This is a genomic window from Paenibacillus sp. PDC88, assembly GCF_900106725.1.
Lineage (GTDB): Bacteria > Bacillota > Bacilli > Paenibacillales > Paenibacillaceae > Paenibacillus > Paenibacillus shunpengii.
On sequence record NZ_FNNT01000011.1, the window covers coordinates 57,672 to 115,342 of the forward strand.

The following is a 57,671-nucleotide window of genomic DNA, read 5'->3' on the forward strand; positions in this document are numbered from 1 at the left end:
GATAAATCGCTGCTGTCAGACCCGCAGGGCCTGTACCGATAATGACTGATTTATACATTTAAATAACCTCCCGCTGCTATCCGTAAATTGCTGTAATATACATACTTTGAATGAACTAGTGTCAAGCAAACATACAATATGTATTAGAACCTGAAGCACAACATAAACTCAAAAAGAGTTGTCACCAGAAAAAGGATCATGAATAATGTATTGAATGGCTCCACCTGTTCAAGAAATCGTCAACTTTACGGAAATGGAATACATAATTTATAATAATTCTAATCTAGTCATCATTATGAGCAATTTCAAAGTCGATGTCAATGCTCATTTGTCGGTTGATGTCACCTGAATAATAGATGTGCTGCATTAGAGGAGGGAGTATAAAACGTTATGGTTGAAGCATTAATAGGAAGTGTTATATCCGCTCTGTCTACAGGGCTTGGCGCCATCCCGATCTTGTTTATGCGCAAGGTCACACACCGGCTCCGGGACATCTTGCTGGCCTATGCGGCTGGAATTATGACCTCAGCTTCACTCTATAGTCTTATCCCGGAAGCACTGGGTCAATCTAATCTATTGGTCCTGTTCATCGGGATCCTTGCGGGCAGTATCGTTCTCTTGGTCCTGGAAATGTATATACCGCATATTGATCTGGAAAATCCAGAATCGCGTCCCTTCAATATTGAAGGCAAAGCGTTTCTTATCATTGCTGCAATTACGATGCACAACTTGCCTGAGGGCCTGTCTGTCGGCGTCAGCTATGCCAGTGGAGATGACAGCTTAGGCAATCTGATCGCGCTGTCGATCGGTCTGCAAAATGCGCCGGAGGGGTTTCTCGTTGCTCTCTTCCTCGTTAATCAGAATATCGGCCGGTTCAAAGCACTAGGTATTGCGACCTTAACGGGTGCAGTAGAAATTGTAACCAGCATTATCGGTTATTCGCTTAGTAGTGTCGTTGATGGACTCGTACCTTATGGCCTTGCCTTCGCAGCCGGAGCCATGATGTTCATCGTATATAAGGAGCTTATTCCGGAAAGCCATGGGGACGGCAACCAGCGAGTGGCGACGATCTCTTTTATCCTGGGATTGATTACGATGATTACACTCACCGAGGTATTCTGACTCGACAGTAGTTCTTCCTCACAGAGCTTACGTTATATAGCAGCAAAAAGCGTCGCTTGCCCAAGGCTTAAAGCCTGCAGGAGCAAACGACGCTTTTATTATGGTGCTCGTGTCTACGTGATCCATTTACTTTAATAATCGAAGTCCATTGAGAATCACGAGAATTGTACTGCCCTCATGTCCGATCACACCGAGAGGAAGCGCTAACTCAGAAATGAAATTTCCTGCGATCAAAATGGTGATTACGCTAATGGCAAAGACGATGTTCTGCTTCACTACTCTTGCCGCACGTCTTGCCTGTGTGACACTCCAGGCGATCTCTTCAATGTTATCGTTCATCAGCACCACATCTGCGACCTCTATGGCCGTTCCGCTGCCCGACATTCCCATGCCCATTCCAACCGTTGCTGCAGCCAGTGCGGGTGCATCATTAACGCCGTCGCCAACCATGACGACATGGCCATATTGCTCACGCAGGGAGCGAACTCTCTCTACTTTTTGCTCTGGGAGCAGTCCGGCATAAACGAGATCAACTCCCGTTTCCTTCGCAATAACATCAGCGGTAGCTTGTCGATCGCCCGTCAGCATGGCTACCTTGATACCGAGCTCTTGCAGCCGTTTCACTGCCTTCACCGCTTGTGGACGAATCGTATCCCGCATCGCGATCAGACCCGCAATGTGATCTCCTTGCATAATGACGGAAACCGTCTTGCCCTCACGCTCAAGTTCTGACCTGCGCTGTATCCAAGCCGGATCCGCATCATTCTCATCCAGTACATCTGTTTTGCCTACCTTCCATAACTGGCCGGCAACTCTGCCCTTGATCCCCCAGCCCGTGATATTTTGGACATCGTCAGCTTGGATCAGCTGTGCTCCAGCTGCAATCGCCCTTGCTGCAATCGCCTCTGCCAGTGGATGTGTAGACTGACTTTCCACTGCCGCCGCGTGAGATAGAAGGGTCATCTCGTCATACCCGGCGGCAGCGATCAAATCAGTAACTTCCGGAACGCCTCTCGTCAAGGTCCCCGTCTTGTCAAAGGCTACCACAGCCGTCTTTGCCATATTCTCTACATGTGCTCCGCCCTTAAATAATAGCCCTCTTCTCGCACTGCTTGAGATCGAAGACAGCATAACGGGCATAATGGAAGCAACCAAAGCACAAGGAGAAGCAACAACCAGGAATACCATCGCCTTATAAAAAGCATCTCCCCAGGTGATACCAAACAGCAGCGGCATCGCTAGAACAAGAACAAGCGTAATCAAAACAACCAGTTTGGCATAAATCCCTTCAAATTTCTCGATGAACCGCTGAGAAGCCGGTACCTCGGATTGGGCCTCTTCTACCAATTTGATAATCTTCGAGAACAATGTATTATCGGCCGGCTGAGTCACTTCAATATATAAGGCCCCTTCACCGTTCATTGTGCCGGCATAAACCTCATCTCCTGCGCTCTTCTCCACTGGAATTGATTCTCCTGTAATGGAAGCCTGGTTCACGGCAGAGTAGCCCTTGTATACATTACCATCGGAGGGCATTATTTCGCCCGGCTTAACCAGCAGTAAATCTCCAGGCTGAAGCAGATCAATTGCGACCTGCTCCACTGTTCCATCCTTTAACCGAAGCGCTGTCTCTGGCTTTAACCCAATCAAGGAGGAGATATCTTTATGACTTCTTTCCGTACTATAGCTCTCAAGCGCACCACTGAGCGCAAAGATGAAGATGAGCATCGCCCCTTCATTCCAATATCCGATCGCCGCAGCTCCCATAGCTGCAGCGATCATGAGAAGGTTCACGTCCAAATCCTTCTCCTTGACGAGCGTCTCCACACCTTCCTTCGCTTTGGCCCAGCCTCCTATCGTATAAGCTGCAATATACAGCACGATCGAAACAAGCTCATAGCTTCCTGAGATCCCCCATGCTGCCAGCATCATGACCCCGCTGCCGAGAGCCGCCTGCATCTCCCGGTTCTTAAGCATCATCTTAAAATTCGGACCTCTTTTGCGTCCAGGACGCTGAGGTGAAAGCCCTTGTTCATCCACTTGTGCTGCAGTACTTATTCGCTGCTGAATAGCCTCCATATTCTTCACTATCCTTTCTTCTTGCTTGGTCTAATTGAGAATGAGAGCCATTGTTAATGGCCTTAAAATGACACATGCTGCTTCGGGAATCCCGAAGCAGCATGGTTTTTCGTAAAAATAGCATGGTGACATCATTGAGAATGATAATCATTTTTGCATATATACAATTATTTTTGTTTTGTGCAACTTTTAATGTATTATATACCTGGCCCACAGAAATTGTAAATAGTAATGTTAGAAATTTCATTTGAGCATGAACAAGAGGAACAGAATCTGAATTGAGGTAATGTAAAAATAACCCCAAACCCTGTCAATAAGGGCTTGGGGTTCAAAGCAAGAGCTTCGTTTAGGATGGATTAGCTATGTTCAGATCTAACTGACTGGCTTCGATGGCCTGCTTCAGGTCAGCCAGTATATCCTTAATGTTCTCGGTTCCAATCGACAAGCGAAGCAGTTCTGGATTCACACCTGCTGCGATCTGCTCTTCTTCTGAGAGCTGCTGATGCGTCGTGCTTGCCGGATGGATGATAAGCGACTTGGAATCCCCTACATTCGCCAAGTGAGAGAACAGTTTAACATTCTCAATCAGCTTGCTGCCTGCAGCCGCTCCGCCTTTAATTCCGAAAGTCAGTATGGCCCCCTGACCCCGAGGCAGATACTTCTGTGCAAGGCTGTAAGACGGGTGGCTCGGAAGCCCCGCATAGCTCACCCATAGAACGTCCGGGTGCTGCTCTAGATATTTTGCAACTTCAAGTGCATTAGCACTGTGACGCTCAAGTCTTAAGTGCAGGGTCTCTAGTCCTTGCAGCAGCAACCATGAATTAAAAGGTGAAATCGCTGATCCGAGATCCCTCAGCAGCTGAACTCTAGCCTTAATTATATAGGCTTGGGGTCCAACAGCCTCAGTATATACAACCCCGTGATAACTTGGGTCTGGTTCTGTCAATCCTGGAAACCTGCCGCTTGCCTCCCAATCGAACTTACCGCTGTCGACAATCACGCCGCCGATTGAGGTTCCATGTCCGCCAATAAATTTGGTTGCTGAGTGGACGACAATATCTGCTCCATGCTCAATCGGACGCAGCAGATATGGACTGGGAAACGTATTATCTACAATTAGCGGAATTCCATGGTTATGGGCAATTGCAGCTACCGCTTCTATATCTAACACATTACCTTGTGGGTTGCCGATCGTCTCGGCATATATGGCTTTGGTCTTGTCTGTAATAGCCGATTCAAAGTTTGCCGGATCTTCCGAGTCAACGAATTTGACTGTAATTCCAAGCTTTGCAAGCGTCGAAGAGAATAAATTGTACGTGCCTCCGTACAGGCTTGAAGCTGACACAATTTCGTCTCCGCTTCCAGCGATATTCAAAATAGAAAAAGTAATGGCTGCTTGGCCCGAGGCTGTAGCGAGTGCCCCTACCCCGCCCTCAAGGGCAGCAATTCGCTGTTCAAATACGTCTGTGGTTGGGTTGTTAATTCGAGTATAGATGTTACCGAATTCTTGAAGAGAGAACAGTTTGGCCGCATGCTCACTGTCACGAAAGGCATACGAAGTTGTCTGGTACAAAGGAACAGCCCGCGATAACGTTGTTGGATCAATCTCCTGGCCAGCATGGACAGCAAGAGTCTCAAATGCGTAATCTTTTTGTTCATTAGACATATTTCTGTTTTCCTCCTCTTGAGCGGGGCAAAAGCACGCTTCTTTTTTACCATATTCTCTCATAATTTGTTAACTTTGAAAAGACTAATTCCTACTTTTCCTATAATATTTATTCATTTTAATTTTGCTAACAACGAACACCAAAAAAAAGACCACAAACTCCCGCTTTAATCATTACGAGGGGATTGTAGTCTTTTTCTAATATAATAAGCATCCTCTATACTTGGAGTTACTTTATGGAAAGATGTATTCAACTGGCCTGATTCGAACAGCCGAACCACATGCCCGTCTGAATTTGTCCTTCGCGCAATGATACTGGCCTCAGGGATGTGAGCTAACTCTTTATCACTGACCTCTCCTTCGTACACTTCACCTGGCACACTCTGAATCCATTCACGAGCAGAGCCGTAGAAAGCAACCCTGCCGCAATCCAGCCATAGAACATAATCGGCACTTCGATCCCATTCCTGCAGCTCGTGAGAAGCTGCTACTACGGTGCGATGCTGAGCCAAATGGGACAAATATGCAATGGTTCTTCTACGAAAACCGGCATCAAGGCCGTTCATAGGCTCATCGAGCATTAGGAATCGGGGATTCGTGAGCATCGCTTGAGCAATATGAATTCTGCGGACAATGCCACTTGATAGTTTGCGAATCTTGACAGGAGCATAGTTCTCGAGGTCAAATTCCAATAGCAGCTTTCTAATCACTGCATCATCGTATATGCCTTTCAATTCTCCGAAATAACGCAGCTGATGATATACCGTCATACTCCCGTACAATTCCATGGAAGAAGGTACATATCCCATCCTGCTTCGAACAAGCAATAGATTATAACCTTCTGCGCTCTTGCCTTCATAGTGGATCTCACCCTTTTTCTGCACTTCGCTCACGGTAGCGAGAAGCTCTAGCAGCGTCGTCTTTCCCGCTCCGTTCTCTCCGACAAGCATAGTTAGTCCATTATGCAGAGTTAATGATTCAATATCCAATACAAAACTGCCCATTTGCTGCTGAATTTGACTTAGCGTAATCATGCCTTCCTCGCCCCAGCTATAAGTGACCGGCTTCTGTAGTATGCAAATAAGATCAAGGCAACTCCGGCAACAAATACAAGGCTGTCGATCCATAACAAGATGATGGAACCGGGACTCTCCGTTATGGACAGCTGCTGTTGAACCACCAGCCATACTAGATAGACGACAGAAGAGCCTAGTATGGCTGCCTTCACTCCTTTGTAGAATAAAAGCGACATTGCTGTCCCGCCAGTTATTAATGTTACCCCCAGCCACATAAGGACAAAATGTCCGAAGTGGGATACATCGCCACCCACCGTCGCCACTCTCAAATAGACGATCACATTACTGACAAGCGCAAGCACAAGAACAGTTAGGAAGGTCAGCAGAACCCGGCTATATGCAATCAATGCCAGTGGGTAAGGCGTAATTCTCTCCACGGATCTTAACCCCCGATCGCCTGAACGCAGTGTAAACAGCATCGCCACCAGTAACAGCAGCGGTGTCGTTATGGAGTATATTGTCAAGCTTGAATCACCATAAAGTTGATTAGGGCGATAGGGATCAATAAGGACGGCGAGCAGCATAAACAGAATTGCCCCTGTACCGAAGATCGCTGCTTGATTTCTACGCATCTGGCTTTTTAACAGATTTCGCAGAGAAGGCTTAGGAATAGAACCCTCTGCCCAAGCATCAGTGGACTGTTCACTTTGGTGCTTCATTCGTTGAACTTCCGGATCACTGCTAAATGTTGTTATAAGTGCCTTGTTTTCTTTCAGAAGCTCAAACTCCCCTTGCAGCGAAGACAGAAGCATCAAGGTCTCTTCTTGAGAAGGGGGCGCAACATCCTTACGCGGAAGCACAGAACGAAGCTCCTTTTCCAGCATTTCGAGACCTGTATCAGCTTTTTGATTCATGGGCATACACCTCGTTTTCTGTAAACGTATCCGTCATCAGATTCGGCATCGACGCATAAAGCTCCGGCTTTTCCAATATTTTTACTTTTAGACGACGTAGACCTGCGTATAGACTGCTTTTTGCTGTACTTAGCGGAATATTCAGGAGCTCCGCAATATCCTGCAGCTTCATATCCTCATAGAAACGCAGAGTTATGACCTGCTGCTGCATCATTGTCAGTTCACCGAGCAGCATTCGGATCTCGTCAGCGGTCTCTCCCTTGAGATATTGTTCCTCCGCATTTACGTGAGGGTCCTCCTTGTCAGGCATCTGCTCTCCTGCTGCTCGTTCACGTACCGCGGCAGCACTCTTCCAGTAATCCCGGCAAAGATTCATCAATACACGATATAGCCAGGCTTTCACATGATCAAGACCGTCTTGTTCTCGCAGATGGCGAATCAGCTTAATGAACGTTTCCTGAACCAGATCCTTAGCCTTCTCTCGGTCTCCAACCAGCCTTGCAGCGTATAGAAGGAGAGAACCATGAAACCGGTTCACCAGCATTTCAAACGCCTCCTGATCTCCTTCGCTCATTTTTCGTGCCAATTGTTCATCCGTAAGCACAGCCCCCCTCCTTCCAATGCTATAACAATTACTCTAGCTCCGATTCTTTGGTATATCGATGCCGGCGATTGATTACGAAGATACTTATAATCAAAAGGATCAACGACGCACCCACTAGCAACCCGCGATTAAGCACAAATGGCACCTCTCGCATGTCTAAATACGTTGTATAAAGAGTAAAATGGCGGAAAATAGCACCCATCGTCATCGTATCAAGCAGCCACCAGGCAAAACCGAGCGCCAGGCCTCCATACAGTTTTTGGCTCAGCACCATCCCGAAGATCGTTATGGAGATCATGAACAGCATCGCCGGTAGGGGCTGAATGAGCAGCTCGATCATATGAACCGTGTCTGTTATTGCTTCTCCACCATCCCAAGGATACACTCGAGCTGACATCTGTCCGAATCTTAGTACATACAAGGTCATCCAGCCTGCTTGGGCAATCAGCATAAGAATGATGGCCAAGCCCCATTTTCTTATGGTCATTGCAGTCAGACTCATCGGATAGGAAGCGATGGTTTCCATACTCCCAGCTCCCCATTCACGCTGAAAGAACAGGATCGCTGCCATCGTACACAATAAGAAAGACAGCATTTCATTATATTGCATTGGATTTGGGGCAGCCCCATCCTCAAAGGTTCGGAACAGGATCGTGGTAAGCAGCAGCAGATATATGGCGACAACCAGCCAGAATGTTCCGCTGCGCATCCCCTTCAGCTCCATTCGCAGCCAAGATGTATAGCGATTATTCATCAGACATCACCTGGTCCCATACCTTATTCCACTGCTGCGGTGTAATAAAATCAGCTTCATTCGGCTTCACTGGCGGCACACTGAGATCCTGTTTATAAAAATGATGAAGCACCTGCTTCACTTGCTCTGTCTGTCCTGCTTCTATAGCTTGATCAACTTCGCTGATCATCTGAGCTGCCATATGATACAGATCACTGCTCAGCGCATCATATCTCATTAAGTAGTAAGACAGCATTGAGTTACTCATGGCCTCATGCTGCGGCTCATGCTCGTAATCAAGGTAATAGACATACCAGCAGAGCATTCCAATCAGATGTCTGATATCAGCAGTCGTCTCTGTTAATTGATTGCGCTCACTCAGCCCAACCAAAAGCATATCTGCACCGGCTTGATCACCAAATATCAGAGCATTCATCCAATTTCTGGCCGTAAAAGCGTCATAAGAAGAATTAAGATCATTATGAATATAGCTCGCATTTTGAATATCAGATAAGCTGCTCAGGTAGAGCGGATCACCATACATATACAACTGCTTATATTGCGGTTCAAGACTTGGAAGCCATGATTTGAAATAAGCAAACTGCTCTTCCACCAATGACATCACATGCAATACAGAACGCTGTGCAAAAGGAGTCGAGTACACTTTAAGTGGTACGACTGCACTTGTCGTCTCCGTAAACGACGCTCCGATGGCTGTCAGAGGTGACGTCACACGCCCCGCAATTACCTGATCCTCGTCAGCCGCCGCCAGATCCCCTGCTCCTGCCCTGCTCTTTAATTCCGTCTTGCCCAGTGTCGTATACATCTCGTTCTTAAAATTGCGGAAGGTAACCTGCATATTAACTGGTTCAACTTGCAGCTTATTAGCAAGGAGCAAAGTTCGATCCTCTTCCGTTGCACCCATTCGGTATTCATAGATGCTCTGCTTGCCCGGTATAGGGTACCATCCGATCATACCGCCCAGATACGTATTTCCCCCCGAACTGAAAGAGTAATATACGTCAAAATTGCTGTTCGAAGGGATGACAAGCTTCCCTTGGTAACGAATCACAAGCTCATAGTCAGCCGGCTTCTTCGTATACTCTGGGACATGAACCGTTATCCAATCCCCCTCGCGAACATAGTTGACAGGCTCGTCATTAATATGCAGCTCTTTGATTACAAAAGCACGATTCAGTGTAAACTTCAGCGCATCAGCCTCTCTATCCACTGCCTTTGCTTCCAGCTGCATCACCGCATAGCCTTCAAGGATATCCTGTTCGTTCTGAGTGATGGAGAGGTCATATGAGGAAAGGGCAAAGATATTCTGATGCTCAGCACTTGACTCACCTTCCATTTGTACATTCGGGTCATGCAATATGGCTTGGATCTGGTTATTCTTCTCCGCCCATATAGACGAGTATGGGATGAACGCTGCGCTGCACACAGCGAGTACGCATACAGAAGCTATCCAGGACTTGGCCGTCTTTCGAACAGGACGCTTATAATTCAGAACAAGAATAGAAGCCGCAAGTAAGAGCATGGCAAACATAAGAACAAATACTCTCGAAGCATTCCTTTCATCGGCAAACAATGCTACACTCCAGGTCTGATACCATTTTCCGCTCTCGATGAACAGCTGGCTGAGATGAAATGTCTTCAGCAGATGCCAGCCATAGCGTTCCAGTACGAAGATTTCCATGAAAAAGGTGCCAAACATCCAGGCGCTGAACCCGATCAAATACACAGCCCGGTTACTGATGATGACGCCAAGCAGCATCCCGAGTGCGACCGTGACGGCATAGGACACTTCGTACTGTATAGTAAAATACAGCATGCGAGGCCAAACGATCTTTACTTCCAGCCCACTGATCTGCCCAGCGATGAGCATACTTGCAGCAATGAGGATCGTAAATATCGTTAAATAACTAAGAATGGCAGCATACTTGGCTGTAAGCTGGACAGCAGATGATATCGGATAGCTCTTCACCCACTCATATGCAAGTCTTGCCAGATCACGGCGTGCAAGCGATATACCCAGAAAGATCGCCACCCCAAGCGTCATCGTATGTCCGACTGATTGAATACGGTCTATGCTGTAATACAGATTTTGCATTGGATTCTTGAAGTTGAAATACATCACCAGCCAAAAAAATGCGGCATACACAATAGGCAGGGACATGAGTACGACCCTTCGGGACAATAAACGGCATTCCAGCACATACTGCTTCGCCCACTTATGCATGACGTTCTCTCCCAATCAGAGTAAGGTAGCCATCTTCAAGTGTTGGCTTAACCGCCACAGCCGCTGGATGCGGAGCGTCATCACTAATGATGCGGCAGGAGACTCCCTCTTCTAATCTTTGAGTCGATACGATCGCCATGGGGTTTATCTGGCGCAATTCCTCATCGTTCAGCACGGCCTGCCACACCTTGCCGTCACCAACATCAGCCAGATCGGACAAATTACCAGATAACACAAGCTGTCCTCTGGACAGTACGGCGATCTGCCTGCAATTACTTTCAATATCTGCAACGATATGTGTTGACAAGAGTACGATTCTCCCAACGCTGAACCGGGTGAGTATATTGCGAAATCGAACTCTTTCCTCCGGATCTAAACCAGCAGTTGGTTCATCAACGATCAGCATCTTAGGAGAACCCAACAGCGCTTGTGCAATCCCGAGACGTTGCCGCATGCCACCTGAATAAGTCCGCACCTTCTTGTCAGCCTTGTCGGTAAGATTCACCTGATCAAGTATGCGTTTAATCTCCTCCTGACGGGCCTTTGCAGCGTGGATCCCTTTCAATACCCCCACATAATCAAGAAACTCTCTGCCTGTAAGCTGTGGATACACACTGAAATGCTGCGGAAGGTAACCGATCTGTCTGCGCACCTCTTCCGGCTGTGACAGTGGAACCCCGAAGATGCTTGCACTTCCTGATGTCGGTTTCTGTAATGTAGCCATAACTCTCAAAAAAGTCGTTTTACCTGCACCGTTAGGTCCTAGCAGGCCGACCATGCCCTCGTTGAAGGTTAAGGTCACATCATCCAATGCCAGATGCCCTTTATATGATTTGGTTAAATTCTGAGTCGTGATCATATGTTTCGTTGTTCCCCATTCGTTATGGTATTTCCGCGCGGTTTCGATGCTGTAACGAGATGGTCCAAGAAAAAGTTTGAACTCATAAAAAAAAATCTCCTCTCATTTTGTTACATGAGAAGAGATTTTATGAATTCGGGAAAACCTTGATATCTGCTAAGGAACTAGTTGTCCGCATGCCATAAGCGACGTAAATAGGCTGCCGCATCATCTGCCTGCTCCGCGGTTACACCTTCCAGAGAGATGTCGATATGAGGCTTATACGCTTTGAGCAGTTCAAAGAATAAAGGATAATCCAATATCCCTTCGCCAGGTACAGGATTGTACTTTTTGCCGCTCACATCAAAAGCAACATCCTTCGCATGGATGGCAATCATTCGATCGTACAGCTGTTCAAACACATCTCGCAGAAAATCTGCCTGGTCCACGACATGCTCTACCTTGATCAGATTGCATGGGTCAAACAGCAGCCCAACGCTCGATGACGGAACCTCCTCGAACAAGCGCTGCATATGCTCTCTTGTATGTAAGGTATGGACAGACACGGGCTCAATGGCCACATGAACGCCCCATTTGTCCGCCTCCTCTGCGAGCTCAAGCACCGACTCACGCAGCACCTCAAATCCCTGCTCCTCGTAGGAAGTCGGATGAGTCTCTTTGTACGTGGTTAAACTTCCTGTTTCTGTGGCTACGATACTGCAGCCAAAATCACGAGCATAACGCAAATGTTCTTTGAAGCGTGCCAGCTCAGACTTCCTCGCGGCTGTATCCGGATGAACCGGGTTAATATAACAGCCCAGCACCGCTATCCGTATGCCTTCCTTGTGGAACTGCTCACCTACCCAATTGGCCAGACCCGGGCTCAGTTTACCAGTTGAAGAATCGATATCTGACAACGCCTTGGCCAGTGCAAGCTGAACCGATGTAAACCCGCTGCCGGCGATGCGAGCTGCCAGACTTGAAGTGGGCTGTTTACCAAACGTATGCGCCAGAACTCCCAGTTTCATGTTCTCGTATCCTCCTTCTTAAATGAGCATTAACGAGCGAGCCAGCCTCCGTCTACATTCAGAACGTGTCCATTCAAATAATCTGAAGCGGAGGAAGCCAAAAATACCACTGGTCCCTTCAGATCCTCCGGTGTCCCCCAGCGTCCAGCTGGAATCCGAGCTGTAATATCCTTGTAGCGATTCTCATCGTCCCTGATCTGCTGGGTGTTGTTCGTTACCATGTATCCCGGAGCAATTGCATTGACCTGTATTCCTTTACCTGCCCATTCGTTAGCCAGTGCTTTGGTTAAGCCTGCTACCGCATGCTTGCTGGCTGTATACCCCGGCACATTAATACCGCCTTGATAAGACAGCATGGAAGCAATGCTGATAATCTTGCCGCTTCCCCGCTCAATCATATGTCTTCCAGCCAGCTGGCTTAAGAAAAATACAGTGTTTAGGTTAAGGTCAATGACATCATGCCAGTCCGAGGCTCCGTGATCAGCTGCCGGCGTACGGCGGATAATTCCCGCATTATTGACAAGCACATCGATTCTTCCCTGAAACTGAAGTGCCTGTTCGAATATGGATGAAAGCTCTTCTTCTTTGCTCAGATCAGCCTGAATTCCCAATGCCTTACGGCCTAGCTGCTCAATCGCTTGCACCGTCTCTGTCGGCATGGAATGGGATACAGCAATGATATCCGCACCTGCTTCTGCAAGCCCTATGGCCATGCCTTGACCTAATCCACCGGAGGTACCGGTAACCAGTGCTACTTTACCACTTAGATCAAAATAGTTCATACTTCTCTATGCCTCCCGCTAATTATCAATCTTCACTCCCATGGTTTCGTATGGAGTCTTCATTTCATCCGTAAGTGCTTTGTCGCTGATAATCACATCGACCTCTCCGCAAGCTGCAAAAGTACGCAGTGCAAATCGACCGAATTTGTAATGATCCACTACAGCATAGACATGCTGCGCTGTGTGGATCAGTGCCTTTTTGAGAGGAACAAGATCACCCGTGTATATAGAAAAACCGAATTCAGGATGCAGAGCCGTCGTCGAAATAAACGCCTTGTGGATGTTCAAGCTGGATATAAACTGCTCCGTCTCATCACTGACCAGCATATTTCTGACCCTGGACCCGCCTGGCACCACCAGCCGAATCTGATCCTTACGGGTCAGCTCGGAAATGATGAACAGATCATTGGTGATGACCGTCAGCGGAATATTCTCCAGCAGTCGTGCCATCTCCAGTGTCGTGCTTCCTCCATCAAGAGCAATGACATCATACGGCTCGATGTAAGTCATTGCCCGCTCTGCGATTTCGATCTTCTCGGGATTGTGCTTCTCCAGCGCACCCATACTGGTCAGAATGCCATATTGATCATTCTGGGCCAGCATGGCTCCCCCGTGCACCCGCACGAGGAGACCCATGCTCTCCAGCTTGTCCAGATCCTCTCTGATGGTCTTTCCAGTCACTTCAAGGAGCTCACTTAACTCATTCACGGTCACTTCCTGCTTGGCAATGAGCAGCTCCATTATTTTTTCATGTCGTTTCATTGAGTTCATATTTCATTCAACTTTCTGTGTTATTTCAGCTCCGTCATCTTCACGCCGTCCATATCATCAAAGGTTTGATTCTCTCCTGCCATAGCCCAGCAGAACGTGTAGTTGCTCGTTCCTACACCGCTATGGATCGACCAGCTCGGTGAGATAACAGCCTGACCCTGACGAACAACCAGATGTCTCGTTTCTTCGGGCTCACCCATCATATGGAATACGACTCCATCCTCCGGAAGGTTGAAGTACAAGTACACTTCAGAACGACGATTATGTGTATGCGCAGGCATCGTATTCCACATGTTCCCCGGATCAAGCTCTGTAATTCCCATGACCAGCTGACAGCTCTTGATTCCTCCTTCATGAATGTATTTATATATGGTTCTTTCATTCGAGGTTTGAATACTGCCTAAGTGAGCCGGCGTAGCCTCCTGCTGTGTTGCCTTCGTTGTCGGGTAAGCATGATGGGCAGGTGTGGATACAAAATAAAACTGTGGAGCTTCTCCTGAGCCTGAATGGAAGATCACTTCCTTCACACCAAGGCCGATATACAGACACTCCTTGCTTCCAATCTCATACCGTACCCCATCGGCAGATACCGTTCCATGACCACCGATGTTAATGATACCGATTTCACGACGAGCCAGGAAAAAGTCCGTCCCTATATCCTTCAAATTCACTTCCAGCTTGATATCTTGAGACTCTGGCACCGCAGATCCTACGATGTAGCGATCCACATGAGAATATACGGTAACAAGTTCATCTTTGGCAAATAAGTGATCGATCAGAAATTCCTCGCGTAAACGGCTGGTATCATAGTTCTTCACTTCATTGGGATGAGCAGCATAACGGTTTTGCATTTGATATCAATCCTTTCGTATGTCATAGATTATATTAGAAGGAAGTTCATATAGGTTTATTTTAGTTTATTTAAGTCGATTTGTGTACCCTTTATCAATGAAAAATTAAAACTATGTCAAAAAAGCGACCCCTCTCGGGATCGCTTACCATTCAAATCCTATATCCGATTAGTAGCTGCTGTCAGAACGCTCACCTTTTGCAATCGCAACGCCGCCGCTTGTTCCAATACGGGTAGCTCCCGCTTGAATCATCGTTAATGCATCCTCACTGCTGCGTACCCCTCCAGAGGCCTTGACGCCTACATCAGGCCCTACCGTTTTGCGCATGAGCGCGATATCTTCCTTCGTCGCTCCACCTGTAGAGAAGCCCGTGGAAGTCTTCACAAAATCAGCACCGGCTTGTACAGCCAGCTCACATGCACGTACTTTCTCTTCATCTGTTAAGAGACAGGTCTCGATAATGACTTTGGTCAGTGCTTTCCCTTTAGCTGCGTTGACGACAGCTGCGATATCCTCGCGAACGTAATCATCATTGCCATCTTTGAGCGCACTGATGTTAATCACCATATCCACTTCGGTAGCTCCATTATTAATAGCATCCGTTGTTTCGTAAGCTTTCACTGCAGAAGTTGTTGCACCGAGAGGAAAACCAATAACAGTGCATACTTTAACCTCAGGAGTGTCTTTCAGCACTTCATAAGCAGCCGCTACAAAAGCCGGATTGACGCATACGGATGCAAACCCGTAAGTCTTTGCTTCCTCTGCCAGCTTGATAATATCCTCTTTGCGGGCATCTGCCTTAAGCAGTGTATGATCAACCAAAGGAGAAATTGCTGTTTGATTCATTATTATCGTCCTCACTATTTGTATATTTCTGTTGCTCCACATCTAATCATACCAATACTAACTAGGTTTGCAAAGGCAGGCTAGATCTATTCGTGTGCATGATCAAAAAAAGAGCACCTTGCTCGATGGTTAGAAAGGCAAGGTGCTCATTCATTATAGATTAACTTGCTAAGACTGGTTCACTAATCAGGATCAGTGAGCCACTTGATTGTTCATCATGATCCAAATCGAACCTACAACGATTGTAAGCACGAGCAGGATACCCAGAATCAGACCCATAACGTTCCATTTTGGCTTACCTGCTTCTCCATCACGAATGTGCATGAAGAATAGGAGCTGTACCCCAAACTGCAGTACCGCCATGATCAAAATGATAACCATGTTTACGGTTCTACTGAACATGTCATTCAGAACGACAACAAGCGGAATGATGGTCAGGATAATCGAGATGACATATCCAATGGTGTAAGATTTAAGTGATCCATGCTCCTCATGAGATTCATGTGCATGATTATGCTGTTCCGCCATCTTACATCACCCCCATCAGATAGACGATCGTAAGGAGGAAGATCCATACGACGTCCAAAAAGTGCCAGAATAAGCTTAAGTTCATTACTTTACCACGAATCTCAGGAGTAATTCCGCGCTTCTTCAATTGAAGAAGCAGACCGAACATCCAGAACAGACCAAACGTTACGTGAGCGCCGTGAGTACCAACCAAAGTATAGAAAGCACCGGTGAATGCGCTCGTTGTAATCAGTGCTCCGTGGTGAACCATTTCAGTGAACTCGTAAATTTCAAGACCCAGGAATGTCAGACCCAGTACGGCTGTAACAATCAGCCAGATCGTTAATCCCTTCTTATCTCCGCGGTTCATTGCCAGAATAGCAAGTCCACTCGTGAAGCTGCTCGTCAACAAGACGAATGTGTTGATAATAATGATCGTCATGTTAAACAGATCCGGCCCTTCTGGTCCGCCTGCCGTATTATCCTTCAACACGATATAGGTCGCAAAGAATACAGAGAACAGAATCAAGTCAGAGATTAGGAACAGCCAGAATCCTAAAGTCTTTAGTTCCTGTGGATCATGATGACCATGATCGTGACCGTGATCATCATGATGATTATTTACTGCTGTGTGTGCCATTATACCGACCCCCTCAAGGCTGCTTCGGTACGTCTAACTTCTTCAGCCGGAATGTAATAATCCGTGTCGTACTGGAACGAGCGTGCGAACAGAGTCGCCACCACGCCAAGCAGTCCAGGGATATACATCCACCACCAATCCCATACAAACCCGAAGCCTGCGATAAAGAAGAAGACAGACATCACGATTGGAATACCTGTGTTTTTCGGCATATGAATTGGCTCATATGTTGGCTCAGCTGTTTGCGTTTGATGAGCGCCCGTAGCTTTACGTTGTTTATCCTCCCAAAATTGATCGACAGTATCGACTTTTGGAACGAAAGCAAAGTTATATTCAGGTACCGGAGAAGGAATAGACCATTCGAGTGTACGAGCATCCCATGGATCCGCTCCGACCTTGTTTTCTTTGTATTTTCGAATACCATCTGCAATTTGCAAGAGCTGGAACAAGAAGCCGGCCCCCATCAGGAATGCCCCGACAGAAGATACCACGTTCAGCGTTGCCCAGCCTGTATCCCATCCGTATGTGTACAGACGACGAGTCATACCCATTAGACCGAGTGCGTATTGCGGCATAAATGTGATATAGAAACCAATGTTCCATGTCCAGAATGCCCAATGTCCCCAGCGGTTCGGCAAATTGAATCCGAACAGCTTCGGCCACCAGTAGTACATACCAGCAAAGTAACCGAACACGACACCACCGATCAGAACCTGGTGGAAGTGAGCGATCAAGAAGTAACTGTTATGGAACTGGAAGTCAGCCGGCGCAACGGACAGCATAACGCCTGTCATCCCCCCGATAATAAAGCACGGCAGGAACGCAATGGTCCACATCATTGGAAGCGTAAAACGAATTCGTCCGCGATACATGGTAAACAGCCAGTTAAAGACCTTGACACCCGTAGGTATCGAAATCAACATGGTCGTAATCGCGAAGAATGCATTGACATCGGCGCCTGATCCCATCGTAAAGAAGTGATGGACCCACGTGAAGAAGGACAGTACGCTGATAATCAGCATTGCAAATACCATTGATTTATATCCAAACAATCTCTTTCTTGAGAATGTCGCCACAACCTCGGAGAAGATACCAAAGGCTGGCAGAACAACGATATAAACCTCTGGGTGACCCCACATCCAGATGAGGTTGATATACATCATCGGGTTGCCCCCGAGATCCAGCGTAAAGAAATGTGTTCCTGCAAAACGATCCATGAATAGCAAGAACAAAGTAACCGTCAGAATTGGAAATGCAAACAAAATAATAATATTGGTAGCAAATACGGACCAGGTAAACATCGGCATTTTCATCCAAGTCATGCCTGGAGCACGCATCTTAATGATTGTTACAAGGAAGTTAATCCCTGTGGCGAGGGAACCGATACCGGATATCTGTATCCCCCATATATAGAAGTTCTGTCCTACCCCCGGACTAAATTCGAGCCCTGATAAAGGTGGATAACTGAGCCATCCGGCTGCAGGTGAACCCCCGATTACGAATGAAAGGTTAAACAGCATTGCACCTAGGAAGAACAGCCAGAAGCTGACAGCATTCAGATAAGGGAAAGCGACATCTCGCGCCCCGATCTGAAGAGGTACAACCACATTAAACAGACCGAACATAAATGGCATCGCCATAAACAGAATCATGATCGTTCCGTGTGTAGTAAAGACCTGGTTATAGTGATCCGCATGCAAGAATTCCATACCTGGTAAAGCCAGCTGGAATCTCATCATAAGCGCGTCCACGCCGCCGCGGAACATCATTAGAATCGCGGCCAAGATGTACATGATACCGATTTTTTTGTGGTCAACCGTTGTCAACCAGTTTTTCCAGAGCCAGCCCCATTTTTTAAAATAAGTGAGTCCGACGACAATCGCAAGTGATGCTAGGCCGATAGATACCTGTGCCCCCAAAATAAGGGGATCGCCTGTTACCAAAAACTCTGTCGTCAGGAACTCCCACAAATCACTAAACATGAATGAAGGGCCTCCTTTCGAGCTAATGTTTATTCGTGCGTTGTTGCTTCAGCAGATTCGTCTTGATCCACTACGTATTTAGTAACGATATCGTTAAACAGTCCTTCAGGAAATGCTGAGAAATATTGAACTTCCTCAACACTTGGATCAGAGAGCTGATCATAACCTTCAGCCGTAAGCGGCTGAGAGTTCAGCTTCACTTCGTTAATCCAGTTGTTGTAGTCTTCCTCGGAAACCGCATTTACATCAAATTTCATATCTGTGTAATGCTCTCCAGAGAAGTTAGCTCCTGAACCCATAAAGGTTCCCTGCTCATCGGCTTGAAGATGAAGAACCATCGCCATACCCGACATCGTGTACATTTGTCCGCCAAGTTCCGGAATCCAGAACGAGTTCATCGGTGCATCCGAAGTCAGCTCGAAACGAATCGGTGTATCTTCAGGAATCGTCAGTGTATTTACAGTTGCTACATTCGAATCCGGGTACATAAACAACCATTTCCAGTCCAGGGAGGTTACTTGAATCGTAATCGGCTCCTTATCAGACACGAGCGGTTTCGAAGGCTCTGTTGCATACGTATAGCGCACAGTGACTGCACCAAGTACAATAATGATTAGAATAGGAAGTCCCCACCATATCGCCTCGGCAACTGTGCTGTGCGCCCAGTTCGGTGAATATTTCGCTTTGTTTCCAGGTGTGTCACGATATTTCCATACAATAACACCAACCAGTATTAATGTAGGTACAATGATGATCGCACACAAAATGGTTGAAATTATGATCAAATCCCTTTGTGCCTCGCCGATCGGTCCACTTGGATCGAGTACAACGTATTTTCCGTTCTCATCTGCAAACAGTGACCATATCATAACGCCCAAGGTAACCAGCGTAATCACTACTGCAAGAATGATTTTGGAAAGCGATCTAGGTTTTTTATCCATCTTGATCCCCTCTCCTTTAATGCGCAATTACAAACGATGCTATTATCTTCCCCCTAAAGATATCAGAAATTCATGACAATAAAACGGGTGTTAACAAATTTGTCGAATTTGATCACAAATTTTGTGAATTTTTTCTCACAAATGATCTATTTCCTTGCATTCCACAACAAAAAGAGCCTTTGCCACTCAAACCATTTGGGTTTGTCGGCTAAGGCTCTTTACCAAATATACAGCGGTTTGAAACAGTCATTTCCCTCTCCCTCATACGCCTCACTTTATTGATCTTCGGTCTCTTGATCTTTTCTATGGAGATCGAGAAGGCCCATCGCTTTTCCTATAAAGTAAATGTAGACACTACCCACCAAAAAGCCTATGCCTACCATAATTCCCATGTTGCTGTTCGTCAGTGCATGAAGATTAAACAAACAGATGACTACACCTGTAATTAAGGCTACCCAGGCCATTACCGTCATCATGAACACCATGCGTACAGCTCGGTCATCCTTCTCTCGGGCAGCGCTGACACGTGCAGGTTTGTTCACAATCATCGGAAGTCAACTCCTTCTAAATTTTGTAAGTGCTTACTACATTTAATATATCACACTTCAACAAGAATTGTTCACTATTTGTTCAAAATTTAGTCAAAAATATTTCATTATTTTTGAAATTTAAGGTCAATAACCTTATTTTTACAATCCATATCTGGAATTTCTTCATTGACACTTCACATTTCCGACTTATTTTTTGGACGCTTTGGTGGTAGCTGCACCCTATATAATCCAGAATAAAGCTTTACTTTGCCTATATAGTTTATAGTTATTGATGAATAGTAAACCGGTGAAAAAGAAAAACCGCTGCAATTAGAATCTGCAGCGGTTTTCGCAATAAATGAGCCTTAGGTTAGCTCTATTTCATTATAAAGGTCTCGTTTCGAGCCAGTTGTTTCTGATCACATTTTGATACCAGTAGAAGCTCTCTTTAGGTGTTCTTACCAGCGAGCGATAATCCACATGTACGAGCCCAAATCTCATACGATACCCCTCTGCCCACTCGAAGTTATCCATCATGGACCAAGCCATGTATCCTTTAACCTGTATACCATCGGTTATAGCACGGTGGATTTGTGCGATGTGCTGCTGCAAATATGAAATACGGCGGAAGTCTTTTACCTGTCCGTTCTCCACTTCATCATTGATGCATGCACCATTTTCCGTAATGTAAATATCGATGTTACCGTACTTCTGCAAATGATGCAGTGCTTCATACAATCCACGGGACTCCACCGGCCAGCCGATATCGGTTTGAACGAGTCCCATATCGATCTGTTCAAATCCGAGTACACCGGCATCCGGATTGTAACGATCCACACTCATGGTATAGTAGTTGATTCCGAGATGATCAATCGGCTGAGAAATGATTTCCATGTCTCCTGGCTTAACGTCTACCTTAGCGCCAGCTTGTTCAAACCAGTCGACCATAAATTGAGGGTATTCCCCCTTGAAGACCGGATCAAGGAACCAGTCCGCAAACCATGCGATATGGCGTTCGCTTGCGGCTTTATCCGCTTCAGACTTACTGTAAGGGACAGCCCATTCCATATTTGGAGCGATACCGATCTTGCCTTCTATACCCAGCTCACGGAACTTCTTAACGGATTTGCCGTGAGCCAGCAGCAGACCATGCCCAACATTTAGTGCTGTTTGCAGATCTCGATTGCCTGGCGCGTGGGCACCCAGTAGGTTGGATAGAAACGCGATACACCATGGCTCATTAAACGTGAGCCAGCTCTTGATCTTACCATTAAACTCACGATACATAATCTCTGAGAACTTCACAAAAGCCTCGACCGTTATATCGCTCTCCCACCCGCCAGCGTCTTGAAGGGTTTGAGGCAAGTCCCAGTGATACAAGGTACAAAACGGCTCAATACCATTCTCAAGCAGTTTGTCTACGAAGCGGTGGTAATAATCAAGACCCGCTTGGTTGATCTCTCCGTCCCCATCTGGGAGAATACGTGACCAAGATACCGAGAATCGGTAGCTCTGAATACCTAGCTGCTTCATTAGTGCAATATCTTCTTCATAACGATGATAGCTGTCGCAGGCGATATCGCCGTTATCTCCATTAAATACTTTACCTGGTGTTTTAGCGAAGGTATCCCATATGGACGGTCCTCTGCCGTCTTCTGCAGCCGCTCCCTCGATCTGATACGCCGCTGTAGCCGTACCCCATTGAAAATCTTTAGGAAATTGAAAAATTGTCATTTTGAGCTCCCCCAACCCATCAGATTAATTGTGTTTCAAAATATACACTTCAAATTCTAAAACGTTTTCGATTACTTGAAAAAATGAAAGCTAACTGATCGCAATATCAATTAACTCCTTGAATGAAAGTGCTTACACATATTCATAAAAATTATAGTTCATAATCACCCGAAGGTCAATGAGATAACCTAATTACGAGTATAAAAATGGAGCGAAGATTATCAACTAATCTTCGCTCCATTGAGGTTTTACCTTTTAATGTGTGAAATAATTAAAGGTCTTTTCCTGTCCACAATTCTACACGAGCCTTAACCCACTCTGTGTATTGTTTTTCCATTTCTACAGCGCCTGCTTTATCAATCTCTTGCAGCATAGTGTCATAGATTTGGTCAAATTTATCCGGTGTAGATACAATTGCTTCAGGAATACGCTTCTGAATAATGTCTTGTGTCTTCTGGAAAGTTACTTCGTAATCCGTACCCGATGGTACCGGCATATTGTAAGCTGCTCCCCACTCTTTAACTGGGAAATCATCCTTAGATGGGAACAGATCCTTCCATGTGTCTACACCATATCCAGCAAGTGTTTCCTTCTCAACTTCGTTGTAATTTTTGATAATCTCTTCTGGGAAGTTTGTTGTGTAATAGTTGCCGGATGGATCTTTCACTCCGTCACCATAGCGTGCACTAAATATGCTGTAAAGACCGATTCCTGTTTCTTTTGTAAAGTTTGAGTTGTCATTGTTCTTGCGTTCCTGAACATCAGCTGGGATCTTACGAACCCCATCTTCTACAACATAATGTTCTCCTTCAATTCCCCAGTTACGGAGCACTTGAGCTTCATCAGATGCAAGCCAGTCAAGGAATTTGATTGTACGTACGGGGTCTTCATTACTTACTGTAATACCAATACCATAAGCATCAAGTCCAGTGTCCTGGAAGTCAGCACGCTTATATGTCTCATCAAGAGTTACTGGGTAATGACCATAAGTCTCATCATATTTACCGGCTGATTTCAGAGCATTCTCAGCATCGCCATATGCCCAGTCTTGGTCAATCAGACCAAGTACACGACCACTTGCGATTTTCGCTTTGTATTGGTCATCTTTTTGAATAAAGCTGTCTTTATCAAGAAGACCTTCATTGTACATTTTATTCAACCAGCGGAAATATTCTTTCTCTTCTGGACGTTTGTAATGAAGCATCGCTTCATAAGTTTCGGGATTGATGTAGTATTCGCCGTCGTCAGGAGCACCTGTTGCAGCAAATGCTGGGTTTGTAACTGTAATCATGATTCTCCAGCCATCTGCACTAAGTGTAAGCGGAATCGTTGGCTGTCCATCTTCCGTTGTTGGATGCTTCTTGTAATACTCACGCAGAGCATTCTCGAAATCTTCCAATGTTTTGATCTCAGGGTATCCAAGTTCTTTAACTACTTTATGCTGAAGGTTGAAACCGCCGCCTGCATCAAAGTTAGTTTGCCCAACACCCGCATTCGTTGGAATAGCATAGATTGCTGGATCCTCATTGCTGTATTTCAGTCGGTCCATTTGACCTTCATATAGCTTCTTCAAATTAGGTGCATGTTCTTCAATCAGATCTGTCATGTCAATCATTGCACCTGCATCAACCAGCTTAGACAGGTTACCTTTAGGGAAAATCAGGTCAGGATATTCTCCACTCGCTGCCATAAGGGCAATCTTGTCATTACCGCCGCCACTGGAAATATCATATTCCGCATTGATCGTAACGCCTGTTTCTTCGATAATTTTCTGTCCAACTGCATCCTGCATCTTATTCCAGTTTGGACTTGCATCCGCACCGAAGAAAGTTAATGTGATTGGCTCAGTAGAGTCAGATGTACCTTCTGTTCCTGTGCCTGAACCCTCATTTGTATTTCCGCAGGCAGCAGTAAACAACATTGTGCTTGCAAGCAGCAACATAGCGATTGTCTTTGGCGCTTTGTGCTTCATTTGCTGTAATCCCCCTTAAAAAAATCTTTTATATGCATAACAGGTTTCCCTGTATATACCGATAATGAAAAAAGAAATAACATGAATTATTAAATATTACATATAAAGCGCTTAAATAAAGTAGAAAATGGGTTGATAAGCTAATAATTGTGTTACTTTTGAGGAAAAAAGTTTAATAATTGAGTTTAATCTAAGTTGAGGAGAACGTTTTCGAAACAAGGTAATGTAAGTGCTTTCAATATATTCATTGTATGAAATTCCCTTCAATAAGTCAATCTATTTTTTCATATTATTAATAACTTTTTTCGAATGATATTTGTAGACATTTGGGTCCGTTGATCAACATCAAAGAGCTGCTTTTAAAGGTCATATTTCAGTCAATCCAACTAGGAAGCATAAGCACTTGACCCAGGAATTTTACATATTTCTGTCCGGAGCATCATGTTTAAACGTTTTCGGTTAAATAGTTCTTCATTTTATTAATATTCGATTACTATATATGTAAATATAATTAGATTATCGACTTTAATGTAAATTATTAATAAAAATAGAACAAAGAGACTTATATAGAAATATAAAAGTCTCTTTGTTCTTAACAATTGCGCATTATGAGCTCAGTTTATTTGACCTAATTATTCTGCGGCTGCGTTACTTCCGTTCCACAGCTCTACTCTTTGCTTAATCAGCTCAGTATACTCTGCTTCCATTTCAGTTACGCCAGCTTTGTCCAGCTCAGTCAGCATGGTATCGTACACAGAATCAAACTTGTCTGGTGAAGTCAAGATTGCTTCAGGGATACGTTTTCTGATAATATCTTGTGATTTCTGAAATGCAACACTGTAGCTTGATCCAGATGGTACAGCCATATTATAAGCAGCACCCCATGGTTTTACAGGGAATTCGTCTTCTTTCGGGAACAGGTCCTTGTAAGTCTCAGCTCCGTATTGCTCCAGCGTTTTCTTGTCTGCTTCTGAATAGGAAGCAACAATCTGCTCTGGATAGTTGGCTGTGTAATAATTGCCTGTAGAATCCTTCACGCCGTCACCATAGTGCGGTGCAATATTTCCATACAAGCCAATCCCCGTTTCTTTCGTAAACGGTCCTGCATTGTTGTTCTTCTCACTCAGCACTTCTTCAGGAATGACACGTTGTCCATTCTCATCTACGTTGTAGTGCTCGCCTTCGATACCCCAGTTAATCAGAATTTGACCTTCTTCAGAAGCCAGATAGTCAAAGAACTTGATTGTACGTACTGGATCCGGATTTGATGTAGAGATACCTACGCCCCATCCAGATTGGAAACCTGTGTCTTGGAACGTATGATCCAAGATGTCCTCAGACATCGTTACAGGGAATGTCGCATAAGTTTGGTCATGTTTCCCTTGAGTTTTCAGTGAGTTCTCAGCATCCGCATAACCCCACTCTTGGTCGATCAGACCAAGTACACGACCACTGGCAATTTTGGATTTATACTGATCCGATTTTTGTACAAAGCTTTCTTTATCAATCAGACCCTCGTTATACAGCTTGTTTAACCAGCGGAAGTATTCTCTTTCCTCAGGACGTTTAACATGCAGCATGGCTTCAAAAGTATCTGGATTGATGAAGTATTCACCGTCATCATGCGCTCCTGTTGCCCAGAATGCCGGGTTCGTTACTGTAATTTGAATTCTCCAGTCGTCTGCATCCAGCGTCAATGGAATAGTAGGCTGTCCATCTGTTGTCGGATGAAGCTTCATATAATCCTTCAAGGCTTTCTCGAAATCTTCTGTTGTACGAATTTCAGGATATTCCAGTTCTTCAAGCACACGGTGCTGCAGCTTGAATCCACCTGTCGCATCAAAATACTGTTGACCTACACCTGCATAGGTTGGGAGCACATAGATGGATTCATCTTCAGTGCTGTACTTCAAGCGATCCCAGTACTCTCCATATAGAGCTTTAATGTTAGGTGCGTATTCCTCAATAAGGTCTGTCAGGTCGATCAAGGCACCTGCATCGACAAGCTTATTCACTTCACCTTTGGCAGAAATGATATCTGGATACTCACCGCTCGCTGCCATAAGTGCAACCCGGTCTTGTCCTCCGCCCGTTACAGCAAACTCACCATTCAGAGTAACGCCTGTAGCTTCGGTGATTTTTTTACCAACTGCATCTTGCATTTGATTCCAGTTTGGTGAAGCATCAGCACTGAAGAAATCAAACGTTATTGGTGAAGTATCATTACTTGTATCTTCATATTCACCACTGCCATTGCTTCCCCCGCCGCATCCTGCGGCCAGAAGAGACATTCCAAGTAAAGGTACAATTGCAAATTTCGTTGTTTTGCTAGGCATTTCTAAAGTTCCTCCCCAAATTACGCACTATCTTTTTTATCCAATCCAACATGTTATATTTATCTCTCTATCTGTATCTATCTGTATCTTTTCTAATTTTACGTTTCTTGACCTCAATCTATCCAAATGGAGGGATTAGGCTTTAACTGCACCCAGTGTCATACCGCCAACGAAGTACTTCTGAAGGAACGGATAGACCACAAGGATCGGAACAGTAACGACAATAGTGATTGCCATCCGGATGGATTCCGGTGAAATATTGGCCATTTGCTGTGCCATATCATTCGCATTAACTGTAGAGCCACTGCCTTGCTGTGTACTTTGAAGGACCTTCATAAGCTCGTATTGAAGGGTCGTGAGCTCCGGCTTTGAACCATTGTACAAGTAAGTATCAAACCAGGAGTTCCACTGTCCAACGGCCAGGAACAATGCAATTGTCGCAAGTACCGGCTTACAGAGCGGAAGAATGATTTTGTAATAAATTTTGAAGTCATTGGCTCCATCGAGCTTGGCCGATTCTTGAAGCGCGTATGGAAGACCATCAATAAAGGAACGAATAACGAATACGTTAAATGCACTGATCAGAGCTGGGAAAATGTAAATCCAGAACGTACCGATCAAGTTAAGATCTCTCATCAGGATGTATCCTGGAATCAAACCGCCAGAGAAATACATCGTAAGTGCCAGGAACGTAGACACGAATTTCTTCGCTCTAAAGTCAGGACGAGCGAGTGTGTATGCTACCATGGATGAACTCAAGAGCCCAAGCACGGTTCCGACAATCGTTCTAGCCAGGGATACCTGAGCACCTTGGATCAAGCCGTCATATTGGAAAATCGTTGCGTAATTCTCAAGTGTAAATTCACGAGGCCACAAGTAGATTCCACCGCGAACAGTATCCGTTGATTCGTTAAGTGAGATTGCCAGTACGTTCAAGAACGGATACAGAGTCACAATAAGAATCGTAGCCATAACAACGTAGTTCGCTACGTCAAAAACTTTCTCCGAAGGTGTAGCGTTAAATGCTTTGTTAGCTTTAGACACACTTCCTTCCCCCTTTCTACATGATGCTCTCTTTAGTAAATTTCTTGAAGAGTCCGTTTGCAGTGAACAACAGGATTACGCTGACCACAGAGTTGAATATACCTATTGCTGTACCGTATGAGTACCTGCCCATCTGCAAACCATAATTCAGAGCATAGAGATCGAGTACTTCCGAGTAGTCCGTTACCAAGCTGTTTCCTAGCAAGAATTGTTTCTCGTAACCAATACTGATCAAGTGACCGATCGACATGATGAATAGTACGGAGATGGTAGAACGGATACCAGGCAAAGTGATATGCCACATTTGTCTCCAGCGGCTTGCACCATCGACGCGGGAAGCTTCATACAGCTCCTGATCGATACCTGTAATCGCTGCCAGATAAATAATTGCGTTCCATCCCATTTCCTTCCACAAGTCGGAAGCGGTTACAATGTACCAAAATAGGTTCCCCTGTGCCATAAACTGAATCGGCTCATCAACAATATTAAGTGCGACTAAGATATCATTGATAATACCGCCGTCTGTGGACAGCATTTTCGTTACAATCCCGGCTACAACGACCCAGGATACAAAGTGAGGCAAGTATGATACCGTTTGCACGGTTCTCTTGAAAAATTTCCCGCGTAGCTCATTAAGCAGGATAGCGAAGAATATCGGGAATACGAAACCGACAACTAGTCCCATCAAACTCATGGCCAATGTATTTCTTAGTACAAGGTAGAACCGATCGTCACTGAACAACTCGACGAAATGTTTGAACCCTACCCAATCCTGCTCGAAAAAGCCTTTTGCTGGCTTAAAGTCTTGAAATGCCATGGTCCATCCCCATAGCGGCAGGTAGTTGAATACGAACACCCATGCAACGAAAGGCATGGACATCAGCAGCAAATACTTTTGGTCTTTCACTGTCTTCCAAAAGTTATTAGGCCCTTTCCGCTTCGCTTTCGTAGCGGGTGACTCCTTGGAATCCGTGGAAGCGGGCTGTGTTAGCGTTTCCATGAAATGACCCCTCCTCTGTTTGATAACTTAATGATACTCCAACATTTTGAAGAGAAATACCCAATGGATTTAATATAATTTCATATAAAAATTAGAGATGTGTCGTCGAATCGTTATATAAAATGTCTAAAAATGAGGGTATTCAAATGAGCGGTTTGAACTACCGTATTTCATGCAAAAACGTTTTCTGTTTTCATGGAAAGACCGCCTAGCTTTGATCCCTGGATTGCTCCCGGTAAGCAGACGGTGACACACCAACATACTTTTTGAATTTACTATGAAAATAATCCACATTTGCATATCCAATGGTAGCAGACACTTGATGGACCTTAAGACCCTCAGACAGCAGCTCCTTCGCCCGCTCCATGCGAACTTTGTCGACAAATACGTTAAAGGATTCTCCTGTGTAATTTTTGAACAGCTTGCCTAAATAGCTGCTATTATAATTGAAGACTTCGGCAAGCACTTCGAGCTTGAGGTGATCCCCTGGATTTCGTTTAATGAAATCGATCATTTGCTTAATTACCGTATCCTTGCTGTTGCCGCCCAGTTGAGAAATGACTTTTACAAACTGAATATTCAAAGTCTCTAACAGATCGTAAAGCGTGGGCTGCCGGTATAAAGCCGCCAGCATAGCCGTATGCTCTGTCGCGATGCTCTTGGCTTCTTCATGATTCAAAGACAGCTTATTCAGCGCTAATGCGGCTATTTGAGCCGTGATTTTTTTGATGTCACCTTCGGTAAAACGGTTCTTGGTTACGATCTCTTCTATCTCTGACAATACCCGGGTAAGAAGGTCCTTGCTTCTAATGTCCAGCGCATAATACAGCTTATCAGCCAGTTCATGTTCATTCATCGTACTTGCCTGTTCAAATTCCTCACCCGGCTCATGCACGTCGGACAGAAGCAGTATACTTCTTTCTTTTGCGAAGAATCGCCGCTCAATCGTAATTAATGCCTCACGGTAAGACTGTTCAAGCTCCCGGACACGATCGACAGGACGGCCTGCAGCAATATATATCATAGTAGAGTAACGTTTAAGCACCGTTACGATCCCTTCATATAAACGGCGGGCTTCCTCTTTGGACAGCACCGGCTCCCGGAGCAAGATCCCGACATATTTGCCTGCATTAAATACGACTCCGCGCTGTGAGGAATTCAGCATCTCTGCCACTTCCCGTTTCACTTCGGTTAGGAATAATGTAGAATCGTCATACAGTTCAAGGAGAAGTACTTGATAGCTTGGAGAATGAAGCCCCCATTCCTTCAGCTGCTCATCTTCCCAGACTTGTCCATCAAAGATAATAGACTCAATGAGATGCTCTCTGTAGAACAGCTCTTCGTTTGAGGTCCGCTGCTTGATCTTCTCCTCTTTGTCCAGCATTTTCTTGATTCGTTCCAGTTCCTCTATCATTTCTTCTTCGTCCACCGGCTTAAGCAAATAGCCATCTACGCCGAAGCTGATTGCCTTCTTGGCATAATCAAAATCAGCATGACCGCTTAAGATTAGAAAATGGCCCTTTTTTCCTTCTTCAAACAGCTGTTCTATCACTTCAAGACCTGTCATTCCAGGCATTCGAATATCAAGTATCATCAGATCCGGCTGAAGCTCATGATATTTCTCCACAGCTTCTCTTCCATTAGAAGCCGTATCAATGATTTCATAACCCTGTGCTTCCCAATCAATGATCGTCTTCAGCCCTTCTCTGATCATCGGTTCGTCATCTACAAGTATTACGCTATACATTCAGGCTGCCTCCTTTGGGAACAGTAAAATAAATTTCTGTACCTACTCCATATTCGCTATGAATATTTAATCCGTGCTCTTCGCCATAAGACAATGTTAATCGCTGATGAACATTTCTTAGGCCAATACGGCTCTTTTCTTCCTCATCCGGACCTGCAATGGAAGTAAGTACTTCCGCAAGCCGTTCCTCGGTTATGCCGACGCCATTATCTTTTACGCATATTCTAAGCAGCTTCTCGTCCAAATTTTGAATCTCGACCTCCACTTTAACGCCCTCTTCCTGATTCTCGAGTCCATGCACAATCGCATTCTCAACGAGAGGCTGGATGATCAGCGGAGGGATGTATATTTTATCAGCAGACTTGTCCAGCCGCAATTCGAAATCCAGGCGATCTTCATAACGGAATTTTTGAATCTGCAGATAAGATTGCACAATCTCCATCTCGGCTTTGACGGTCGTATGTCCGCTGCCGATCTCCAAATTTTTGCGCATCAGCTTCCCGAGCAGCCGAACGATATTCGCAATTTCGACCTCTCCTTTAATATGTGCCTTCATCCGAATGGACTCCAGCGCATTAAAGAGAAAATGCGGATTGATCTGGCTTGCCATCATTTTGAGCTTGATTTCCTTCTGGGCGATCTCGAGCCGGTTGTTCTGTTCACTGGTCTCAACGACTTGAGTCATCAATTGATCAATGCTCGACACCATGGAATTAAATTGTCGTGACAGCTGACCTATCTCATCATTTCCGTCAATATTGGATACGACTTTCAAATCCCCGAGGGCGACCCGGTTGATCTGGCGGCTTAATCCAAGCATGCGCTTTGTCGTTAAGAACGAAATAACATAGACAAATGCCAGTGCCACCAGCAGTACCAAGCCGATAAAGAGCATACCAATTATGCTGATCTTGTTCGCATCATTAACGATGCTCTTGTTGGAGAAGACTGAGACAATTTGAAATCCATTCATGCTGGAAGCGGGAAGCAGCTCATCGACTATAATTTTGGAAGGCTCGTTCTTTACATCCGTATCAATAATCCCCGTCACTTGGCTGCTAAGATTCACTCCAATATCCAGAGAGTCAAAGGTTCGTCCCACCAGGCTTATATCTTTGGCTGCGACAATGTATCCCTGACTGTCTACAATCATCGTGTCAAAGGGTTCCTGGCTTAATATGTTGTTGATCTCATAACGATTAATGAGCACCATCAGCACACCCTGACTTTGATATTCAGGAAAATGTACCCTTCTGACCAGTGCCAAGGCATCCGCCGGATTATCAGGTGTCGACGGAACATAGAACCAACCGATGCTTCTTGCATGAATCGCTTGATCAAACCACTGGGCTTCCTCAATCTGATCCGTCACCGGGATAAACTCCAGATTGTTCACGAGAGTGGGATTATAGGTGAAGAATCGGATCGCAGACAGCTCCCGGTATTGCTGAAGATACTCATTGAACAGATCGAAGGCATGATAGGTCTTTGTCAGCTCGAGGATGCTGGAGTATTCCGTATTCACAACGGTTTCCAGTTCCTTGTTGAACAGCAGGAGATTTGATATATCTGTCGGCACCCTAAGAAATGTGGAGGCCTGATTTTTAATCCGATCTACGTTGTTTCGAGCTTGCTCTATCGCTTGGTCCATCGCCTGCTGCCGAAAATAATAAGTCACCCCTATACCGATGATCAGCACAGGAATCATGACGACAAGAACGTAACTCATCAGAAGCTTGTGCTTCAGCTTCGTATTATTATTAAGCCGTACAAGCCATGACAGCAAAGGATTCACCCCTATATCTAATTCTAAGCGCTTACACAAAAGAGAGCTTGCTTCACCTATCATATCACAAAAAGTCGACCTGCAAAGTGACTAGTTTCGACATAAATCAACAATTACTACTGGTTCTGTCTTCCCGGTAAGACGAGTAGTATATAAAAGATCAATTCCTGCTGGGAGCACGGAATCACACATCCCAAGTGACTTAAGGAGGACATGCCGTGGATATTTTATCTTCCATCATTATGGGGATTATTGAAGGCCTGACTGAATTCTTGCCTGTGTCTTCAACCGGACATATGATCCTGACTGCTCACTTGCTTGGCTTATCTACCGATGAAGAAAGTGTAAAAACCTTCGAGGTTGTTGTCCAGCTTGGTGCAGTGCTTGCTGTTGTCGTATTATATTGGCACACCTTTATTGATTTATTCAAAACCAAACCGTTAGACCGCACGGTTCCGCGACTGAACCTGCTCCATATTTTTCTGGCGATGGTGCCTGCTGGTGTTGCCGCCGTGCTCCTGCGCGATGTCATCAAAACGTACTTGTTCGGACCCGAAACGGTCGTGTACAGCTTGGTTGCCGGGGGCCTGCTGATGATCGCTGCTGAGAAATGGCACAAAAAGCCCACTGCGGTTACGATCGACGATATTACCTACAAGCAGGCATTCACAATCGGATTATTCCAGATTCTCGCATTATGGCCTGGTTTCTCAAGATCCGGTTCAACGATATCCGGCGGGCTGCTAGCCAGAGTCAGCCATACGGCGGCCGCTGAGTTCACCTTTCTCGTATCCGTACCGATCATGTTTGCTGCAACACTGCTAGATCTCATGAAGAGCGCATCCTACTTATCTGTCAGCGATATTCCTTATTTTGCAGCCGGACTAATTACTTCTTTTGCTGTAGGTATGCTCGCCATAAGAACCTTTCTTCATTTATTAAAAAGACTCAAGCTGTCTACCTTTGCCTATTATCGTTTTGGACTTGCTCTGGTCATCCTTGTCTTCGTGCTGTAAAAAAAAACCTCCCTGCTGTTCAATCGAACAGCAGGGAGGGCACCTCGTCAGGGCATAAAAATCAGCTATTTTACAGCTTGGATTCTAGTGTTTCAAGATACTCCGACACCTGAGCAGGAGTCTTTGCCCATTTACTATGCAGATGAGCAATCTTCTCTCCGTTCTTGAACACGAGCAGGCTTGGAATACCCCGGACCTGGTTCTCGTCAGCCACCGGCATAAGCTTCTCCGCATCTATAGCGTAGAATTGTTTATCTTGATGCTGGTCGATGACATCGCCAATGAATCGGTCCATATTTTTGCAATCCGGGCACCATGTCGTATCAAATTTGATAACGGTCAGCTGATCCCCTTGAATAAGCTCTCTGTATTGTTCTTCTGTTTGTATTCTCTCCATTTTGCAAATTCCTCTCTTATGGTTCTAGTTATATAATATATCCGCTGACCCTTAACGGTGCTGCGTATATAGGTTTGCGTTGGTCATTTCTCGAAGCAGTTCGTATTCCGCCTCTGTGAACAAAGGGGCCTCTGCGGCACTGATATTCTCAAGCAGCTGAGTACGCGAGCTTGCACCAGGAATGACAGTCGCCACCGCTGGATGATGAAGTGCATAACGAATAGCCGTTTGAGACATGCTTCGCTGTTCACTCACTAAAGGACGAAGCTGATGACGAATATCGGTAATCTGAGCCGCTGAATAATCCAAGAAACCCTTCGCTGCTTTGTCATCTCTGCCATCGGCAAGCGCCCCACTCGCAATCGGTCCTCTCGCAATTACGCTGATTCCATGTTCATCCAGCAGAGGATATACCTCCTCTTCACCACGGCGATCCAGCAGGCTATATTGGCTCATGACACTGACGATTTGAGAATGCTGAACATACTCTCTGATTACGTTTGGCCGAATCGAGGATATTCCGTAATAACGGATAACGCCTTCCCGCTTCAATTGTTCGAACGCTTCAATCGTTTCTTCCATGTTGTCCTCTAACGTACCTCCGTGCAGCTGGTACAAATCTATATAATCCGTCTTTAATCTTCGCAGACTCTCTTTGACCGCGGAGAGGATGTGCTGTTTACTTGGATCCCAGGTTAAACCGGACTGTCCGGGGACACGAACGTTCCCTGCCTTGGTAGCCAGAATAATATCTTGTCTGCGGCCTTTCAGTGCACTGCCTACGATTTCTTCATTTCGTCCATCATCATAAATATCCGCTGTATCCAGAAAATTAACGCCGCGATCGAGTGCTTCATGAATAAGCGATACCGCTTTATTCTCATCCGTCCCGAGCGACATGCAGCCTAGTCCAATCTCACTCACTAAGAGATCTGATGAACCGAGTCTGTTCTTCTTCACGGTGCGTTTCCCTCCTCTATGACGAAATATCAATGAGATTCTATTGTAGCATGTCCTTATCATTAAACAAAAAAAAGGACCGGAATCTCCTTCCAGACAGAAGGAAATTCCGGCCTCTTCGTATTCTTTATTAATAGTAAGGTGCCATAAACAGATAGACGATAACCCCAGTAATACTTACATAGAGCCAGATCGGCATCGTCCAGCGTGCAATCTTCTTATGCTTCTCCACCTGCATCGTCCAGCCCCATACCAGGGAGAACAAGGCTAGAGGGACGATTACAGCCGCCAGGAAGCTGTGGGTAATCAAAATCGTAAAGTATATAGGGCGAATGATCCCTTCTCCCCCGAACTTGGCAGACTCAGGCGATATATAATGAAAAGTTAAATAGGTTACCAAAAACAATAATGTGGAAGTAAAAGCAGCAAGAATAAACCCCTTGTGAATTCTAATGTTCTTCTTCATGATTGCAATCAGGGCTGCAACCAGAAAAATAAAAGTAAAGCTGTTCAGCACAGCATTGATTCTTGGAAGAATCGTATAATCAAAGCTGATTTCACCACTGTAGCCGACGGGACCGAAGAATAGTACTAAAATAATAATATTTGCGATAAGGGAAACGGTTAAAATAATTCCCGCGAAATTCTTTTTGCTCGTCGGGACGTACCCGCCTTCCCCGAGATTTTTGCCCATACTTACGCGTATCCTCCTCTGTGAGTAAATGCTTATCCTAATTATATACTGCCATACTCTAGGTGTTAAGTGACAACACTTCGAACAATCACTCTATACGGGTTCTAGCTTCTGTTTCATAGTATAGATTTATACTCTATAATCGATCTACCGAAAAAACATGTCTTTTCAATCTCAATTTCAAGCAGTATAATAAGCTGAGTTATTGCTCACAATCACATACGTAGTTTTATTTATAGGGGGAGTCTGGCACATCAGGTATCTCTCTGTCTTTTTTGAGGCATATCAACGGCTCCTTACGCCAGATATGCCTTTTTTCTTGTCTTGGATTGGGTTACAACCCGTGCTGTCCGGACAATATATCGTTATGATAACTTCGTTGTGATTCGCTCGCAAACTCGACAATTTGACTTTAGAAAGGAGATCACTATGGAGTTTATTCTGCATCTTGTACTCATTCTTATCTTCACCAAACTGGCAGGACATCTGTCCGTGAAGCTGGGACAGCCATCCGTACTGGGGGAATTGATTGCCGGGGTTATACTCGGACCCGCAGTACTTGGATGGGTGCATCAGACTTCATTCATACAAGAGTTTGCGGAGATTGGGGTCCTCGTCCTCATGTTCATCGCAGGTCTAGAAACCGATCTGGATCAGCTGCGAAAAAACTGGAAGGCTGCTTTTGCCGTTGCGGTCGGCGGGGTCATCATCCCCTTCTTTGGCGGTTATGGATCAGCTGTCGCCTTCGGCATGGATCAGCATCATGCGCTGTTCTTCGGTTTGCTCTTCTGTGCAACCTCAGTCAGCATTTCCGTACAAACGCTTAAGGAGATGAACAAGCTGAGTTCCAGAGAAGGAACGACGATTCTTGGTGCTGCCGTTGTAGACGATATTCTCGTCGTTGTCCTCTTAGCTGTCATGATGAGTGTACTTGGAGCCGGAGAATCCGTCAGCCTCGGGACACTGATCGGCAAGAAGGTTCTGTTCTTTGTCGTTATTATTGCAGCAGCCATTTGGGCTGTTCCACTTCTTATGAAATGGCTGTCGAAGCTGAAGGTGGCTGAAACGGTCATCTCTGCCGGCGTCATTATCGCACTTGCCTTTTCCTATTTTGCTGAATGGATGGGCGTTGCGGGGATTATTGGAGCCTTCGCTGCAGGGATTGCCATCTCGCAAACTGACTACAAGCATACGGTGGAGAACAAACTGGAGCCCATCGCGTACAGCTTGTTCGTCCCTGTGTTTTTTGTCAATATCGGGCTTAATGTCAACTTTGAAGGTGTCGGATCTCAGCTCGGATTTATTGTCGTCATCAGTGTGATTGCGATTATAACTAAGCTGCTAGGGGGCGCGCTGGGTGCTGGTCTGACTGGGTTCAACCGACATTCTTCCTTTGCTATAGGCACAGGCATGATCTCTAGAGGAGAAGTGGCTCTCATCATCGCAGGAACAGGGCTCAGTTCGGGACTGCTTGCTGCCGAGTATTACACCTCGGTTATTATCATGGTGATCGTGACAACCCTGGTAACTCCTCCTCTGCTTAAAATCATGTTCTCAGAGAAACGAGAGAGCAAAAAAGAAGTTTCTTCCGTTTAAAAATATAAAAGAGCAGAGGGTTCGCTTTTATGCGTCCTCTGCTCTTTTATTGCCCGCGTATTTTATAGTGAGATCACTATGAATGAGGATTTATGGATTGTCGTCAAGATACTGCTCATATTCCGAATTCAATCGCTTCTCCTTACAGTGGATTGATCCGCAGTTTGAATAAAAAACCTGTACACGATTTGTTTCCTGTACGCCAAGCTCATTGTGGCAGTCCCGGCATAAAATAACACCCAGCGGAATTGAGCCCTTATTGTTCTCCACTACAAGTACCTCCTTGATTGTAAGGTGAGGATTGATGCGGTTCCTCCGAGTAACAAGCGCTCCTGACAGCTACCGGAGTGTAGCATAACCTCTTACACCATTATATATAGTAAGCGTTATCAGGATTTATGCCTGTAAATTTCGGTCCAATCTGTTTTACCAGCCACAAAAAAAAAAGCGATCCGAGCTCTAGAAAGAGCCCGAATCGCAGGATCAGTGGTTCTTGTTTATTTGTTCTCATCTCCAGGCATCACGCAGGAATCATCTGTACATACAGCAGCATCCTCGGTGTTGCCAATTACCTGCAGCGGCTGGCCCTCGGACCAAGCCTGAGTGAGTGCCTGACTAAACACAGAAAGCGGCTGGGCGCCGGAGATGCCATACTTGCGGTCAATAACGAAGAATGGAACCCCTTGAATGCCAAGCTTCGCCCCTTCTCTCTCGTCCGCGCGGACTTCATCGCTGTATTGATTCCCTGCGAGGACTGCTCTGACTTCCTCTCCATCCAGTCCGATTTCTGTGGCCAGCTTCACGAGCACTTCCTTACTGCCCACATGCTGTGCTTCTACAAAATAAGCAGCAAGGAGCCGCTCCACCATTTCCTTGTCTTTGCCCTTACTTGCTGCATAATGAGCCAGACGATGGGCATCAAATGAATTCGTCGGTTTAATCCGGTCAAAATTGTAGTTCAATCCTACAGTTCTCGCCTGCTCTACCACATTCGCTGTCATCGCTTTGGCTTGCTCAACCGTTGTTCCATATTTGCTTGCCAGCGATTCATACGTTGTCTGATCCGTGTCCACTGCTTCATTCGGATTCAGTTCGAAGCTGCGATATACCACTTCTACGGATTCACGGAACGGAAGAGACTCAAGTGCCTCCTCAAAACGACGTTTACCTATATAACAAAAAGGACACATAAAGTCCGACCAAATTTCTACTTTCATGCTGTTATACCTCCTAATATTCTGTTACTTACTATTGGTAACCAAATCATAGCATACAGAGGACGTATGCACAACTTTCTGGCATTTTGAAGAATATGTAAGTTTTTTGGAGTTCTTTACCGATAACAACGTAGTGGCATACCTATTTTTTTATACATAAGGGGGAAACATCCGCATCATGAAAAGTTTTACCAAAATGTACGTCAAAAAATCAGCTGCTATTCTGCTTACGGCTGCATGTGCTCTGGCTTTGCCCGTCTCCTCGGGCATCTCTTACTCAGGAATAGCACAAGCGGTAAGCCGTCAGACAACAGCCGTTATCCTAACTTATCCATCCAAATCCATTACTCTATCTTTGGATAAGCGTGAGTCTATTCAAAACAAGCTTAACATGTCAGAAAAAGTGCAGGTCGTATATGCTTCAGGTAACAAAGCCATCGCCCGTGTCAATCAGGAAGGGGTTGTTATCCCTGTAAAGCAGGGTTCTACGAACATTCTGATCCAGGTCGTCACTCCAGGCTACAAAGGTCAGCTCAAGCTGCCTGTGACTGTCACAAAAGGAGCTTCCAAAGCCAAGGCTGTCTATGCGACGAAAAAAGTCAGTGTGTCGGGCAGAACCTTCAGCGTGAAGACCGTAACCTTGCCAAAAGGAACACCAGTCACTGCCGGTCTTGCCAATCAGAGAGTAGGCGCGGTCAATTCGCTGTCTTCCATTGCAAGCACATATAACGCATCTGCTGCTATAAATGGAACTTATTTTGAAGCTTACGGTGGTGTTCCAGATCCTTATGGCATGATCATCAGCGATGGGATTATTGAGCATATAGGCAATACAGGTACAACCATCGGTTTCAAGTGGGATGGCTCTGCTGTTATGGATACACTTCGTGTTCGAGTTCGCGGCACCGTCAAGACTGCCGAGGAGCGAGCACAGAGCTGGTATGTCTACTTCGTTAACCGCACACCGACCAAAGGGAAAACGTCAGCTGTCATGTATACACCAACGCGTGGTGCAAATGTTGGCTTCTCCTACGGAACAGCGATTACCGTTCGCAAAGGCATCGTCACCAAAGTCGGGCCAAATACAAATGCAGCCATTCCAAGTGACGGATATGTGCTTGTATTTACAGGCAAGGAGGAGGACATGCTTGCTACACGCTTCAAAAAAGGAAGCTATGTAGACTACAGCATCAGTTACTATAATGAAGATAACAAAGATATCAACTGGTCCAATGTCCATACGGCTATCGGTGCAGGTCCGAGACTTGTAAAAGACGGAAGGCTTGCCGTAAATCCGGCAGCCGAAGGGTTCAGCAGCTCCAAAATTTTAACGGATGGCGGTGCGAGAAGCGGAATTGCCATCAAGAAGGACGGAACGATTGTGCTGGCAACCGTCCCTGGGGCCACGATCAAACAGTGGGGCAATATTATGCTGAAGCTGGGAGCTTATCAAGCCATGAATATGGACGGCGGCGCTTCCTCAGGTATGTATGCCAATGGTAAAACCGTAACCTCGCCAGGAAGACTTATCAGTAATGGCCTTGTATTCGGAAACTCACTGAAGTGGTAGCATGAATTAGCTAATAAAGCGATGAACGACTCCTTGCCAGACGGCGAGGAGTTCTTTTTCATAGAACAAGACGGTTACAGCTACCTTCAAATGTACATAATGGAATATATATATTTGAATCTGGAGCTTACCACATGAAGACTAAAATCTCAGGATACCAGTTGTTCTCCATTACATTTCTGTTTCAGTTCGGCACAACCATCATCTATGCCTTTGAAGCGACCGTTGGGAGAGATGCCTGGATTGTTACCGTACTCTCTTTTCTGATCGGGATCATACTTATTGCCATGTATCTGGGGATTATGCAGCTTAACCCCGGACTGACACTGGTTGAATGGTTCCCCCGCCAATTCGGCAAATGGATCGGGATTCCGATCGCTCTGCTGTATCCCTGTGTATTTCTACTGGATGCCGCTCGTATTATCGGTGATTTGAGAGATCTGGTGCCGGCTACAATCCTGCCGAACACACCTCCTATCGTACTTATCCTTGTGTTCAGCGCACTCGCCCTATATGGGTTGATCCTTGGCATAGAAAACATCTCCAGGCTCGGACAGATTCTGCTTCCCATCTTACTGGGTCTGTTTTTCCTTGAACTGATCTTCCTTCTGTTCTCCGACATTATCAACTGGGAATTGCTGAAGCCTGTCTTGTGGAAGGGATGGGACCCTGTTTTTAAGACAACGATTCTTCAAGGCATTACGCAAACTTATGGAGAAAGTATTGCCCTCGCCATGATATGGGTGATGACGGATAAGAAGAGCAAGGTATGGAAGGCGACTTTATTTTCTACTGCATTTGTCTTCTTTCTGATCCTGCTGCTGGATATTTACTCAATTACGGTGTTTGGTGATGTGTTGTTTCAACGTCTGGTCTACCCTTTTTACTCCCTGTCAGGCATGGTCAACATTCAGGGCTTTATTACGAATCTAAATCCTTTTGCAGTTGTGACTATGATCAGCACAGCGTATTTTAAACTGGTCATCAAAATGTATGCTGCGCTGACAGGAATTCAATTCCTGCTGCGTCTCAAGAAGGGCCGCAGGCTTATTCTGCCGGCGATACTTGTGATCATTATTCTCGGCATGTCACTGGATAACAATGTGACGGAGCATATAAGTGTAGTCAGTTTTCAGGTTGTTACGCCTTATGTTTGGATCCCTCTATATATTGGACTTCCACTTCTGCTCTTCATCGTCAGCCTGATCCGACATAAAATAAAATCGGCCCGCTAAGGGCCGATTTCATGTTTATTTATGAAGCATTCTCGCTTCCGATTCCCTTCTGCTTCACTTCCTCTTCTTTTAACTGGGGAGAAGCACCGGTAACGCCAAAGCTCTTAATGGTAACATGTGCTTCTACATCAATCTTCATCTCAGGAAAGATCTCTTCCCAGCGCGGCTGCAGCTTCCGCCACTCTCCGGGATGGTTGCGAAATAAATAATCTCCAACATTTAAAACATCGGCTCTGAACTCCTTCTGTATTTTGCGAATGAGCCGCTGTTCATCCTTGACGATCTCATCCGCAATTTCACGCTCCATCCGCCGGATGACTTCGGCATTATACAGATCAAGTCCAGAATTATTCTCATTTAAATGAGCATCCCCTGTCAATATGAAATGCATCTCTACATGGTCATTTTCGAAGCTGGGACGATATTTACTCTTCAAATTTCTAATCTCTGTACTTATCGCTCCCTCACCGCCGATGTCACTGGTCAAATCCGTAACCGAAACGCTTCGTTCTCTCATGAGAAACCACATTAAGTACCCAACCTCTTTGTTGTCCAAATATCCTCTTAGCTTCATTTGATTATCAAACACCGCATTGCCGATGTATTGATAGGGCATCACTGTCTTTTCCTTTTTCCCTTCGGCATCCGCAACTTTTTCGACCGCAGGAAGAACAGCTCCCCCCATGGAGTCGGAATTTACGGATCGGAGCAAATTAAGAAACGTAATATCTGCCACTTCGCGATGCGATTGATGCAGCTTGTAATACTCTCTAACGGCCTGATTTCCATACGGAGTTTTGCTCTTCAGAAAATCAGACGCAAGACCTCCCTTTACAACAAATATATCTGACCGAAGCGGTGTTTCCGGATATCGGCTATAAATATCAATAACATCCTTCACACCAATCTTGGCAAGCTCTTCACCCATTACCAGTGTCCTTCGATGTCCTCTGTTAATAATGCGGGACACTTTATTCTGGACAAAGCTGGAAGCTTCGTAAATGGTGCTCTTGGGTTCTCCTTCTTCTGTATAGTCCTGCTGCTTGTCTCCCCCTTCCGCACCTCCCCCTGAGATCAGCGCGAACTGGTTGGTAACCTTATACCCCTTCTCCGGGATATAGTCTACGCCTCCACCCAAAGCAAATGCCTGGTCATTCAGCTCTCTGCTGTCCCAGCATCCTGTTAACAATATGAGCATCGTAAGGACCGCGGACCATCTAAATGCTAATCTCATATCAATTTGCCTCCTAGCTTACGGTTTGGGCTTCTGACCCTTTGGAGTACGTGTCGGGTTCCGAGATCCAATAAGATTCGGTCTCTTATTCATCGCCCAGTGTGGATTGCGCCATATCATATCCTGCATATTCACCGAAGCAACCGGTGCCAATGGGCTCATATAAGGGACACCAAAGGAGCGAAGACTAACCATATGAAGCAGAATTGCCAACGTGCCGATGGTTATGCCGAACAATCCGAACACCCCCGCACAGAGAAGAAGTGGGAAGCGCAGCATCCGAAAGGCATACCCGACATTGTAGCGAGGCGCGGTAAAGGAGGCAATTCCTGTACCGGCCACGACGATAACAATAGGGGCAGATATGATGCCCGCCTGAACGGCAGCTTGACCGATAACGAGCGCACCGACGATGCTGACCGCTGATCCGATCGCCTTCGGCAGACGAATCCCTGCTTCCCGAAGCCCCTCAAATACGCCTTCCATAATGAAGGCCTCGATCACCATGGGAAATGGAGAAGCCTCTCTCGCCTGGGTAAAGCTGAGTGCAAGGCTCGTCGGCAGCATCTGCGGATGGAAATTGACAATGGCAATAAAGACGGAAGGGAGAAACAGAGAAGCCATCAAGAAAATAATTCGGATGAGCCGGGTAGCCGTGGCGTACAGATAAGGATTGTAGAAGTCCTCTGCTGCCTGCACGCCGGCCCAAAAGGTAAACGGAACGATTAGCACAAACGGTGTGCCATCTATAAAGATAGCGACTCTTCCTTCCAGAAGACTTGCCGCCACGGTGTCCGGTCTCTCTGTATTCTGAACCGTAGAGAAAGGCGAATATGGCGCATCCTGAATAAACTCCTCTATATAACCTGATTCAAGAATGGCGTCGATCTGGATATCCTTTAGCCTGCTTCTGACTTCCTGCAGCACGGCCTCCTCCGCAATGCCTTCTATGTAGGAGATCACGATATCCGTCTGTGTATATTCACCGATGACCAAGGACTCCATTTTGAGCTTAGGGCTCTTTATCTTGCGCCGTACCATGGCCGTATTTTGTCTCAGCATTTCCGTAAACCCTTCTCTCGGGCCCCGAATGCCCCCTTCCGAGGTCGGCTCTTCAATGCTTCGGCTTGCTCCTCCCTTCATATCAATCATGAGTGCTGAAGGTACCTTGTCCACCAAAATGGCGGCATTCCCGCTTAGCAGTCCTTTCTCCACTTCCGTAAAGCTGACTGCCTTCTTCATATTTGACGCAGGAATTCGCTGGGTGAGGATCAGCTGTTCCGGGTTCGATGCCTCCCCCCCTTCCTTCGAGCCGCCAAGGATGATTGGATTTAAGACACTCTCATCGATCATCTTCGTATCAACCAATCCATCAATAAATACAATCAGGATCTCACTCATATTCGGAAGAGGAATCTTCCGAAACACTACATCAGAGCATTGGGAGAAAGACTGGCGAAGCTGTTGTTCGTTCTTTATCAGGTCTTTACCAATACTTACGCTATGCTGGTCATTTGTTAATACAGCGACATCCGTATCCGTATTGCCAGCTATTGCACGATGTTCTTGCTGCTTCTTCTTGTATCGTCTTATCATCCAATTCAGCAATGGAAACATTCCTATCCAGAACTCCTTTCTTACTCCGTTGTAGATCCGAAATCAACGATTTTTAAATCCACATCATACGTAATGGGCGTATTACTAAACACTTCATCCCAGCGCTCCTTCATCTTGTTCCATTCCTTGGGATACTTGATACGGAGCTCTTTACCAAACCCAACTGCATCGACATGATAGGTATGCTGTAATTTGTCCAGCAGCTGTTTTAATTCATTCTTTAGAGCTTCATTAAAGAGCTTCTCTATCTCCTCAATATATGGAGGATTATCTGATGGCTCTTCGGGTATGCTCCAGTCTTCCATCAGCTGGCCCTTACTCTTGATGTCAATGTGAAAAGATAACTCTCCATCTTCAATTAAGGGTATAACTTTACTGTCAACCGAAGTGACCTCGTATAGAATTGTATCCCCTGTTTTCTCATGATAAGTCTTCAGTAATCCTCCAGAAGCACCTTTGATCCAAGAAACTGCCTCGTTATCTGTCTGACTCAGCCTGCCGATGAATTTATTATCCTTACTGAAAACGGCAGCCCCAGCAAATTTTAATTCGTTCTCCGCCATGATGATATTTTGCAATACAAAGCTCTGCTCGGATTGCATCAAACCCTCAAGCTTGCCCAATGACACAGGAGGAAGAATTCGATTGTTACGCTTGCGGTTATTGACAAGTCCTCGCAAGTTAAAGGATGGCACCTCTCCTGGTTGGTTAGCACTAAGTACATCTACTGCCTTTTGTTGGCTGATCATCACCAGCGCACTAGGCCGAATATCGTTATCTCTCAATATAAAATCCAGCAGCTGTTCCAATGGAAATTTGGACGCAAGTTCGCTGGAGATGACGATTACCTTAAGATGATGACCTATGATAGGACGATCCCTGCGAAGTGAGAATTGTCTAAAAATTTGAAGCAACGAGTCTCCAGTCAGTCTTTCATTAAGATAGCTCTCTGAGTTATTGCCGCCTTGCCCCGAAGAGGCTTGCTTCTCATTCGTTCCTGGTACAATTTGTACCGTTGCAGTGAGCAGATTTTTCTTGGGATAATGGCCACCAAGCTCATTAACTTGCTGTTCAAAATTCGTTTCATCAGCCACATCAAGGCCAAGTCCTACGTATACCCTTAGATCCTCGATTTCCCTGCTGCTCCAGCAGCCACTCAAAGAGACCGTAATGGCTACAGTAAGAATTAGCTTAAGTGTGCTCCGTAAGATGTTCATTTGGCTTGCCTCCTTTCTTCCGAATCATACTGATGATCAGAAGGACAAGTGGTGTTACACAGAAAAGAATTAATGATAAATTACCAAGCATATCACCAAGAAAAAACGTCTGATTAATATCCTTTGGAAGCATCGCAATCATATAGTTGACGGGCAGCAGCACTAGCAAAAATGGAGTCAGTTTATGTTTATTTAACAGCTGTGCCGCTCCCAGTGATGCAGCATAATGTGTAATTGTAAACGTAGAAAAAATTTGCATAATCCATATGACGAGCAGCAGTGATTCAAATCTCTCAAAGATTAGTCCTTCTGCTTCAAAGCTACGGAGTAAATCAAGCGTCGGCCAGGTCTTCGTTACGGTACCATCTAACGACAGTCCGCCGATAACCATGATGAGCGTAATTAAGTAGATAACAAGTGGAACGGAAATACCATAAATAACCGCCTTTACTCCTTTTGATGGATGTTTCATAAACGCCGTGACGACGAGCATTGCTTCAAATCCTGTAAATGACAGCAAAGAAGGCTTAATTCCCTTCAGCACAGGAACGATTCCCATGCCAAGAACCGGTCTTAGATTGTCAATCTCAAACAAACGAATGCTGAGTAGAATGACCATCACAAAGATGACCAGCGTAATCGGCAGAATAATTTCGTACAATCGAGCGAGAGAATTAATCCCTCCAAGAACAAGATAAAAGCCTACCCACATAAAGACCATGACATAAGCCCATACCGGAGTTCCCTCAAGCAGGTACAACCGAGTCACTTCAGCCATCACCCTAATCTCGAATGCCGATATCGTAATAAAATAACTGAACAGTGCGAAACCGATTAAATAAGCAATCCATTTACCTGTAATCTCGCTTGTAAATTGAAAAATGGTCTTGCCGGGAAATCTCATACATAAGCGTGCCACAATAACTCCTGCTACAAATACAATCCCACCTGAAATAAGAAGGGAAATCCAAACATCCGGTGTCCCTACAGCTTTAGCCATGGTACGCGGCAAGGTCAAGATTCCGGCGCCCAGCATGTAATTAATTACAATAATTGCAGCCTGGGTTGTCGTAATTTGATCTTCCGATTTGTTCACACTGCTGCTCATAGGACCACCCTTCGGCTTCTTTATTTGTGTTTCTCAGTTCATACGATCTTTGTCCTTACCACTTGTCTTGCTAGGTCTTCTCTTCATTAAGAACAAGGGAGCACGTACGACATAATCCTTCCAGTCTATAAGATTGTAGGAAACCATGGGTACGGCGTAGGGCATTCCAAAGCTTTTCAGTCTGACAAGATGACTGCTCATCAGCAGGAAGAACATAATAACCCCGAACAGCCCAAAGGCTGCAGCACTGAACATTGCAGCGAATCGAAGTACCCTTAACGTAATTCCTGCACTGTACGAAGGAATTGAAAAGGATGATATCGCCGTCACCGCTACAACAATGACCAAGAATGGACTCACAATACCAGCCTGTACAGCTGCTTCTCCGATAATGAGACCGCCAACGATCCCCATCGCAGGGCCAACCGGCTTCGGGAGACGAATGCCTGCTTCTCTCAAGATTTCTATAGCAAGTTCCATGATGAGCGCTTCAATAATAGAGGGAAAGGGTACTCCTTCTCTTGTGTTAATTATTGTAAGTGCCAGCTTGGTCGGGATTAGCCCCGGATGGAAGGAAATGAAGGAAATATACAGAGCAGGCGCTAGTAAAGCAAGAAAAGCAGCAGCATACCGAATAATGCGGATAAAAGTCCCCCAAATCCATCGTTCATAATAGTCCTCCGGTGACTGCAGAAGCATACTGAACGATACCGGTGCGATAAGAGCAAATGGTGTCCCATCCAGCAATATAGCCACTCTACCTTCAAGAAGCGCAGCGATGACTCTGTCAGGTCTTTCTGTATTCTGCAGCTGCTGGAAGGGACTTAGCCAGTTGTCTTCAATTAATTGTTCGATATAACCCGATTCAAGTGGATCGTCAATGTCTATTTGCTGAATGCGCTTCTGCACTTCTTCCACCAATTGTGGATCAGCAATATCCTTCATGTAAGCTATAACCAAATCTTTTTTAACACGATTTCCAACTTCATACTGTGTGATTTGAAGACTTTGATTTCTGCCATGTAACCGCAAGAGTCCGGTGTTATCGCCAATCCTCTCCGTGAATCCGAGTCTTGGACCTCTGATGAGTGCTTCAGAGAGCGGCTCTTCACCTGTCCGTTCAGTCCCAGTAGGGGAAGATACAATGAACACCCCTGTCACATGATCCACCAAAAGTGCCGTATAACCAGTTAATATCTTCTCCGCTGTATTTAGAAGAGATGTAGACTCCACTACTTCAATGACGGGAATCATCCGTTGTTCCAGGAAAAGCTTCAATCCATTATCGGAGCTGTATTCAGAGGCTAGCAGCTCAGACATTTCTTCTCGCATGAGTGGCTTAATAATATGAGTGTTAATTGATTCTGCATTGGTGAGCCCATCAACATAGATGATAGCTGCCCTGGCGCCAAGCCCTTCGATCATAAACTCCCGGAAGTGTACATCAGAGTTTGTTCCAATGGTATTTTGGACAAGTTTAATATCCGAATCATACTGACCAGTAAGTTCTATACTTTCATCGTTCCCAGGACGGGTGCTCTGGTTAATATGAGGGCGTTTCCCTCCTTTTTTGCCACGGGAGGTTGAACGAATATATTCATTCAAATTGTTGCCTGCTTTTAGCAGTATGAATGGGACGACAAAGATGACGATTGCCTGTAACCATACCCCCCAATCGGGAAAGTAGGACATAATTCCTTTTGTCAAATGCATAAACTCCCAACCACGATGGAATATAAAGATTCGTTTGTATTCTAACCATAGTCAAGAAAATAATTCTTCGATTGGCAGTAACCGCTTTTCTAGGAACTTCTTCGATTTTTATGACTCATGCAAGGGTAATAACTGATTAGTAGTGAAGAGAGAAGGATGGAAAGGGGTATTACATGCATATCAAGTACAAAAAAGCCTGGAAGCAAAACATCATATATGAAATTTATCCGCGCAGCTTTAAAGACAGTAACGGGGATGGGATCGGAGATCTGCCTGGGATTATCTCCAAGCTGGATTATCTGCAGAGTTTAGGAGTAACCGCCCTTTGGCTGAACCCCATCTATAAATCGCCGGACATCGATCATGGCTATGACATTACCGACTATTATGCGATCCAGCCTGAATACGGAACGATGAGTGATTTTGATCTCCTTCTGGAGGAGGTTCATAACAGAGAGATGGGACTTCTCATGGATCTGGTCTTAAACCATACTTCCGATCAGCACCCCTGGTTCAGAGAATCGCGCGCTGACAAGCACAGTCGTTACCGAAATTACTACATTTGGAGACCTGCCGGAGCAGACGGCGGCCCCCCTAACAACTGGACTTCTTATCTTGGCAAGTCTGCCTGGACCTTTGATGAGGAGAACGAGGAATATTATATGCATCTCTACAACTCGACTCAGCCGGATCTGAATTGGGACAATCCTGACCTGCGCGAAAGTATGTATAAGATGATGCGATTCTGGCTGGATAAAGGCATTGACGGCTTTCGTATCGATGCAGTGAATGCGATCTCGAAGGATCAGACCTTCCCTGATTCGGATCTGACCAGACTGCAATCGAACGGTGAGCCCTTCATTAAGAATGGACCGAATATTCACGATTATTTGCAGGAAATGCATGAAAAAGTGTTCTCTCATTACGATATCTTCACTGCAGGTGAAATGTCCTATATCAGTGAGCAGGATGTACTCGACTACACACACCCGGATCGCAGAGAATTGTCCATGGTTATCTCTCCTGAAGCCACTACGCTCGGTAATCTTCCGGAGGATGAATTTCAACAAAAAGAATGGACCCTTGATGAGCTGCGGGAGGTCATGCAGAAATGGCAAAATAACGTGGGCGATCCAGGCGGATGGTTTGGTCTTTACTTCAGCAATCACGATCAGCCCCGGCTGGTTAATTCCTTTGGCCATCCCGGTAAATACAGGATTCAATCCGCGAAAATGATTGGCACCATGCTGCATACGTTAAAAGGAACCCCTTTTATGCTGCAGGGTGATGAGCTGGGAATGACCAACAATCCTAAGCTTCATTCGATTGAAGATATCAAAGAGCAGCAGGCACTTGCCTACTACGATGTCATGGTCAATGAACGAGGAGAAGATGAAGAGAAGATCATGCAGCGAATTCGAAGAAAAGCAAGAGATCACGCACGGACCCCTATGCAGTGGGACGAGAGCATTCATGCTGGATTTACTACGGGAGAGCCCTGGCTTCCAGTAAACCCGAATTACAAGGAGGTTAATGTCAAGGAACAGGAATCAGATCCATATTCCGTATTAAACTATTATCGACAGCTTATTAATATTCGTAAAAACCATGCTGCACTCACCTACGGAGAGTATAAGGCAATTCTAAGCGATCACCCTCAAGTATTTGCGTATCTGCGTTTATTTGAGGATCAGACTTGGCTCGTTCTGCTTAACTTCTCAGAGGAAGAAGCCGCTTACTCCCTTGATTCGAATGATATAGAACGACTCGCGGATACTCGCCTTCTTATAGGGAATTACAAAGAGCCTAATGAAATGATAGATCTTACGAGGGGTGTTCTTAAGCCATATGAGGCGATTGTACTGGCACCTTAACTTCATTGTCCCATCATTTGATGAATACGAGAGCAGCTCCTAAGTTTACCGGATTGGGCTGCTTTCGACGTTTCAACAGCTCATATAGCAAAGCCGTAGATTACCATATATTACATTGGGATATGATCCTTACAGATGATATAATTTCCATATTAATAGATCTTAATATGCAATTGAAATTAAAAAGGGTCTTGTTTCGATATAAGGAGGTTCTAATCCACGATGAGCACACCTATTCAAATCTATAAAATATCTGCTGAATTAAAAAAAGATCAATTCAAAATGCTTGTGATCCCATGGAAGCTGCTTATTGAGACAAACCGTTATTATGAAATTCGAGAAGAAAACGGACCTGTCAAGCGATTATATAAGGAGAAACTAAATACGATCAGCTCGGATACTAAATCTTATGCCAATGGGACCATCGTCTGCTCGGCATTCTGTTCTGAGGATTACATAAATCAAATTAAGAAAGAAATTGTAAAGAAGTTGGGGCACATTATAGATTCCTACATCGAGGAGCTCCGGATTAACCAGAAGACGATTAAAGAATGTGCTCCAAACGATATCTATCTAGGCTAATATAGTTCAAGCGAAAAGAAGCTCTCACCGCCATGGTGAAAGCTTCTTTTCGCTTGAACTTTGAATCGGATTGAACTGTTTCCTGTTCATCAGTCTTTCCTTTAACCTTTAATACCTGAGTTCAGGTTAATGGACTGCATAAAGTATTTCTGTGCAAAGATAAACAAGATTAGTGTAGGAATGATCGCAAGCATTGCAGATCCCATGAGTTGTCCAATCAAGCGATAGTTACCATAGATATCTTGAAGCAAGAGTAAGCCCGCAGTAATTGGCATTTTCTCAACATCGGTATATACGATAACTGGCCATAGGAAGTCATTCCAGGAACCAATGAATGAGAACAAGCCGCAAACGACCAATACCGGTTTAACTAATGGCAGAATGACGGAGAAGTAGATTCTAAAATCACCTGCTCCATCCACGCGTGCGGATTCATCCAGGTCATTTGGAATACCCTTCATAAATTGCCTTACCAGGAAGATGTTCCCCATCCCCGCAAGACCGGGAATAATCATGGCCCATGCGGTATTTACCCAGCCAAGCGTTTCAATGATCTTGTAAGAAGGAATCAGGTTTACGACCGCTGGGAAGAACGAAATCCCGAGCAAGGTAAAGAACAAGGCGTCTCTTCCCTTAAAGTTCATGCGTGTATAGCCATAACCTGTGATCGAGATAATGACAATAACGAGTGCTGTGTGCGAAATCGCAATAAATAAAGAGTTCATTAACCAGCGCAAGATCGGAGCAGTAGACGTATTCTCCAATATGGTCACATAGTTATTGAAGTCCCAGTCAACCGGCAGCAATCTGAAGCCGGTCGAAACCACTTCCGTCTGGGAACGAAACGATGTCGTAATCCCAAATAGAACAGGAATCGCCCAAATGACACAAATCGCTATAAGAAATAGGTACGATATATATTTCGAAATATTGATTTTCTTTTTCATTTTGAACCATCTGCCCCTTCCGTATCCACTTCCTAGTTCGCATTTCGGTTCATTACATAATATTGCAATGCCGAAATAACCAAAATAACGAGACCCAGCAGCACTGCCATAGCAGATGCCATACCAGCCAAGGATTCACCTGAACCGAATGCGAGTTGTCTGATGTACATCATAAGTACGTGTGTGCTCTGTTGCGGTCCGCCGTCAGTCATCATGAGTGGCTGACCAAATACGTTAAAGGAGCCGGCAGTTGTCATAACAAAGGTATAAATGAGCGGGAAACGAATAGACGGCAATGTAATGCTGAAAAATCTGCGAACAGAACCTGCCCCGTCCATCTCAGCAGCTTCGTACAAATCCTTGGAAACACCATTAATAGAGGCACGGTAGATAATCATGTTACCTCCAACTCCGCCCCAAACGGTAATGACGATGATAATAATCCAAGCATACGGCTGATTTGTAGCCCAGACCGTATCCGATCCGAATACATTACCGGTAACACCTAACTGCTTATTAAATATGAGTGACCAGATCAGTGCAGCTGCAGAAATAGAAATGAGGCCTGGAATATAAATGATCGATTGAATAGTTCCCTTCAATTTCACTTTTTTATGCTCCAGTGCCACAGCAATCATCAGAGGGATTACGATCAAGATCGGAACACTTAAAAGAACAAAGAGCAGTGTATTCTTCAAACCATTGTAAAATTGATAATTAAACGTAGATTCACTATCAAAAAGAATCGTTTTATAGTTATCAAGACCAACCCAAACCGGGTCATTGATTAAATTCCACTGAGTAAACGAAGCATAAATACCGTAGATCGTCGGTATCAGAATAAATATTAGAAATAGTATAAGATGGGGCCCAACAAAGAAAACAGGGGCAAAGGATCTTTTCTTCATAGCCTTTCAATTCTCCTTTTGGAAAAGTAATGTGCCATAAATGGCACATTACTTTGTACTAAATCGATGTACTAAAGATTAATGTTGAACCCTGAGTCATCTTCAGTTCATCTATATATTCTTCTTTTGATTCTGTATTACTGAGCCCCGGTGCTGCCTTGAGCAATTTTATCCTCGACTTCTTTTTGCATCGTCTGTAAGGTTTCATCCATATCTACGTTGCCTCGAATGATATCATTAGAGTACTTATCTACCACTTCTGATACATACGGATAATATTCATAAGTGTAGATGTACAGAGATTCAATTTGCTTCTCGTCTGTTGTAAAGAAGGATTGCATATAATCCTGGTATTCAGGACTTTCAAATACTTGTTTACTTGCTACGATCTGTCCTGCTTTGGCCCACTCAATGGAGTTCTGGCGAATGAACTCCAGGAAGCTGCCGATTCCTGCTTCCTTCTCATCTGTTCTTGCTTCATTAGTCAGCATCGCGAACAAGTGGGAAGAAGAACGGTTTGTAAATTTATCAGGGCTTGCAGAGTATACATTCGTTACACCGAAGTTCAAGCCTTCCACACCGGCGTGAGCAGTCGAGCTCCATGTTCCATCCGTGGAGAAGAGAACGTTGCCGGACTGGAACATCAGGTAACCATCTTCACCAAATGGAGTCATCAGACCTGCATCTGCAATTTGCTTAACGGACTCATACGCTTGTTTCATTTCAGGTGTATTTACAGTCGGCTGACCATCTTGTTGTACATCGCCGCCTAAGTTCTGCAGCTGTCCAAGCATAGCCCAACCCAGAAGTGCATCATTGACGACATAATCTCCCTCTTCCATTTTCCCTTGAAGAGACAGGATTTCTTCGACTGTTACATTGTTATCGTCAAGGAAGGATTCTGCACCGTACTTCGCAAGCAAATCCTTATTGTAGTACATTACGTTAGCGTGGATATCCAGAGGTACTGTGTATTGTGTTCCATCGATCGTACCTGTTGACCATGCTTGAGGCAGGTAGTTGTTTTCGTTAATTTCAGGCTGTGCGGACAGGATGCCTGTCATTGGCTCAAGTACATTCTGCTTCACATATCCAGGTACGCGGTCAGCATGGATAATCGCCAAATCTGGAATCCCTTTACCGGAGTTAATTACTGTGGATAATTTCGTATACATGTCAGAGGTAATTACATGCTTCACTTTCATTTCTGGCTCAGTCGCATTATATTCTTTAACGAGCTGATCCATATAAGCCCCGTCTTCACCAGTCAGCGGTGTCCAAAAAGTAATTGTGTTCTTATCGTCACTGCTGCAGCCAGCAAGTACGATAACCAACAGGAGCATAGAAACAATTGTCAAAAGACCTTTTTTACGATTCATTTAAGAACCCCCCAGTGCTTTTCAAAATCAATGTTTTCATGAAACCGTATTCAAAGATTTAAATCATGGGCTGCCTTTTACTTTAACTTTCAAACTTGCTGATCTGCTGTGGAGGAGCTTGCCTAGGAGTGCTCCCGTACAGGCATAAAAAACATTAATAATATTTATGTTAATAATTAATGTTTTTGTAAACATAGCATAAATCATAGCGCTTTCATTGTCAACCACTTTTATCCATTACGCGCAAATTTATTTGTAAGCCGCTGGTTTAGCGGCTTACTACTCCACCATCGGGAACAGGAACACCAAAGTCCGGGAGCCCGTCTTCGTTCCAGTCGAATACTTGGGCGCGGGCATGACGGTTCGGATCGTACAAAGGATCCCCTTCTACCTCTTTATAGTTTCTTGCATGATAAATGATGATATCCTGAGACCCATCCGGAGAAACAGTGAAGCTGTTATGCCCCGGTCCGTATTGTCCTGTCTCTTCATTCGTAACAAACACAGGATCAGGCAGCTTAGTCCAGCTGTCAGGCGACAGAAGATCGCTGTCTTCATCTGCATAGATTAATCCCATAGCATAATTATAGTCTGTAGCGCTCGCTGAGAAGGAGATGATAATTCTACCATTTCTATGTATCACCGCAGCTCCTTCATTTACTAGGAATCCGATCTTCTCCCAATCATGAGTCGGCTCGGCAATCATAACCTGTTCTCCCTTAAGAGTCCATGGATTCTCCATCTCAGCAATATAAAGATTGGAGTTGCCGACAATATCAGGGTCCTTCTGAGCCCACACGAGATAGCGCTTACCTTTGTGCTCAAAAGACGTAGCATCCAGTGCAAAGGATTCCCACTTGGTCTTGATCTGGCCCTTCTCTGTCCATTCGCCTTCTAACGGATTCTCTGAAGCGTTCTCCAAGACAAACATCCGATGATCGAACAGACCTTCTACTGTCTCTGTTGTTCTGGCTGCAGCAAAGTAGATATACCACTTATTATCTATGAAGTGAATTTCGGGAGCCCATATATTTGCGCTCATCATGCCCTCATCATATTTGCGCCATACTACAACCGGCTCGGCCTCTCCCAGCTCCTGAATCGTCTTCGCTCTGCGAACTTCGATTCTGTCATATTCCGGAACGGAGCCTGTAAAATAATAATAGCCATCTGAATGTTTGTATACCCAAGGATCAGCCCGTTGAGGTATAATAGGGTTAACAAATTGAATTTCATTTCCCATGGATGTCAATCTCCTGTCTCATCGAATTGATTTACACAATTGTTTATTAATTCATAAATACATTCATTAATTCACCTAAATATTAGAATGAATTTTTCCTTCTGTCAATTACATTTTCGTTATTCATTTACATACACCTTAACCTTTTCTTGATTTCTAATTAGAAAACAGTTTGTATATCTCCGTGCTTTCAGCAGGTCTCTTTATTTTTATTTCATTTAACTGCTGGACAAACAGCTGCTTTAGCGCAAATGATCCTTACTTTCATCGCTTTGACAGCAGGTTATCTTCTCTTAATTAGTTGAATAATACCTTGTGAACGTGCGGAGAATCATATATTATAAAGTTCTACATGTATGATTTACATATACATTAATAAATCATCGCCGTTCGGAGGAATAACATTGAGAATTGAATTAGCTGAACAGAATTTGCATATATTTGAGGCGATCTCTAGTAATGTACGAATTCAAATCGTTCATCTCCTGTCACAGAAATCAATGAACATTAAGGAATTGGCAGAAGCGCTAGGGCTTAGCAGTGCGATCATGACTATGCATGTAAAGAAATTAGAGAAGGCTGGAATCATTGAATCAACAATGACTCCTGGCAAAGGCGGCGCTGCCCAGAAGGTATGCTCTCTCAGTATGGACAATCTTGAAATCGCATTCCCGATCAAGGATGTCATTCCAAGAGAGATTCGCAAAACCGAAATATCCATTGGTCACTTTACTGATGTACAGATCCAGCCTACCTGTGGAATTTGCACCCGGGACTCCGTCATCGGAATCTTCGATGATCCACGCTATTTTCTCGATCCGGATCGTCTCAATGCCAAAATATTGTGGTTCGGACAAGGTTATGTCGAGTATAAAATTCCAAACTATCTGATGGGTGACGAGGTTCCGGAAGAACTGGAAATCTCAATGGAGATTTCTTCTGAAGCTCCGCTTACCAATAATCACTGGCCATCTGATATTACGTTCATTGTAAATGGTGTTGAGGTAGGGATGTGGACAAGCCCTGGAGATTTCGGGGGCAAAGGCAAGCTGAACCCGCCTTGGTGGTTTGAGAGTGTCAATCAGTACGGTTTACTGAAGCATCTCATTATTAAAAAAGAAGGCACATTCATGGACGGCATCAAGTTGTCGGATGTCACGATTGATGATATTGGCATCCGCAACAGCTATTGGTCCTTCCGTATTGCGGTTAAAGAAGATGCTGAGCATATTGGCGGTGTGACACTGTTTGGCTCCGGCTTCGGTAATCATAATCAAGACATCATCTTCCGCCTGTACTACACCACGAATACCGAGAAACCGGAATAATAAATTTTAGAAACACTTCTCTACCAAGCAGAAAGACATCGATAGACTTTGCAATTATCATGCAAAGCTCGATGTCTTTTTTATGCCTTCTCACATCTGCACAATGTCAGATAACATTCATTTACTTTTTTACATAAAAGGTCTTGGTCGATACAAGCATCAGCTCCACAATCTGCTCAGACATATACTGCGGAGATTCCTTGAACCCCTCTTCGATCCAGCGAATGATAAAACCAGCTATACCGTGTGCTCGGAAAATGTATAACCACTTCGGATCCACGTGGGCACCTTCATCCAGCTCATAAACATATTCCATAATAAACAGCTCCTCGATGGCCTTCGCCATGCGATAACGAAAATCTACCCGAATATGGTCACTCAGCAGCATTTTGTACAGTTTTGCATTGTTTTTGAAGTACGAGAACAAGGTAATATCCTCGGTTGGCATTTCATTTAGATTCACTTTTATATCGGATTTGTAAGGGTGCCTTATCTGATGAACCATCTCATCAAGGACATCCTGAATGATTTCCTCAAGCAGATCTTCCTTCGTTTCGAAATTAGCGTAAAAGGTTCCTCGATTATAATTTGCAATACGCACAATTTCAGAAATTGTAATCTGGTCAAACGGTTTGTGGAACAATAGGTCCAGACAAGTTTGTTTGATCGCATCCTTCGAGCGCTGGACACGCTTATCTATTCCCGTCATGGTATGACACCTCGGTTCTTATAAATACATGATTTGAAAATCGCACTATACAAATGGTATGGATTTGTACAGTAACAAACACACTAGGAATGACTGTTCATTGATAGTCACAATTTCTCCATATATAGTGAAGACGAAGAGAAAATAAAGCGATTACTAGGAGGCATATATATGACATTTCCTGTATTAGAAGGTAAAGTAGCCATCGTCACAGGCGCCGCTATGGGTATGGGCGAAGCCACGGCCAGACTATTTGCTGAAGCCAAAGCAAAGGTCGTCATTGCAGATTTTAACGAAGAAAAAGGACGTGCAGTAGCAGAGTCCATCAAAGCAGACGGCGGCGAAGCAGCCTTCGTCAAAGTTGACGTTTCCAATTCGGAGCAAGTACAGGCCATGGTTAAGTTTACGGTTGATACTTATGGCAAGCTAGATGTTGCAGTCAACAACGCAGCACTAACACCTGACGACAAGCCGGCGGCTGAATTTGATGAAGCTTATTGGGATCGGTTAATGGCCGTCGACCTTAAAGGCGCTGCTCTATGCATGAAGTATGAACTGCAGCAGCTTGTCAAACAAGGAAATGGCGGTTCCATCATCAACATTTCATCCGTAAGCGGTTACCGTCCTCAACCGAACAACATTGCTTACGTCGCAGCCAAGCACGGAGTTGTCGGCATGACCAAAGTCGCTGCACTGGAATACGGCGCTCAAAATATCCGTGTAAACTCGGTAGCTCCCGGTGCAATCGACACTCCTATGCTTCGCGGTGCATTAGAACAATTTGGCTTCACTGAAGAAGAATATGCGCCTCAGCTGAGCTTGCTTAACCGTTTTGGACAACCAGGTGAAATTGCTCAGGCCAGTCTATGGCTGGCATCTGATGCTGCATCCTATATTACGGGTACAACCATTCACGCGGATGCAGGTTATACCTCCCGTTAATCATCATGTACAGAGGACCGAAGAGATTTTCTTCGGTTCTTTTTTCGTTCCCAAATACTTAGTATACCAAAATCTAACCCGATCTTCGGCAAAATAAAATTATGGTAATCAGCAGTTATAATGACCCTCTTCTCATATTACTTCCCTTTTCTATCTCATTTCTAATGCTCCTCTCATGGTTCTCTCATTTACGAAATGTACATTATTTAACAAGGATTTTACATAAATCCTGAAGTACAAAAATGTTCTTCATTGGAGGAATTACAAATGAAAATTGTCATTGTACCGTCGGGCTTTAAGGAGTGTCTTGATGCCGAAGAGGTCGCGAGCGCCATGAAGCGCGGGGTTAAGCGATTCGACCCTTCGATTCAAATGGACGTAATCCCTATGATTGATGGAGGTGAAGGTTTTGCAAAAACAATTGTTAATCTGAAAGGAGGGGAACTAATAACGCAAAATGTAACCGGTCCT

The 57,671-nt window shown here is 44.9% G+C and carries 52 protein-coding genes (2 of these 52 cut by a window edge); 10 read left to right on the forward strand and 42 right to left on the reverse strand.

Features of this window, described 5'->3' with window-relative positions; translation table 11 throughout:
• Positions 1-58: the 5' portion of a thioredoxin-disulfide reductase gene (trxB, locus tag BLW49_RS24230; protein WP_047913721.1), read on the reverse strand. Its footprint begins 884 nt before the window's first position; only the first 58 of its 942 coding nucleotides appear in the window; its start codon is at positions 56-58; the stop codon falls past the left edge of the window.
• A gap of 332 nt (positions 59-390) precedes the next feature.
• Here trxB and BLW49_RS24235 point away from each other — a divergent pair, with 332 nt between their 5' ends.
• Positions 391-1,122, forward strand: coding sequence for a ZIP family metal transporter (locus BLW49_RS24235; RefSeq protein WP_076315367.1), 732 nt, complete (start codon positions 391-393; stop codon positions 1,120-1,122).
• A 126-nt stretch (positions 1,123-1,248) separates the two neighbouring features.
• On the opposite strand, the gene BLW49_RS24240 is transcribed toward BLW49_RS24235, so the two are convergent.
• The 25 genes from BLW49_RS24240 to BLW49_RS24355 form a co-directional block, all read right to left on the reverse strand.
• Positions 1,249-3,201 carry a heavy metal translocating P-type ATPase gene (locus tag BLW49_RS24240; protein WP_076315366.1) on the reverse strand — a complete coding sequence of 651 codons (1,953 nt, stop codon included), beginning with the start codon at positions 3,199-3,201 and terminating at the stop codon, positions 1,249-1,251.
• Between the two features lie 346 nt (positions 3,202-3,547).
• Entirely contained in the window at positions 3,548-4,930 is a 1,383-nt protein-coding gene (locus BLW49_RS24245) for a homocysteine synthase (RefSeq protein ID WP_256209934.1), read from the reverse strand.
• Between the two features lie 104 nt (positions 4,931-5,034).
• On the reverse strand, positions 5,035-5,901 hold the full coding sequence (locus BLW49_RS24250; protein WP_177178836.1) for an ATP-binding cassette domain-containing protein: 867 nt from the start codon (positions 5,899-5,901) through the stop codon (positions 5,035-5,037).
• Positions 5,898-6,797, reverse strand: coding sequence for a hypothetical protein (locus BLW49_RS28940; protein ID WP_177178837.1), 900 nt, complete (start codon positions 6,795-6,797; stop codon positions 5,898-5,900). The genes BLW49_RS24250 and BLW49_RS28940 overlap by 4 nt, the downstream gene beginning before the upstream one ends.
• Entirely contained in the window at positions 6,781-7,401 is a 621-nt protein-coding gene (locus BLW49_RS24255) for an RNA polymerase sigma factor (protein WP_090727420.1), read from the reverse strand. Before BLW49_RS24255 ends, BLW49_RS28940 begins: the two co-directional genes overlap by 17 nt.
• Positions 7,402-7,429: 28 nt before the next feature.
• Entirely contained in the window at positions 7,430-8,155 is a 726-nt protein-coding gene (locus tag BLW49_RS24260) for a hypothetical protein (protein WP_076315361.1), read from the reverse strand.
• Complete coding sequence (locus BLW49_RS24265; protein ID WP_090727422.1) at positions 8,148-10,379, reverse strand: ABC transporter permease; 2,232 nt, start codon at positions 10,377-10,379, stop codon at positions 8,148-8,150. The genes BLW49_RS24260 and BLW49_RS24265 overlap by 8 nt, the downstream gene beginning before the upstream one ends.
• A complete protein-coding gene (locus BLW49_RS24270) occupies positions 10,372-11,238 on the reverse strand; it encodes an ABC transporter ATP-binding protein (RefSeq protein WP_090727424.1) in 867 nt (288 codons plus the stop codon). Before BLW49_RS24270 ends, BLW49_RS24265 begins: the two co-directional genes overlap by 8 nt.
• Positions 11,239-11,402: 164 nt before the next feature.
• Positions 11,403-12,245: a sugar phosphate isomerase/epimerase family protein gene (locus tag BLW49_RS24275; RefSeq protein ID WP_090727426.1), complete on the reverse strand. Its 843-nt coding sequence runs from the start codon at positions 12,243-12,245 to the stop codon at positions 11,403-11,405.
• 29 nt (positions 12,246-12,274) lie between these two features.
• Entirely contained in the window at positions 12,275-13,027 is a 753-nt protein-coding gene (gene kduD / locus BLW49_RS24280) for a 2-dehydro-3-deoxy-D-gluconate 5-dehydrogenase KduD (protein ID WP_076315357.1), read from the reverse strand.
• Between the two features lie 18 nt (positions 13,028-13,045).
• Positions 13,046-13,798 (reverse strand): DeoR/GlpR family DNA-binding transcription regulator, encoded by a 753-nt coding sequence (locus BLW49_RS24285; protein ID WP_090727428.1) that lies wholly within the window; start codon positions 13,796-13,798, stop codon positions 13,046-13,048.
• Positions 13,799-13,818: 20 nt separating this feature from the next.
• Positions 13,819-14,649, reverse strand: coding sequence for a 5-dehydro-4-deoxy-D-glucuronate isomerase (kduI, locus tag BLW49_RS24290; RefSeq protein WP_047913710.1), 831 nt, complete (start codon positions 14,647-14,649; stop codon positions 13,819-13,821).
• Positions 14,650-14,817: 168 nt separating this feature from the next.
• Positions 14,818-15,495 carry a deoxyribose-phosphate aldolase gene (gene deoC, locus BLW49_RS24295; protein WP_076315355.1) on the reverse strand — a complete coding sequence of 226 codons (678 nt, stop codon included), beginning with the start codon at positions 15,493-15,495 and terminating at the stop codon, positions 14,818-14,820.
• Positions 15,496-15,687: 192 nt separating this feature from the next.
• Positions 15,688-16,023 carry a cytochrome o ubiquinol oxidase subunit IV gene (gene cyoD, locus BLW49_RS24300; RefSeq protein ID WP_047913708.1) on the reverse strand — a complete coding sequence of 112 codons (336 nt, stop codon included), beginning with the start codon at positions 16,021-16,023 and terminating at the stop codon, positions 15,688-15,690.
• 1 nt (position 16,024) lies between these two features.
• Positions 16,025-16,642, reverse strand: coding sequence for a cytochrome (ubi)quinol oxidase subunit III (locus tag BLW49_RS24305; protein WP_047913707.1), 618 nt, complete (start codon positions 16,640-16,642; stop codon positions 16,025-16,027).
• Entirely contained in the window at positions 16,642-18,624 is a 1,983-nt protein-coding gene (locus tag BLW49_RS24310) for a cbb3-type cytochrome c oxidase subunit I (protein ID WP_076315354.1), read from the reverse strand. Before BLW49_RS24310 ends, BLW49_RS24305 begins: the two co-directional genes overlap by 1 nt.
• Before the next feature lie 29 nt (positions 18,625-18,653).
• The gene (locus tag BLW49_RS24315) at positions 18,654-19,565 is read right to left on the reverse strand and encodes a COX aromatic rich motif-containing protein (RefSeq protein WP_076315353.1); all 912 of its coding nucleotides are present in this window, start codon (positions 19,563-19,565) and stop codon (positions 18,654-18,656) included.
• A 275-nt stretch (positions 19,566-19,840) separates the two neighbouring features.
• On the reverse strand, positions 19,841-20,113 hold the full coding sequence (locus BLW49_RS24320) for a hypothetical protein (RefSeq protein WP_047913704.1): 273 nt from the start codon (positions 20,111-20,113) through the stop codon (positions 19,841-19,843).
• Positions 20,114-20,479: 366 nt separating this feature from the next.
• Complete coding sequence (locus tag BLW49_RS24325) at positions 20,480-21,829, reverse strand: GH1 family beta-glucosidase (RefSeq protein WP_076315352.1); 1,350 nt, start codon at positions 21,827-21,829, stop codon at positions 20,480-20,482.
• 271 nt (positions 21,830-22,100) lie between these two features.
• Entirely contained in the window at positions 22,101-23,801 is a 1,701-nt protein-coding gene (locus BLW49_RS24330) for an ABC transporter substrate-binding protein (RefSeq protein WP_076315351.1), read from the reverse strand.
• A 632-nt stretch (positions 23,802-24,433) separates the two neighbouring features.
• Positions 24,434-26,137, reverse strand: a complete 1,704-nt coding sequence (locus BLW49_RS24335) for an ABC transporter substrate-binding protein (protein ID WP_090727430.1) — start codon at positions 26,135-26,137, stop codon at positions 24,434-24,436.
• Between the two features lie 135 nt (positions 26,138-26,272).
• Positions 26,273-27,181 (reverse strand): carbohydrate ABC transporter permease, encoded by a 909-nt coding sequence (locus BLW49_RS24340; RefSeq protein WP_090727431.1) that lies wholly within the window; start codon positions 27,179-27,181, stop codon positions 26,273-26,275.
• A gap of 16 nt (positions 27,182-27,197) precedes the next feature.
• Positions 27,198-28,181, reverse strand: a complete 984-nt coding sequence (locus tag BLW49_RS24345; RefSeq protein ID WP_076315348.1) for an ABC transporter permease — start codon at positions 28,179-28,181, stop codon at positions 27,198-27,200.
• Positions 28,182-28,389: 208 nt separating this feature from the next.
• Positions 28,390-29,928, reverse strand: coding sequence for a response regulator transcription factor (locus tag BLW49_RS24350; protein WP_090727433.1), 1,539 nt, complete (start codon positions 29,926-29,928; stop codon positions 28,390-28,392).
• On the reverse strand, positions 29,921-31,657 hold the full coding sequence (locus BLW49_RS24355) for a sensor histidine kinase (protein ID WP_256209937.1): 1,737 nt from the start codon (positions 31,655-31,657) through the stop codon (positions 29,921-29,923). Before BLW49_RS24355 ends, BLW49_RS24350 begins: the two co-directional genes overlap by 8 nt.
• A 299-nt stretch (positions 31,658-31,956) precedes the next feature.
• Here BLW49_RS24355 and BLW49_RS24360 point away from each other — a divergent pair, with 299 nt between their 5' ends.
• Positions 31,957-32,730, forward strand: a complete 774-nt coding sequence (locus tag BLW49_RS24360) for an undecaprenyl-diphosphate phosphatase (protein WP_256209938.1) — start codon at positions 31,957-31,959, stop codon at positions 32,728-32,730.
• Positions 32,731-32,800: 70 nt separating this feature from the next.
• Here BLW49_RS24360 and BLW49_RS24365 read toward each other — a convergent pair whose 3' ends face one another.
• The 4 genes from BLW49_RS24365 to BLW49_RS29555 form a co-directional block, all read right to left on the reverse strand.
• A complete protein-coding gene (locus BLW49_RS24365; protein ID WP_090727438.1) occupies positions 32,801-33,127 on the reverse strand; it encodes a thioredoxin family protein in 327 nt (108 codons plus the stop codon).
• Between the two features lie 51 nt (positions 33,128-33,178).
• On the reverse strand, positions 33,179-34,087 hold the full coding sequence (locus BLW49_RS24370) for an aldo/keto reductase (RefSeq protein ID WP_090727439.1): 909 nt from the start codon (positions 34,085-34,087) through the stop codon (positions 33,179-33,181).
• Positions 34,088-34,217: 130 nt separating this feature from the next.
• The gene (locus BLW49_RS24375) at positions 34,218-34,781 is read right to left on the reverse strand and encodes a DUF420 domain-containing protein (RefSeq protein ID WP_076315343.1); all 564 of its coding nucleotides are present in this window, start codon (positions 34,779-34,781) and stop codon (positions 34,218-34,220) included.
• A gap of 285 nt (positions 34,782-35,066) precedes the next feature.
• On the reverse strand, positions 35,067-35,267 hold the full coding sequence (locus BLW49_RS29555; protein ID WP_143042157.1) for a hypothetical protein: 201 nt from the start codon (positions 35,265-35,267) through the stop codon (positions 35,067-35,069).
• Between BLW49_RS29555 and BLW49_RS24380 the strand changes: the two genes are divergently transcribed.
• Positions 35,211-36,377: a cation:proton antiporter gene (locus BLW49_RS24380; protein WP_090727441.1), complete on the forward strand. Its 1,167-nt coding sequence runs from the start codon at positions 35,211-35,213 to the stop codon at positions 36,375-36,377. The two genes, BLW49_RS29555 and BLW49_RS24380, sit on opposite strands and share 57 nt — an antisense overlap.
• A gap of 90 nt (positions 36,378-36,467) precedes the next feature.
• Here the strand turns inward: BLW49_RS24380 and BLW49_RS24385 are convergent, their stop codons facing one another.
• Together BLW49_RS24385 and BLW49_RS24390 are read right to left on the reverse strand one after the other, a co-directional pair.
• Positions 36,468-36,647 carry a GapA-binding peptide SR1P gene (locus tag BLW49_RS24385; protein WP_090727442.1) on the reverse strand — a complete coding sequence of 60 codons (180 nt, stop codon included), beginning with the start codon at positions 36,645-36,647 and terminating at the stop codon, positions 36,468-36,470.
• Positions 36,648-36,874: 227 nt separating this feature from the next.
• Positions 36,875-37,594, reverse strand: coding sequence for a DsbA family oxidoreductase (locus tag BLW49_RS24390; RefSeq protein WP_090727444.1), 720 nt, complete (start codon positions 37,592-37,594; stop codon positions 36,875-36,877).
• Between the two features lie 178 nt (positions 37,595-37,772).
• Between BLW49_RS24390 and BLW49_RS24395 the strand changes: the two genes are divergently transcribed.
• On the forward strand, positions 37,773-39,164 hold the full coding sequence (locus BLW49_RS24395; RefSeq protein ID WP_090727445.1) for a phosphodiester glycosidase family protein: 1,392 nt from the start codon (positions 37,773-37,775) through the stop codon (positions 39,162-39,164).
• 134 nt (positions 39,165-39,298) lie between these two features.
• Positions 39,299-40,399, forward strand: a complete 1,101-nt coding sequence (locus BLW49_RS24400; protein WP_090727447.1) for a GerAB/ArcD/ProY family transporter — start codon at positions 39,299-39,301, stop codon at positions 40,397-40,399.
• A gap of 19 nt (positions 40,400-40,418) precedes the next feature.
• Here the strand turns inward: BLW49_RS24400 and BLW49_RS24405 are convergent, their stop codons facing one another.
• The 5 genes from BLW49_RS24405 to BLW49_RS24425 are packed head-to-tail and all read right to left on the reverse strand — an operon-like array spanning position 40,419 to position 47,267.
• Positions 40,419-41,633 carry a Ger(x)C family spore germination protein gene (locus tag BLW49_RS24405; RefSeq protein WP_090727448.1) on the reverse strand — a complete coding sequence of 405 codons (1,215 nt, stop codon included), beginning with the start codon at positions 41,631-41,633 and terminating at the stop codon, positions 40,419-40,421.
• Between the two features lie 18 nt (positions 41,634-41,651).
• Positions 41,652-43,229: a spore germination protein gene (locus BLW49_RS24410; RefSeq protein WP_090727506.1), complete on the reverse strand. Its 1,578-nt coding sequence runs from the start codon at positions 43,227-43,229 to the stop codon at positions 41,652-41,654.
• Between the two features lie 41 nt (positions 43,230-43,270).
• On the reverse strand, positions 43,271-44,467 hold the full coding sequence (locus BLW49_RS24415) for a Ger(x)C family spore germination protein (RefSeq protein ID WP_090727450.1): 1,197 nt from the start codon (positions 44,465-44,467) through the stop codon (positions 43,271-43,273).
• Positions 44,442-45,575 carry a GerAB/ArcD/ProY family transporter gene (locus BLW49_RS24420; protein ID WP_090727451.1) on the reverse strand — a complete coding sequence of 378 codons (1,134 nt, stop codon included), beginning with the start codon at positions 45,573-45,575 and terminating at the stop codon, positions 44,442-44,444. The genes BLW49_RS24415 and BLW49_RS24420 overlap by 26 nt, the downstream gene beginning before the upstream one ends.
• A 33-nt stretch (positions 45,576-45,608) precedes the next feature.
• The gene (locus tag BLW49_RS24425) at positions 45,609-47,267 is read right to left on the reverse strand and encodes a spore germination protein (RefSeq protein ID WP_371264623.1); all 1,659 of its coding nucleotides are present in this window, start codon (positions 47,265-47,267) and stop codon (positions 45,609-45,611) included.
• A gap of 194 nt (positions 47,268-47,461) precedes the next feature.
• Between BLW49_RS24425 and BLW49_RS24430 the strand changes: the two genes are divergently transcribed.
• Both BLW49_RS24430 and BLW49_RS24435 read left to right on the forward strand, forming a co-directional pair.
• Positions 47,462-49,162: a glycoside hydrolase family 13 protein gene (locus BLW49_RS24430; protein WP_090727456.1), complete on the forward strand. Its 1,701-nt coding sequence runs from the start codon at positions 47,462-47,464 to the stop codon at positions 49,160-49,162.
• A 222-nt stretch (positions 49,163-49,384) separates the two neighbouring features.
• Positions 49,385-49,744: a hypothetical protein gene (locus BLW49_RS24435; protein ID WP_090727457.1), complete on the forward strand. Its 360-nt coding sequence runs from the start codon at positions 49,385-49,387 to the stop codon at positions 49,742-49,744.
• 101 nt (positions 49,745-49,845) lie between these two features.
• On the opposite strand, the gene BLW49_RS24440 is transcribed toward BLW49_RS24435, so the two are convergent.
• From BLW49_RS24440 to BLW49_RS24455, 4 genes are all read right to left on the reverse strand, one after another.
• Positions 49,846-50,691 (reverse strand): carbohydrate ABC transporter permease, encoded by an 846-nt coding sequence (locus tag BLW49_RS24440; protein ID WP_076315334.1) that lies wholly within the window; start codon positions 50,689-50,691, stop codon positions 49,846-49,848.
• A 32-nt stretch (positions 50,692-50,723) separates the two neighbouring features.
• On the reverse strand, positions 50,724-51,599 hold the full coding sequence (locus tag BLW49_RS24445) for a carbohydrate ABC transporter permease (RefSeq protein ID WP_047913684.1): 876 nt from the start codon (positions 51,597-51,599) through the stop codon (positions 50,724-50,726).
• 137 nt (positions 51,600-51,736) lie between these two features.
• A complete protein-coding gene (locus BLW49_RS24450; protein WP_090727459.1) occupies positions 51,737-52,978 on the reverse strand; it encodes an extracellular solute-binding protein in 1,242 nt (413 codons plus the stop codon).
• A gap of 268 nt (positions 52,979-53,246) precedes the next feature.
• The gene (locus BLW49_RS24455; RefSeq protein ID WP_090727460.1) at positions 53,247-54,221 is read right to left on the reverse strand and encodes a glycoside hydrolase family 43 protein; all 975 of its coding nucleotides are present in this window, start codon (positions 54,219-54,221) and stop codon (positions 53,247-53,249) included.
• A 404-nt stretch (positions 54,222-54,625) separates the two neighbouring features.
• On the opposite strand from BLW49_RS24455, the gene BLW49_RS24460 reads away from it, so the two are divergent.
• Positions 54,626-55,549, forward strand: a complete 924-nt coding sequence (locus BLW49_RS24460; RefSeq protein WP_090727462.1) for an ArsR/SmtB family transcription factor — start codon at positions 54,626-54,628, stop codon at positions 55,547-55,549.
• A 121-nt stretch (positions 55,550-55,670) separates the two neighbouring features.
• On the opposite strand, the gene BLW49_RS24465 is transcribed toward BLW49_RS24460, so the two are convergent.
• A complete protein-coding gene (locus BLW49_RS24465; protein WP_090727463.1) occupies positions 55,671-56,258 on the reverse strand; it encodes a TetR/AcrR family transcriptional regulator in 588 nt (195 codons plus the stop codon).
• Positions 56,259-56,429: 171 nt separating this feature from the next.
• On the opposite strand from BLW49_RS24465, the gene BLW49_RS24470 reads away from it, so the two are divergent.
• Together BLW49_RS24470 and BLW49_RS24475 are read left to right on the forward strand one after the other, a co-directional pair.
• Positions 56,430-57,200, forward strand: coding sequence for an SDR family NAD(P)-dependent oxidoreductase (locus BLW49_RS24470; RefSeq protein ID WP_090727465.1), 771 nt, complete (start codon positions 56,430-56,432; stop codon positions 57,198-57,200).
• Positions 57,201-57,467: 267 nt separating this feature from the next.
• Positions 57,468-57,671, forward strand: the 5' portion of a protein-coding gene (locus BLW49_RS24475; protein WP_090727467.1) for a glycerate kinase family protein. Its footprint extends 978 nt past the window's final position; 204 of the gene's 1,182 nt are visible here — the first part of the coding sequence; the start codon lies at positions 57,468-57,470; its stop codon lies beyond the right edge, outside the window.

What these genes read in the sequence shown, in the direction of transcription:
- BLW49_RS24235 (WP_076315367.1), top strand. Translation starts at nt 391, where the DNA reads ATGGTTGAAGCATTAATAGGAAGTGTTATATCCGCTCTGTCTACAGGG.
- BLW49_RS24240 (WP_076315366.1), bottom strand. Translation starts at nt 3,201, where the DNA reads ATGGAGGCTATTCAGCAGCGAATAAGTACTGCAGCACAAGTGGATGAA.
- BLW49_RS24245 (WP_256209934.1), bottom strand. Translation starts at nt 4,930, where the DNA reads ATGAGAGAATATGGTAAAAAAGAAGCGTGCTTTTGCCCCGCTCAAGAG.
- BLW49_RS24250 (WP_177178836.1), bottom strand. Translation starts at nt 5,901, where the DNA reads ATGATTACGCTAAGTCAAATTCAGCAGCAAATGGGCAGTTTTGTATTG.
- BLW49_RS28940 (WP_177178837.1), bottom strand. Translation starts at nt 6,797, where the DNA reads ATGAATCAAAAAGCTGATACAGGTCTCGAAATGCTGGAAAAGGAGCTT.
- BLW49_RS24260 (WP_076315361.1), bottom strand. Translation starts at nt 8,155, where the DNA reads ATGAATAATCGCTATACATCTTGGCTGCGAATGGAGCTGAAGGGGATG.
- BLW49_RS24265 (WP_090727422.1), bottom strand. Translation starts at nt 10,379, where the DNA reads ATGCATAAGTGGGCGAAGCAGTATGTGCTGGAATGCCGTTTATTGTCC.
- BLW49_RS24270 (WP_090727424.1), bottom strand. Translation starts at nt 11,238, where the DNA reads ATGATCACGACTCAGAATTTAACCAAATCATATAAAGGGCATCTGGCA.
- BLW49_RS24275 (WP_090727426.1), bottom strand. Translation starts at nt 12,245, where the DNA reads ATGAAACTGGGAGTTCTGGCGCATACGTTTGGTAAACAGCCCACTTCA.
- kduD (WP_076315357.1), bottom strand. Translation starts at nt 13,027, where the DNA reads ATGAACTATTTTGATCTAAGTGGTAAAGTAGCACTGGTTACCGGTACC.
- BLW49_RS24285 (WP_090727428.1), bottom strand. Translation starts at nt 13,798, where the DNA reads ATGAACTCAATGAAACGACATGAAAAAATAATGGAGCTGCTCATTGCC.
- kduI (WP_047913710.1), bottom strand. Translation starts at nt 14,649, where the DNA reads ATGCAAAACCGTTATGCTGCTCATCCCAATGAAGTGAAGAACTATGAT.
- deoC (WP_076315355.1), bottom strand. Translation starts at nt 15,495, where the DNA reads ATGAATCAAACAGCAATTTCTCCTTTGGTTGATCATACACTGCTTAAG.
- cyoD (WP_047913708.1), bottom strand. Translation starts at nt 16,023, where the DNA reads ATGGCGGAACAGCATAATCATGCACATGAATCTCATGAGGAGCATGGA.
- BLW49_RS24305 (WP_047913707.1), bottom strand. Translation starts at nt 16,642, where the DNA reads ATGGCACACACAGCAGTAAATAATCATCATGATGATCACGGTCACGAT.
- BLW49_RS24310 (WP_076315354.1), bottom strand. Translation starts at nt 18,624, where the DNA reads ATGTTTAGTGATTTGTGGGAGTTCCTGACGACAGAGTTTTTGGTAACA.
- BLW49_RS24315 (WP_076315353.1), bottom strand. Translation starts at nt 19,565, where the DNA reads ATGGATAAAAAACCTAGATCGCTTTCCAAAATCATTCTTGCAGTAGTG.
- BLW49_RS24320 (WP_047913704.1), bottom strand. Translation starts at nt 20,113, where the DNA reads ATGATTGTGAACAAACCTGCACGTGTCAGCGCTGCCCGAGAGAAGGAT.
- BLW49_RS24325 (WP_076315352.1), bottom strand. Translation starts at nt 21,829, where the DNA reads ATGACAATTTTTCAATTTCCTAAAGATTTTCAATGGGGTACGGCTACA.
- BLW49_RS24330 (WP_076315351.1), bottom strand. Translation starts at nt 23,801, where the DNA reads ATGAAGCACAAAGCGCCAAAGACAATCGCTATGTTGCTGCTTGCAAGC.
- BLW49_RS24335 (WP_090727430.1), bottom strand. Translation starts at nt 26,137, where the DNA reads ATGCCTAGCAAAACAACGAAATTTGCAATTGTACCTTTACTTGGAATG.
- BLW49_RS24345 (WP_076315348.1), bottom strand. Translation starts at nt 28,181, where the DNA reads ATGGAAACGCTAACACAGCCCGCTTCCACGGATTCCAAGGAGTCACCC.
- BLW49_RS24350 (WP_090727433.1), bottom strand. Translation starts at nt 29,928, where the DNA reads ATGTATAGCGTAATACTTGTAGATGACGAACCGATGATCAGAGAAGGG.
- BLW49_RS24355 (WP_256209937.1), bottom strand. Translation starts at nt 31,657, where the DNA reads ATGAGTTACGTTCTTGTCGTCATGATTCCTGTGCTGATCATCGGTATA.
- BLW49_RS24360 (WP_256209938.1), top strand. Translation starts at nt 31,957, where the DNA reads ATGGGGATTATTGAAGGCCTGACTGAATTCTTGCCTGTGTCTTCAACC.
- BLW49_RS24365 (WP_090727438.1), bottom strand. Translation starts at nt 33,127, where the DNA reads ATGGAGAGAATACAAACAGAAGAACAATACAGAGAGCTTATTCAAGGG.
- BLW49_RS24375 (WP_076315343.1), bottom strand. Translation starts at nt 34,781, where the DNA reads ATGGGCAAAAATCTCGGGGAAGGCGGGTACGTCCCGACGAGCAAAAAG.
- BLW49_RS24380 (WP_090727441.1), top strand. Translation starts at nt 35,211, where the DNA reads ATGGAGTTTATTCTGCATCTTGTACTCATTCTTATCTTCACCAAACTG.
- BLW49_RS29555 (WP_143042157.1), bottom strand. Translation starts at nt 35,267, where the DNA reads ATGTCCTGCCAGTTTGGTGAAGATAAGAATGAGTACAAGATGCAGAAT.
- BLW49_RS24390 (WP_090727444.1), bottom strand. Translation starts at nt 37,594, where the DNA reads ATGAAAGTAGAAATTTGGTCGGACTTTATGTGTCCTTTTTGTTATATA.
- BLW49_RS24395 (WP_090727445.1), top strand. Translation starts at nt 37,773, where the DNA reads ATGAAAAGTTTTACCAAAATGTACGTCAAAAAATCAGCTGCTATTCTG.
- BLW49_RS24400 (WP_090727447.1), top strand. Translation starts at nt 39,299, where the DNA reads ATGAAGACTAAAATCTCAGGATACCAGTTGTTCTCCATTACATTTCTG.
- BLW49_RS24405 (WP_090727448.1), bottom strand. Translation starts at nt 41,633, where the DNA reads ATGAGATTAGCATTTAGATGGTCCGCGGTCCTTACGATGCTCATATTG.
- BLW49_RS24410 (WP_090727506.1), bottom strand. Translation starts at nt 43,229, where the DNA reads ATGATAAGACGATACAAGAAGAAGCAGCAAGAACATCGTGCAATAGCT.
- BLW49_RS24415 (WP_090727450.1), bottom strand. Translation starts at nt 44,467, where the DNA reads ATGAACATCTTACGGAGCACACTTAAGCTAATTCTTACTGTAGCCATT.
- BLW49_RS24420 (WP_090727451.1), bottom strand. Translation starts at nt 45,575, where the DNA reads ATGAGCAGCAGTGTGAACAAATCGGAAGATCAAATTACGACAACCCAG.
- BLW49_RS24425 (WP_371264623.1), bottom strand. Translation starts at nt 47,267, where the DNA reads ATGTCCTACTTTCCCGATTGGGGGGTATGGTTACAGGCAATCGTCATC.
- BLW49_RS24430 (WP_090727456.1), top strand. Translation starts at nt 47,462, where the DNA reads ATGCATATCAAGTACAAAAAAGCCTGGAAGCAAAACATCATATATGAA.
- BLW49_RS24435 (WP_090727457.1), top strand. Translation starts at nt 49,385, where the DNA reads ATGAGCACACCTATTCAAATCTATAAAATATCTGCTGAATTAAAAAAA.
- BLW49_RS24440 (WP_076315334.1), bottom strand. Translation starts at nt 50,691, where the DNA reads ATGAAAAAGAAAATCAATATTTCGAAATATATATCGTACCTATTTCTT.
- BLW49_RS24445 (WP_047913684.1), bottom strand. Translation starts at nt 51,599, where the DNA reads ATGAAGAAAAGATCCTTTGCCCCTGTTTTCTTTGTTGGGCCCCATCTT.
- BLW49_RS24450 (WP_090727459.1), bottom strand. Translation starts at nt 52,978, where the DNA reads ATGAATCGTAAAAAAGGTCTTTTGACAATTGTTTCTATGCTCCTGTTG.
- BLW49_RS24455 (WP_090727460.1), bottom strand. Translation starts at nt 54,221, where the DNA reads ATGGGAAATGAAATTCAATTTGTTAACCCTATTATACCTCAACGGGCT.
- BLW49_RS24465 (WP_090727463.1), bottom strand. Translation starts at nt 56,258, where the DNA reads ATGACGGGAATAGATAAGCGTGTCCAGCGCTCGAAGGATGCGATCAAA.
- BLW49_RS24470 (WP_090727465.1), top strand. Translation starts at nt 56,430, where the DNA reads ATGACATTTCCTGTATTAGAAGGTAAAGTAGCCATCGTCACAGGCGCC.